The organism is Streptomyces sp. MZ04, from assembly GCF_004684775.1.
GTDB lineage: Bacteria > Actinomycetota > Actinomycetes > Streptomycetales > Streptomycetaceae > Streptomyces.
This window is the reverse complement of sequence record NZ_SRIC01000010.1, coordinates 1-57,671: the sequence shown is the minus strand read 5'-3', so window position 1 is coordinate 57,671 and position 57,671 is coordinate 1. Positions and strand designations below refer to the sequence as shown.

Here is a 57,671-nt window from a genome sequence, read left to right as displayed (position 1 = left end):
CGGGAACGGGAGACGGAGCTGACGCGTATCGCCGCGGAGAAAGAGGTCGAGGCGGAGAAGCGGGAGATCGCCGAGGTCGTCCGCGAGCGGGTGGCCGTGGACCGCACGGTCGCCGAGCAGGAGGAGTCCATCAAGAAGCTGCGGGCCGTGGAGGAGGCCGAGCGCGGGCGCCAGGCCGTGATCATCGCCGCCGAGGCGGAGGCGCAGGAGGGCCTGGTCAAGAGCATCAAGGCGGCGGAGGCCGCCGAGCAGGCGGCCACGCACCGCGCCGCCGAGGAGATCACCTTGGCCGAGGCCCGGCTGAAGGCTTCCGATCTGGACGCGCAGGCCAAGCTGCGGATCGCCGAGGGCGTGCAGGCCGAGTGTGCCGCGCAGGGACTCGCGGCCGTGCAGGTCCGCGAGAAGGAGGCCGGCGCCATCGAGAAGGCGGGCCGTGCGGAGGCCGAGGCGACCGAGGCCCGGATGCGCGCGGAGGCCGAGGGCGTGGAGGCCAAGTTGAAGGCCGAGGCCGCGGGGCTGACCGAGAAGGCCGCGGCGATGGCGGCGCTGGACGAGGCGTCCCGCACCCACGAGGAGTACCGGCTGCGCCTGGAGGCGGAGAAGGACATCCGCCTGGCGGGCATCGAAGTGCAGCGGCAGGTCGCCGAGGCGCAGGCCACGGTCCTGGCCACCGGCCTGGAGAACGCGGACATCAGCATCGTCGGCGGCGAGTCCGTCTTCTTCGACCGCCTGATGTCGTCGATCTCGCTCGGCAAGAGCGTCGACGGATTCATGCAGAACTCCGAGACGGCGCAGGCCCTTGCGGGGCCGTGGCTGGACGGCACCGCGAGCTTCACCGACGACCTGTCCCGGCTGCTGGGCTCCGTGTCCACGTCCGACGTACAGAACCTCACTGTCTCCGCGCTCCTGATGAAGCTCATGAAGGGCGGCGGCGCGCAGGCCGGGCAGCTGCGTGAACTGCTCGACAAGGCAGGCCAGTTGGGTCTTGCCGACATGCCGATCGCCGAACTGAACGGCTCTCTCAAGAGCTGAGCTGCTCTCTCAAGAGCCGACAGAGACCGGCCGGGACCGCTCCACGGGGGTGAGCGGCCCCGGCCTCCTCATCCGTCCCGCACGTGAGTGCCGGACGGCATCGCACGCACAGACACACGTGAAGGGAAGCCGGACATGGAGAGCGGGACCGGTCTGGACGCGGGAACGTACGAGGTGCTGCGCGACCGTCTGGCGGTGCAGGCCAGGCAGCTGGCCGATCGCGCCACCGCCCTCAACGACCGGCGCGTGGCTGTTTTCGGCTCGACCAAGCTCACCCTCACCGGTACCGAAAGCATCCGCACCGAGCAGCCGTGTGTACCGCGCGACGTCATCGCCGTCGGCGACATCCTGCTCTTCGGCTACCACGTCCACGTTGGCCAGAAGTCCGAGACCGCCATCGGTGACGTCCTGGCCCTCCACGACCGCGACCTGAATCGCCTGCCCGAGGACGCGGTGCCCGGACTTCTGGACGGCCCGGACTTCGTCCGCGAATTCGCCGCGCTCTTCCGCTACTACCGTGACGCACGGCTCCTCCAGCTCCGGCACATCGACGGCAAGATCCTCGCCGTCTTCAGGACCGGTGAGAAGGCCGAGGACATCCGGGTCCTTCGCTGGGGACTCTCGGCCGACGGGCGGGCCGAGTTCCTGGACGCCCGCGGCGAGCGCGATCACGTCTTCCCGCCCTCGCACGACTTCGACTGGACCGAGGCAACCCGCGAAGACCACGTCCTGGGCCGTCACCCGCACATCTCCATCGGCGGCGAGATCTTCGTCGGGACGGTCGGCGGCACCCTGACCCTCAAGGTCGAGAACGACACCGAGGCGGGGGAGGGGGTCTACGAGGAGCCGGTCGAGGAACCGCTGCAGTCCCTCGCCGACGCGGACGTGTTCCACGCGCGCGTGGGCGCGCTGATCCTGCTGCGCGTGCGCCCCTACAAGGAGGACGCCTGGCGCCACCTCGTCTTCAACACTCTCACCCGGCACGTCATACGCCTGGACGGCATCGGGCAGGCATGCCGCCGCCTGCCCGAGGACCAGGGCATCGTCTTCCCCGGCGGCTACTGCCTGGCCACGGGCACGTACAAGACCTTCGACGCCCTGGACACCCGCGGCCTGGAGTTCGAGCGCGCGGTGCGCTCTCCCAACGGTGAGGACGTCCTTTTCGCGTTCCACGCGCGCGCGGAGGGACGCACGCTGCTCCTGCCGTACAACATGATCCGAAAGGAGGTCGCCACCCCCCTGTCCTGCCACGGGTACGCGCTCTTCGACGACGGCCTGTTGGCCGCGCTGCGCGCCGACTCAACGGAACCCGCACGCGTCCACCCGCTGCAGCTGTGGCAGTCCCCCTACGTCTCCGACACCTATGCCGCCGCCCGCCCGGCGGGGGAGGGTCCGCTGGCGCGCATCGGCAACGCGGACCTCGTACGGGGCATCTCCGACTGCCTCTCCATCGCCCGGTCCGTCACCGAGACCACACCCACCTCCGAGGTGTACGAGGCGCTCGCCGCGGCCTGCGTACGGGCCGCCGACTCCTCCCACTGGCTCGGCGACCACGAAGCGGGGGACCTGGGGGAGCCGCTGGACGCCGTGCGCGAGACGGCCGAGCAGGTGGTCGCGGAGTTCGCCACCGTGCTGGCCCTGACCCGGCAGGCCACGGACGCGCTCACCGACTCGGCCGCACGCATTGCCGCGCTCGTTCGCCGCATCCGCGGGGAGGCCCCGCGGAACGCGCCCGAATGGGTGGAGCGGATCACGGAACTACGGCGCGCACAGGGGCATCTGCTGACTCTGAAGGACATGCGGTACGCCGACGGGGAGCGCATCGACTCGCTGGCCGGCGACCTGGCGGCCGACATCGCGTCGGCCGGGCAGCGGGCCGTCGCCTTCCTGGAACGCCCCGACGCCTTCGCCGCCCACCACGCCGACATCGAGCAGCTGACCGCCGACGCCGACGCACTCACCACGGTCGCCGAGGCGGCCCCCCTCGCGGACCGGCTCCAGGAACTGACCGAGCAGCTCCAGACCGTCACCGAGGTCGTCGCCGGCCTCGACATCGGCGACGCCACCGTCCGCACCGGCATCCTGGAGCGCGTCGCGGCGGTCCTCGCGGGCGTCAACCGGGCCCGTGCCACGCTGGACGCCCGGCGCCGCGAACTGACCGCGCACGAGGGACGAGCCGAGTTCGCCGCCGAGTTCTCCCTGCTCGGCCAGGCGGTCACCGGCGCCCTCGCCGCAGCCACGACCCCCGAGACCTGCGACGACCAACTCGCCCGCCTCCTCCTCCAACTGGAGGGCCTGGAAGGGCGGTTCGCCGGGTCGGACGAGTTCCTGGCCGAGCTCGACGCCAAGCGGGGCGAGGTGTACGACGCGTTCGCCTCCCGCAGGCAGACGCTCGCCGACTCCCGCGCCCGGCACGCCGAGCGCCTCGCCGTCTCGGCCACCCGCGTCCTGGAGACGGTCGCGCGCCGCCTGGCCACGCTCGCCTCCACGGACGAGATCAGCACCTACTTCGCCTCCGACCCGATGGTCGGCAAGGTGCGTCGCACCATCGACGAACTGCGTGAACTCGACGACCAGGTGCGGGCCGAGGAACTGGAAGGGCGTCTGAGGGCCGCCCGGCAGGAGGCCACTCGCGCCCTGCGCGACCGCACCGAGCTGTACGGGGACGGCGGCGACACCATCCGCCTGGGCCGCCACCGCTTCGCGGTCAACACCCAGCCCCTCGACCTCACCCTCGTCCCGGCCACGGACGGCGACGGCATGGCCTTCGCGCTCACCGGCACCGACTACCGCTCGCCCGTCACCGACCCGTCCTTCGCCGCACTGCGTCCCTACTGGGACCAGGTCCTGCCGTCGGAGACCGCCGAGGTCTACCGCGCCGAACACCTCGCCGCCCGCCTCCTCTCCGAACACGGCCCCGAGGCGCTCCTGGACTCCGGTGACCTGCCGCGCCTCGTACGCGCGGCGGCGGAAGCCTCGTACGACGAAGGGTATGAGCGCGGCGTCCACGACCACGACGCGACCCTCATCCTCGGAGCCCTGCTGCGCCTCCACGACGGCGCGGGACTCCTGCGGCACACCCCCGAGGCGCGCGCGGCGGCCCAACTGTTCTGGGCGCACGGAACGGAGCCGGAGGAGCGTGACCTCTGGCAGCGGCGCGCGGTGTCGCTGGCCCGAGCCCGTGACACCTTCGGCCTCGCGCCCGCCATCGACAACCTGTGCGCGGAACTCGCCGAGCGGATCGGCGGACCGGCCGCCGCCTACCTCTTCGAGGAGCTCACCACCGGGCCGGCGGGTTTCGTCACCACGACGCGCACCCGCACCTTCCTGGACAAGTTCCGCCGCGCCGTGGACGGTCCGGCGTACGAGGATGACCTGGCGGGCATCTGCGGCCTCGGCGCACGGCGGCAGCTGGTCGAGGCGTGGCTGTCCTCGTACGCGACCGCCTCCGGGGAGGGCGCCGACGACCTCGCCGAGGCGATCGCCGTCGAACTCTGCCCCGACCTGCGGCGCTACGACCGCGAGGCCCCCCTCGCCGAAACCGTCGACGGACTCCTCGGCGCCCACCCGCGCATCAAAGGGCGCCGCCTCACGGTCCGCATCGACGAACTCCTCGCCCGCACCCACGACTTCCGTGCCGAAACCCTCCCCGGCTTCCGCGCCTACCAGGCCCGGCGCACCGAGCTCGTCGCTGCCGAACGAACCCGCCTGCGGCTGGACGAGTACCGGCCCAAAGTCATGTCCGCCTTCGTCCGAAACCGCCTCATCGACGAGGTGTACCTGCCGCTCATCGGCGACAGCCTCGGCAAGCAGCTCGGCACGGCGGGCGGCCTGCTGCTGCTCATCTCCCCGCCCGGCTACGGCAAGACGAGCCTCATGGAATACGTCGCCGACCGCCTCGGCATGGTCCTGGTGAAGGTCAACGGCCCGGCGCTCGGTCACGGTGTCACCTCGCTCGACCCCGCCGAGGCCCCGAACGCCACGGCCCGCCAGGAGATCGAGAAGGTCAACTTCGCACTGGAGGCGGGCAACAACGTCCTCCTCTACCTGGACGACATCCAGCACACCTCGCCCGAACTCCTGCAGAAGTTCATCTCCCTGTGCGATGCCCAGCGCCGCATGGAAGGCGTCTGGAACGGCACTTCACGCACGTACTACCTGCGCGGCAAACGCTTCGCGGTCTGCATGGCGGGCAACCCCTACACCGAGTCCGGCGCCCGCTTCCGCATCCCCGACATGCTCGCCAACCGCGCCGACATCTGGAACCTCGGCGACGTCCTCACGGGCAAGGAGGACGCCTTCGCCGTCAGCTTCGTCGAGAACGCCCTCACGGCGAACCCGGTTCTCGCCCCGCTCGCCGGGCGTGACCGTGCCGATCTGGACCTCCTGATCCGCCTCGCGGAGCACGACCCCACCGCACGCGCCGACGGTCTCACGTACCCCTACGCCCCCGCCGAAGTGGAGCGTGTCGTCGCCGTGCTCAAACACCTGCTCACTGCACGCGCGTCGGTCCTCGCGGTCAACGCCGCCTACATCGCATCCGCGGGCCAGTCCGAGGGCACCCGCACCGAACCGCCCTTCCGACTCCAGGGCTCCTACCGCAACATGAACAAGATCGCCGCCCGCATCGACCCCGTCATGAACGACGCCGAACTCGCTGCCGTGATCGACGACCACTACACGGGCGAGGCCCAGACCCTCACCACCGGCGCCGAGGCCAACCTGCTCAAGCTGGCCGAGCTGCGGGGCACGCTCACCCCGGAACAGGCCGACCGCTGGGACGGCATCAAGGCCGCCCACGTCCGCGCCCGGACACTCGGCGGCCCCGACGACGCCCCCCTGGCCCGCGCCGTGGCCGCCCTCGGCCTCCTCGCCGACCGCGTCGCCTCGGTCGAGACCGCCATCACCCGAGCCACCGACCCGCGCCACGCCCTCACCAACCCGCAGGCCCGGCACGCCAGTCGCCCCTGAGGGAGGCCGGCCCCCCCGGCCACTTCTCAGCGCTCCTGGTAGCGCAGCAGAAGCATCGCCGCGTCATCGTGCAGCGGCCCCTGCGCATGCCGTACGATCTCGGCCCGGATCGCGTTCAGAGCGGCGTCAGGATCATGATCCTTGAGCAGCGAGGAGTGTTCTCCGAGGGGGTAGAAGGCGCCGGTGTGGTCACGGGTCTCGCTGACGCCGTCGGTGTAGAGCAGTACTTGGTCACCCGGCACGAAGTCCACCTCTCGCCCCGCAGTTCCCGGTTGACCACACGCTCCACTCGGTCGCCGACAGATGTCAGGTCCGGCTCGTCGTGGGCCGCCTCACGGAAGGCGCCGAGGACGAGGGCAGCGGTCTCCACCGCCTCAAGTCCCTTGCCCTGCACGTCTCCCAGGATGATGCGCACGCCGTGCGGGGAGGCGACCACCTCGTAGAGATCGCCGCCGATGCGGGCCTCGGCGACCGCGGAGGTGTACGAGGAGGCGATCCGCAGGGGTCCTGCGCTGCGCGGCACCGGGCGCAGCAGCACCCGCTGGGCGACCTCCGCGATCGAGCGGACGCTGGCCAGTTCGGCCTCGCGGCGCTGGCGCATCACCGCGGCCGCGACACCCGCCGCGGTCACACCGGCCACCGAGGCCATCGCGGTGTAGAGGCGGCGTTGCGAGTAGGACTCGTTGTAGATGCCGAGGGCGGTGCACAGCAGCAGTGCCGCGGCGCCGATGAGCGCGGTACGCCGCCAGCCGCCGATGAGGCCGGCGAAGGCGGGACCGAGTGACACCAGAGGCAGGTAGCCCACGCCCGGTCCTGCGCCGAAATCGACCGCGGCGACGATCACCATGACGGCGAAGGGAAGAACGGCCAGAACCATGAGGTGCGGGGGCTTGTGGTCGGACATGGCGTGCTCCAGGTTGCGCCTTTGGTGACGAGCAGCCCTCCGTGGCGCCCACTCTCCAGGTGAACTCTAGGGAGGGTTTGTCCGGCCGACGTGTCCGGGTGCTTGCCCCGTTACCGAATCGCAGTCACCGGCCGGCGGCCTGTGGGCCCTTCAGCCGTCGCCGGGGACGGGCTCCCGCAGTCCCGCCGACACGCCCGCGCCGGCGTTGCGCTAGAAAAGCGTCAAGACTTCACGATATCGGGGGCGATCATGACCGACCGCGACGTAGCGGCCATTTACCTGGAGGGCTACCCACGGCTGATCGCCGATGCCTCCGCCACCGGCCGTCGCCTGACCCGCGATGAACTCGACTCCCGGCGCTCTCTGGGCGAGCAGGCAGCGGAGGCCGGCCATGGGATGAGGGCCCTGGTGGCCGCCCACCTGGCCGCGGCGCGGACACACTGGCCCGCCGGCGCCGTCGCGCCGGACAGCGTCCTGGCGGTTGTCGCTCAGGCACTGGACGCGTTCGCCGAGGGGTACGAGCGGGCTCAGCGGGCCGCTGTACGCCAGGAGGAGGCGGCCCGCCGCGAGTTCATCGACGACATGCTGTACGGCCGCAGCGACATGGGCAAGCTCGCAGAACGCGCCGAACGGTACGGGCTGCGCCTTTCCTACGCCCATGCCGTGGCAGTGGCCCGGGGCGCGGCCGCGTACGAGGAGGGTGACCCGACTCCGCGCAGCGTGGAACGCGCCATGGTCAGCCGTTTCGGCGACCGGCACGTCCTGCTCACCACCAAGGACGGCCGCCTCGTCTGCGTTGCCCCGGCCGACCAGGACGAAGTGCTCGCCTTCTTCGCCAAGCACGCCTACGCGGCCACCGACGGAGGTCAGGTCGCGATCGGTCGCCCTCAATCCGGCCCCGGCGGTGTCGTCCAGTCCTACGAGGAAGCCCTCAACGCACTGGAACTCGCCGAACGGCTCGGCCTCAGCGACCCGGTTCTGCGTGCCGCGGACCTTCTCGTCTACCCGGTTCTCACCCGCGACCGGCAAGCCATGGCCGACCTGGTCGTCAACACACTAGGGCCGCTGCAGCGCGCCCGCGGCGGCGCCCAGCCCCTCATCGACACCCTCGCCGCCTACTTCGACTCCGGCTACGTCAGTGCCGAGGCCGCCCGCCGACTCGCCCTCAGCGTGCGCGCCTTCACCTACCGCCTGGACCGCATCCACAAGCTCACCGGAGCCGACCCCGCCGACCCCGTCCACCGCTACACCCTGCAGACCGCGATCATTGGCGCACGCCTCCTGGACTGGCCCGATCAGCAGATGTGACCAACTCGCCACGACCGGTGTCCGGGCGGGCTTCGGTGTGGTTCGAGGCAGGGGCGGCTGGTGTCGTGATCAGTGGTCGGCGGTCAGCTGTCAGCTGTCCGGCGAGCTTGTCGTGCATCTCGGCGCTGGGCTTGTTCAGGCCGATGATGGTGACCTTCTTGCCGCGCTGGGCGTACTTGGTCTCGATGGCGTCCAGGGCGGCGATCGCCAGCCCGCAGTATCAGATGGCCCGATACTGCGGCGCGTATCCGATCGACCGGGCGTGCAACCCGCAGGACGCTGTCCTCGGCGGCGGTAACGACAGTCTCCAGAAGATCGTCGGCAAGTTCATGCTCGGCAAGCTGGACCGGTACGAGACGTACGGCGAGGACAGCAAGGTTGCCCTGCAGGTCATGATGACGGATCTCACTGCGGCCCATAGGGCGGAGATCGCGAAGAGGTACTACGAGCTCGGCAAGAAGCAGGGCTCCCTGGATCCGAACTCTATCGGCGGCAAGAGCACGTCCGGCAAGGCGCAGCAGTTGGGCAGCGACGCAAAGTCGGTCCTTAACGGCGACGCGAATGTCGCGACAGCAGTTCTTGGCTCGTACACGACGAAGTACAAGATCTTGCGGGCCAATTCCACCGGAATTCAGGCGCGCATAACCATTCGTAACTCCATATCCGCTTCATCCCTTACGCACTATGCGACTGGGTACGGAACATCCGCTGAACGGTTCGTTTCCAGGTGGGTGGACAACGATGGAATCATCGCCTTCGGTGGAGCCGCTCACCAACAGGACATGACGATCGTGTTCCGGGCCGTCATCCCCGCCCGAGGCGGCGTCATGGGAGGCCCTCCCATGCAATGACAGGTCAATACAATCAGCAGACCGGCATAAACGAATGACATCGGAGTGACCTATGAGTATGGGGCGTTCAGGGACTGACCCGCGGCTCACACCGCGGAAACGTGGATCCGCCCGGATCTTCCTGTTCGCCCCATGCTTTGTCGGCGCTTTGCTGGTCTGCACCTCCTGTGCCCCGTTGAGCGACCCCTATCCAGAGAAGGGAGCCGCAAAGCCCCGGACCCTGGTGCGGGAATGGAAGAACGGCGATACAGGGGCGACGCTCGACCTGCGGGACAAGGGCAAGTTCACCGTCAAGAACCTCAGGGCGCAGTACTCCTCGTGCTCGTCCGGTGGCCTGCACACCAAGTCGGGGCAGGGTACCTGGAAGTCTCTGGATGTGGCAGGCGCGACCTCGGTAGTGCTGGACTTCTCGGACGGGTGTGACACCACGCTTTATTACGGCGAGGAATCAGGGGACCCCGTCCTCTACAACTCCGCCGAGGGTGCCGACATCGTCATGAAGCTGACGTAGTTGCGGTAGAGGTATCCGTTTCCCTGCCTCCCGGTCTTCTTCTCCGCGGCCCAGGGGGCCTCAGCGTTCCTTGAGGTGTCTGCGAACGCCTCAAGTGCCCGCAGGGGGCGTTGCTGCCGCTGGGGCCGCCCACCGCGGATCTGGTCCGAGTGCCCCGCACGTTGGTGCGCTGCCTCGTGGTGCGCACACCGTTGAGGAGCCGCACCGGCCGTGATGCAACCTGACCCGAGGTGTCGGCCTTTGTGCCGCATAGCGAGCGGTCGACATCAGATCCGGGAAGTCTCGGGAGTCGGGACTGGCATGCTCGGTATTTTCTGGGTGGGGATGCTGTGACGGGCGGAAAGACGGGTGGGCGCTGTCCCGGGGCCGAGGTCTGACTCATGACATCTCTGACAGAAGTGTCCTTTTCTCACAGTGTTGGCCGTGGGCTGAGGATGGTGCGCTGCCGGTGCTTGGGCGGCGGGGGTGCGTCCCGGTAGGGGGGGCCGATTGCTGTGGCGTCCTCACGATTCTGGGCGCTTGACGCGGTCCGGCACTGGCAACGCGACGCGCAGTCGGGGCCCCTGAAGGGGAACGGACATACCGCTGCGGCGCTCTCCACGACGGGGATCGCGCTTGCCGTCGACGACCCCGATAACGCGCCGTGATCACCCAGGACCGGGAACCAGCCGGGGTGTGACCGTTTCTGCCCGTGCGGCACCGCGGACTGTGGCCACGGCGAACCGCGCCCGAACGACGAGTGCAGCGGTCACGACATCCATACGATGCGCAACCCCCGCACCGAAGCGGACGTGGCAGCGCGGCAGGACCATCTCGACTGCTGCGAGGGCTACTCCGGCAGCTTCCTGGACACCTCACTCCCGGAGCGTCCATGGGGCGAGATGCGCGACGACGGCACCGTGACCGTGTACGCCGGGGTATCCCGCTATGAGCTCGGCGTCTACCCGTAGCCGCGTGCAGTCGTGGCGGACCAGTGCAGCGAGCCGAGGTCGGCGGGTGTCCGCGACCGTTCCGAACGGCGGGCCGGCTGGGCCCGGACGCAGTTCGCTCAGTGCGGCGGGTCAGCGGTGGCGCCAGGTTTGGCGCAGGCGCAGGACTTCGGTGGCCCAGTGGGCGGGAAGGTCTGGTTCGGGTATGCGTTCGCGGCCGAGGCTGAAGCAGACGTGGCGGTAGAGCCAGTGCAGCGAGGCGTCCGCGCTCGCGACGAGTGTGGACAGCAGCGGTTCACCGACCGGTGTCTCCCGGTCGACGGCGACCAGGAGTTCACCTTGGTCGTCCGGGTGCACGTGCGGCAGCCCGCCCGCCATCCGCAGCCGCAGGTCACCCCACGTCAGAAGTGAGCCGCCGCTGCGCGCCGCGTCCTTGAGGACGTCCCGGGCGATGGAGGCCAGTTTGTCGATGGTCTCGATCGGCAGACGGTCCGGGGGAGACGGTGTGGTGGCCTTGGGGCCGGGGACAGGCTTGACCGGGTCCGCCGCGTACGGTGCGGCATGATGAGGCGCGCTCGATGTGCGGGCCTTGAGCTGGCGCTTCCACCGCTTGACCTGAACCTCTTCGAGCACCGGCAGGCGCCGGTCCAACTGACGGCGCAGCGAGCCGATCTCGTAGAGGAACGCGGCGAGTTGCTCGGTGGCCAGGTTGTTGCCGGCGCGGCCGAGTTCGGCGAGGATTTGACGGATACGGCGCAGGATCGGGTCCGTGTTCGGATCCTGTTCCTGGCACCACGCCTTCACCTCGCGCATCAACGGGGTGTAGGTGGCACGGTCTTCGGGCGACAGACGTCGGCCGTAGATGGGTCCGGCCAAGTGGCGTGCGGTCTGGACCGCAGCCAGGTCGCCGGCCTCCTGCGCGGCACGGATCTCCTTCATGAGCCAGGCGAACTCCGCCCCGGCTTCTGCGAAGGCGGCCAGATCGGAGGGCGGAGCACCCCTGGGTGACGGGTGGGTCGCCGGTGGGGTGGATCCGTCGTCTGGAGTCACCGATTCGCCGTTGACCTGGGCTTCCAGGCGGGCGAGCCCCGTGTGGAGATCCTGCGGCAGGGGACCGGGGCAGCGTCGTTTGAGAATCTTCGCGTGGGCCAGGGCGCTGCGCAGGACGAGAGGCGTGGGGGCGGGGCAGGCCGTCGCGAGGTCCGTGAACAAGGTGCGCAGCGCCGCGTGGGCGGCTGCCGCTTCACGGCTGATGATCCAGGTCTGCAGGTCAGTGCGGAGCAGTAGGAGGTTCTGCCGTGGCTCGCCGGACAGGCGATCCGTGGCGATCCGTGAGACCTCCTGGCGGATCCGTCTGGCCTCGTTCAGGTCGTCGGTATCACGGGCCTGCTTGAACAGCTGCGTCAGACGGGCGATGTCCGCTGCCGCCTGCGCCTGGAACGTGTGCTGGTCCTTTCCCGGCGAGACGGGGCTCTTCGCGGCGGGCGGGACGACGGGCGTGCTCTTCTTCGCGGGAGCAGACGCCGGCAGAGGGTGGCCGATGAGGCGATCGAGGTCGCCCAGGAGTCGCTCGCTCTCGCGTTGCCACGCGCGCAGCTCCTGCCTGCGTTGCCGGACACTCTCGTAGAGCCGCTGATGCTGCTCGCCGTCCTTGACCGTGGTGGCCAGGCGGGCGGCGCGCCGGCCGGTGGCGCGGGGTAACGTGGCGCGACCCACGGCCAACTGGGATTTGAGAAGGGTCAGTTGTTGCTGCGCGGCCTTCGCCTCCGCGGGCCGGGGGGCCACCGCAACGGCAGCCGATGCCGGTACGGGAGGAGCGCGGTGGCCGTACGCCGTATGTGCCGCGCGGATCTGCTCCTCGCTCCACCGGTTCAGCGCGGACTCTGAGGCCGGGGCGGCGACTTGGAGCAGGCGCAGCACCGTGGCGAGATAGGACAGGGGACGGCCGGAGGGCGCGCGGACCAGGACGCACAACAGCGACCGGTTCCGGGCCCGCGGCTTGTCGACCTCCACGAGGAAGTCCCGGCGTTTGGGATCGGGCAGGTGCGCGAGATCCAGGCCGACCCGCTCGGCCAGCTGTTTCCACGTGGTGGTGGCTCCCTCCCGCGCCACGCCTTCGAGGGCCCGCCGCAACACAGTCGCGGTGCGACTGCCCTGGGACTGCACCGGAACGGTGGGGGCAGGGGCGGGCCGCATGGCGGGCAGGGGCTCGTCCAGGGCGACGGGGGGACGCCACAGGCCGGTGCGTTCCGCGTCCAGGCCCTTGAGCTGGATGAGGCTGTCCGCGCGCACCGCCCAGCGGGTGCTCTCGCCCGGCCGGTCGGCTTCGGTGACCAGCAGGCGCACCGCGCCCGCCAGCCGGTACACGTACTGCTCGGTGGGGCGGGGGGTGTCGTGGGGCAAGGAGAGCTGGGCCTTGAGGATCCGGTGTCCGGCCGGCTTGATGAAGCCGGATATCAGGTACCGGCTGCCCTCCACGAGAGGCGAGTCGGTGTCGGGCTGGGCCTCGCCGTCGATTGCGAAGACGATCTCGGTGCCGCGCAGCGGCAGGCTGCTGGCCACGGCGTCGTGGCGCGCGGCGCCCTCGCGGAGCAGCCCGCGACTGCGCAGTTCGTCGAGGTCGGGGGTGATGAGGCCGTCGCCGGTCATCCGGCACTGCTCGAGCGGGGACCAGGCGACGGGGCGGTTTTCGGTGACGGTGCCGATCAGAACCCGGCGGCTGTTGCCGTCGGTCTCGCACCGCACCCGCAGGGCATAGTCGTAGCGGGCCGTCATATCCCGGGTGATGGCGCTCTCCAGCCCGAAGACCCACTCGACGTGCCCTTCCTTGGCGGCCAGGCTGTCTGCCGTTCCACGCCAGCTGCGGTAGTCGGTGGGCCGCAGCTCGAAGCGCAGGCGTTGATTCGTGGCACGCAGCACGAAGTCCACGGCATCCCCGGGGCCGTGCCCGAGGCTGCGCAACTCGGCCTGTGCCGCGTGCCCCTGGCCTGCCAGCCACTGCGTCACGTGCGCCTTGATGAACAGGTGATCGGCGCTGTCGACGCCGTTGGCCGTGCGATGACAAGCCGCCCGGCTTCCGTCGCGGTCCGGGAAATGGGAGAAGTGACAGACCTTCGTTTCGTAGCGCTTGGTCATCAGCCGCTCGCCGCAGCCACCGAGCAGCGTCCCGCACCAGAAGGCGTCCTTGCCGAACTGGCGGCGGAACTCATCCAGATTGTGCGGCTCCTCGGGCAGGATGACCGGCTGGTCCGAATCCCGGCCTCCCATAACCGCGCTCTGGACGAGACGGAAGTCGATCTGCGCCACCAGCAGTTCCTCCGAAACCAGTTAGGCACCCATCCACCCAAGGAGGCACACACCCGGCGCGGACACCGCGCCCGGAGCACCCCTGGCGCCCGCGCAGTCACACACGTGCCGACGGTGCAGCGACGCCTTGGGCCTGAGCGCGCTCGTCTCCGCCGCCGCGGACTGCCGGGCACCTTGGAATTCCGCGGCGGCGGAGACGAGCGCGCCCGATGAGATTATCCGCCGAGTCGGACAATGCGTCAGGTGTGGTGTGTATTTGCCTCCCAGAAACTCCGTGCGGGCTCCGGTGAGTTGACGTGCGCGGCGCGGCGGGATTCCGAGCCTGAGAAGGCCCGCAGGTTTCTCGCTGCGCCGCCGAGAGGCGGGGCGGCGTCCCGGGCTTTCGCCTCCACCGGTACGGCCTCCACCGGTACGGCGTGATCGTCGCCTGCGCGTCTGATACCGGCCGGGGCTGGACGGGGATTTGCGGCACCCGGCACCTACGTCTTCTCCTGGTGGCCGGATGGCATCATCGCGTGTCTCTGTGTCGGGGCAGCAGGCTCATCAGCTTGCGAGTGAATCGGTGCACGTGTGGGTCGAGGGTGTTCTCTTGCGTGGCGAGGACTGATCCAAGGAGGGCCACTTGATCGCGTCGCATGCGGCTTCGTCGGATCGAGCCTGGTCACCGTGCGCCTGGCCTTGCTGAAGAACGACGTCCCGATTCGCCCCGCCAGGTGCTTCGCGCGCCGCCAGAGCCGGGGATGAGGCTGCCCGGGGCAGGCTCGCCGCTGGCTACGGCTGGTTAGCTCAGCTCCGTTGTCGGCCACGGACGCCACGGGATGGCCTTCTGCAGTCAGGACCGGCACCGCGATGCCTCGCAGGCCGGGGTGGGCGGCTCCGGCGGACAGAGAGAACCCTTGGTTCCGGATGGCCGCGAGGGCGGCAGGCACCTCTTCCGCGCTGCTCGACTGACCTGTACGGGACAGTATGGCTGTGGCTTCGTCCGGTGGCAGAGGGGCCAGGATGTCTTGACCGCCGACTCCCCGGCGCAGCGCGGTCGACGAGCCGAGGTGAGCGGCTCGTCGTAGTTCGTAGTCGCTTTCCGCTCCGAGTACGAGAACCGCCTCGTCGTCGGCCCGCACGTGCAGGGTTGCGCTCTCCCGGGACAGGTCGGCCAGTACTCGCAGTACCGGACGGGCGGATGCGTAGAGGTCGGCGTGCGGGATCATGCCGCCGCGAGCCCCATCAGGCTGCGGCCGATGACGTAATCGTCGGAGTCGTTGTGCGTCAGATACGGCTCCTCCTGCAAAACGCGCACCAAGCGGTACGTGGTCGATTTGGTGAGGCCGACGGCCTCGTAGGGCGGGCCACTGGGTTGTCCGTCAATGCTGATCAGGGGTGGACGAGGAGCCAACTCATCGTTGTCCCGTCCAGAGCAAGTTCACTGCCGGTTCGGACGAAGTCTCCCGGGAGTGGTCGGGGCATGTGGTCGCACTGGGGGGCAGTAGGACGGTTGCGTAGCACCGTTCCGGACGGGGGTCTGACTCATGACATCTTTGACCGAAGTGTCTTGTCACAGGCGTGTCGGCTGCCGTTGCGGGATGGTGCCTGCTGTCACCGAGCCACAGGGTGTGTCCCAATAGGAGCCTTGCCGTCCAGTCGGCGCTATCACGGTTCAGACCACCCGGCCAGGCCGGTGCCAGCCACCCAGCAATCACGACGCGGGAGGCGGACCATCATGACGACCAGACAGCGCAGCACCTTGTCCACCAGTACGGATCCGCCCGCTCGGGGCGAGGTCGTCCTGGGGGTGGACACGCACGGCGAGGACCATGTCGCCGCGCTGGTCTGCCCACTGGGCCAGATCCTGGGCACCAAGTCCTTTCCGGCCACAGCGGTCCGCTACTGTCGGCTCCTCGCCTGGGCCCGCAAGTTGGGCACGGTGCGCCGGGCTGGCGTGGAGGGCACCGGTACTTTCGGAGCGGGCCTGTCGCGCTACCTGCTGGCGCAGAATGTCGCGGTGTTCGAGGTGAACCGGCCCGACCGTACGGCTCGCTGTCTGCTGGGGAAGTCGGACCCGCTCGACGCGCAGGCCGCCGCGCGGGCCGTGCTCAGCGGGCGCGCCAGGGCTCGCGCCAAGACCGGCGACGGTCCGGTACAAAGTGCCCGGCTCTTCAAGATTGCCAAGGACTCCGCGGTCAGGGCCCGCACCCAGACGATCAACCAGCTCAAGGCCGTCCTGGTCATAGCCGACCCGGCCCTGCGGGAACGGCTGTCCAGCCTGGGCAACGGGGAGCTGTTCCGCACCTGCGCCCGTCTGAGCCTGGATCAGGGGGATGACGGGGACGGCGTGGCCCAGGCCACCCGGATCAGCTTGAGCATGCTGGCCCAGCGCGTTGAACACCTCACCGGGCAGATCTATGACCTCAATCAGCGCCTGACCCGGCTCATCGAAGGTCACGCCCCGCAGCTGCTCGCGCCGGTGGGTATCGGTCCGGACAGTGCCGTGACGCTCCTGATCACCATGGGGGACAATCCCGAGCGCGTGCACACCGAGGCATCGTTTGCCGCCCTGTGCGGAGCCAGCCCCGTCGAGTACTCCTCGGGCCGCCGGAGCTCGCGCCGGCTCAACCAGGGCGGCGACCGGAAGGCGAACGCCGCCCTGCACCGCATCGTGTTCACTAGGCTGCGCCACGACCCGCGCACGCAGGCGTACTACGAACGCCGCACCCGGGAGGGCAAGACTCGTCGTGAGATCATCAGGTGCCTCAAGCGATATGCCGCCCGCGAGGTATTCAACCTGGTCAAAACGGTATCCAGTGACCCCCTGTTATAGGGGCGTCCGTGACAGATGAGAGGCTCAGGCGAGTGAGTGAGACACCGAAGAGCACCCTGCAATACCGCTTTGACGGGCCAGAAGACGCCCCTGTCCTGATCTTGGGTCCCTCATTGGGTACCACATGGCACATGTGGGACCGACAGGTTCCCGAGCTGGTCAAGCACTGGCGGGTGTTCCGCTTCGACATGCCTGGACACGGCGGTGCGCCCGCGCACCCCGCCGGCTCCGTGACCGAGCTCGCCCAGCGGCTGCTCGGCACGCTCGACGAGGTCGGAGTGCAGCGCTTCGGGTACGCGGGCTGCGCCTTCGGTGGTGCCATCGGTGCCGAACTGGCCCTGCGGCACCCGCAGCGCGTGGCCTCGCTCGCGCTGATCTCCGCTTCGCCGCGGTTCGGCAGCGCCGACGAGTTCCGCCAGCGCGGTGTGATCGTGCGGAGCAACGGGCTCGACCCCATCGCGCGTACCTCCCCCGACCGGTGGTTCACGCCGGGCTTCGCCGCCGCGCAGCCCGCCATCACCGACTGGGCCGTACAGATGGTGCGGACCACCGACCCCGGCTGCTACATAGCCGCCTGCGAGGCGCTCGCCGCCTTCGACGTGCGGGCCGAACTCGGGAGGATCGGGGTGCCCACGCTCGTGCTCGTCGGTTCTGAGGACCAGGTCACCGGGCCCGGCGAGGCCCGCACCCTCGTCGCCGGGATACCGGACGCCCGCCTCGCCGTCGTGCCGGGCGCGTCCCACCTCGCGCCCGTCGAGCAGCCCGCGGCCGTCACCGACCTGCTCGTACGCCACTTCTCCTCCGCCTGGCAGACCCCGACCGACGCGACCGGCACCCACGCCGCGATCAGCGCGCCCCCGGTCAAGCCGGTGCTCGCCCCGCCGCCCGTCACGCCCGTCGCCGAGATCGGGCCCATGGCGCAGCCCGAGGCCGTGGGCGGCGGCCGTCCCGATCCGTACGACGTGGGCATCAAGGTCCGCCGCGAGGTGCTCGGCGACGCGCACGTCGACCGCGCACTCGCCGCCGCCGACGACTTCTCGGAGGACTTCCAGGAGCTCGTCACGCGCTACGCCTGGGGCGAGGTCTGGAACCGTCCGGGGCTCGACCGGCGTTCCCGCAGCTGCGTCACCCTCACCGCGCTCGTCGCCGGCGGCCACCTCGACGAAATGGGCTTCCACATCCGCGCGGCCCTGCGCAACGGCCTCACCCCGCAGGAGATCAAGGAAGTGCTGCTGCAGGCGGCCGTCTACTGCGGCATCCCCGCGGCGAACTCGGCGTTCAAGATCGCCCAGGCCGTGATACGCGAGGAAACCACCCCCCAGGAGTAGCAGGATGGGGGCATGACGACTGCCGCGAAGCGCATCAAGCTCACGAAGAAGACGCACGCCTGTGTCCGCCTCGAGCGGGACGGCCGGAGTCTCGTCATCGACCCCGGCACCTTCAGCGAGGAGGACGCCGCGGTCGGTTCCGAGGCGATCCTCGTCACGCACGAGCACATCGACCACTTCAACGAGGACCGGCTGCGCGCGGGCATGGAGGCCAATCCCGCCGCCGAGATCTGGACCCTGCGCTCCGTCGCGGAGAAGATCTCGGCCGCCTTCCCGGGACGGGTGCATGTCGTGGGGCACGGGGACACCTTCAGCGCCGCCGGGTTCGATGTGCAGGTGCACGGCGAGCTGCACGCCGTGATCCACCCGGACATCCCGCGGATCACCAACGTCGGCTATCTGGTGGACGGTTCGGTCTTCCACCCAGGCGACGCGCTGACCGTCCCCGAGCAGCCGGTGGACACGCTGATGCTGCCGGTGATGGCGCCCTGGAACAAGATCTCCGAGGTCATCGACTACGTACGCGAGGTCAAGCCGCTGCGCGCCTACGACATCCACGACGCGCTGCTCACGGACCTCGCCCGGCCGATCTACGACTCCCAGATCGGGGCCCTGGGCGGAGCCGAGCACCTGCGCCTCACGCCGGGCGAGTCGGCCGACCTGTGACTGTCGGACCCGCCCGGTAGGTTGTGAGCCATGCGCATTGCCACCTGGAACGTGAACTCGATCACCGCTCGCCTCCCGAGGCTCCTCGCCTGGCTGGAGAACAGCGGTACGGATGTGCTGTGCATCCAGGAGACCAAGACCACCGCGGAGGGCTTCCCCGCCGACGAGCTGCGCGAGCTCGGCTACGAGTCGGCGGTGAACGCGACGGGGCGGTGGAACGGCGTCGCGCTGGTCTCCCGCGTAGGTCTCGACGACGTGACGCCCGGCCTGCCCGGCGGGCCCGACTACGACGGGGCCCAGGAGCCGCGGGCGATCTCCGCGACCTGCGGCCCCGCGCGGGTCTGGTCGGTGTACGTGCCGAACGGCCGCGAGGTGGAGCACGCGCACTACGCGTACAAGCTGGAGTGGCTCGCGGCGCTGAACACCGCGATCGCGGCCGACGCGGCGGGGCCACGGCCGTTCGCGGTCCTCGGCGACTTCAACGTGGCGCCCACGGACGAGGACGTGTGGGACCCGGCCCTGTTCGAAGGCGCCACGCATGTCACGCCCGCCGAGCGCGAGGCCCTCGCGGCGCTGCGGGAGGCGGGGCTCTCCGACGTCGTGCCCCGGCCGCTGAAGTACGCGCACCCGTTCACGTTCTGGGACTACCGCGAGCTGGGCTTCCCCAAGAACAAGGGGATGCGGATCGACCTGGTCTACGGGAACGAGCCGTTCACGAAGGCCGTGACGGATGCGTACGTGGACCGCGAGGAGCGCAAGGGCAAGGGCGCGTCCGACCACGCGCCGGTCGTGGTGGACCTGGAGCTCTAGCCTGACCCCTGGGCCCGGTGGAACCGGGCCCAGGGAACGTTCGCCCTCGGGCTACGGCACCAGCTTCCGCAGATCCACCGACTCCGCGATCGCGGCCAACCCCGCGTCGCCAGGATGCAGATGATCCCCGCTGTCGAACGCGGGAAGGATCCGCGAGGGATGCCCCGGATCCCGGAGCACCGCGTCGAAGTCGAGGACCGCGTCGAAGTCCCCGCCCTCGCGGATGTACGAGTTGACCGCCACCCGCTCCGCATCGGCCGCCGCCGTGCACAGCGACTCGCCCTCGCACGGCGCGATCGTCGCGGCCACGACCCGCAGCCCCCGCGCCCGCGCCCGCTCGGCGATCTCCCGCAGCCCGGCGGTCACTTGGTCCGCCTTCGTGCCCCAGCGGACGTCGTTGACCCCCTCGAAGACCACGACCGTACGGGCGGACGTCTGGGCGAACACGTCGCGGTCGAGCCGGTGCAGCGCGCTCACGCCGCCGGTGTCCGTCGATACACCGTCACCGGGATAGCGGTCGGCGACGACGCGGTTCGCGGAGATCCCCTGGTTGAGCACCCCGAAGCGCGGGACCGTGTCCTGCTGGAGCAGCCGGGTGGCCAGGACGTTGGGCCACCGGTGATTCGCGTCCTGCGTGGACTTCACGCCGTCCGTGATGGAGTCGCCGAGCAGGACGACCGACCCGGGCCCGCCGCTCACGTCGACGCCGGTGAGCAGCGGCCACGTGGAGATCGTCGAGGTGTACGCCGCCGATGAGCCGTCCGCCGTGTGGTCGCCAAGGCCGCTCACGTACGAGCGCTGAATGGCCTGGCTGTGCACGGGCGCGGTCGTCACCGTCTCGGGGAGGTGGAAGCTCACCAGGAGGTTGCTGTCCGCAGGGACGTCGAAGTCGAGCGGATCACTGAACGCCTGGGCGCCCGCCGGGACTTGGGTGCCCGCCGCGCCCCGGAAGGACAGCGGCACCGGCTCACCGCGCGCCCCCGCACCGGAGTCCTGCACCGCCACCGTGGCGCTGCCGATCCGCACCGGCGCCGACGCGAAGGTGTTGTCGAGCCGGATCCGCACGCGGGGGCCGCCGGTGCTCGTGTGGACGACGAGCCGCACGGTCCGGTCGGCCCACGGCCCCACCGCCGTGTACCCGGCGGTCGACGCCGACCAGCTGCCCGTCCACCCCTTCGCGGGCTGCCGCACGGAGAGCGAGAAGACGTGCAGATCCGGGGCGCCGGGGTCCTTCGGCAGGGTCACCGAGGCGACCTCGCGCCCGCGCGCCACCGGCACGGTCACGACGTACAGCCGTGCCTTCTCGGCGAGTTGGCCGCCGGGAGTGTTCACATGCGGCAGCGCCACGGACTTCGTGGCGAGCGGTCCCGAGCGCCAGTCGGGCGCCGTGAGGCGGTACGTGCCCTTCGAGCCGTCGCCGTAGCGGACCGTCCCCGTGCCGCTCGCCTCGCCGCCCGTGCCGGCGACCAGGAAGGCGAGGGCGTCGCCACGACCGCGTACCCGGACCGACTGCCCGTCGGCGCGTACGTTGTCGGCCTCGCCCGCCGCCGTCCGCGGCCAGGTCAACCGCGCACCGTCCACGGCGAGCGAACGCCCCGGCGTCCATCCCGCCGTCGTCAGATCGCGCGCCGAGAGCGAGCCCCCCGAACCGTCGAAGTCCGCGTCGCCGGGCTGCGCGTCGTCACTGATCGCCCTGTTGTCGAAGAGCCGCTCCAGGGGGAGCGGCTCGGGTCTGTGCGGGGCGGCTTGCGCTGTCGCCACTGGTACGACGCTTGCGAGCACCGCGAACACCGCGGCCACTCCCCCTGTACGTCGGCGCACGACGGACCCCTCCCGTTGCCGGAAAACTGACGTGATGAAAGGTGCGCCATGAAGCTAAGGAGGCCGCGGAGGCGCGTCAATGAGTCGCGCGTGAACATGACCCGAACTCGCCGAGAGGACACGGTGATGAGCGCGCCTGTGGTGCTCCGGGCGATGCGAATGCCACGCTGGGTGGTATGAACATCCCTTTCATCCCGTTCCTGGACAGGTGGCGCAAGCGACACGCGGCGGAGCAGGAGCCGGGTCTCGCGGCGGTGTTCGAGGACGACCCCCAAGGGGTGGCCGAACTCCTCTCCGAATGCGAGCTGCTGCGCTCCCAGGCGGCCGACGCGGGCCTCGAACTCGACGACACCCCGGCCTCGTTGAGCGCGCTCGACCAACTCCTTCCGCGCTGGCGCGACGATCCGGAGCTGCTGCCGTGGCTGGGCAACGACGCGGGTCTGTACCTGGGTTCGGTCGTCGTCCGTACGGTGCCCGGCGCCACCTGGCACGTCTGGCCCGGTGGCAGCCCCGTCGTACGGCTCGCGTCGGGGCGTGAGATCCAGGTGGTGGAGGCCGGGCTCGACTGGGCGGTGCAGGGCGCCCCGGAGCTGTCCCAGGTCTACGCGGAGGCGTCGGAGACGTAGCCCGGCGGCTTCGGGGACCTGGCCGCGGGATGAAGTAACTGCAAATACGGTTAATGCCCATAAGTGCGTGTCGTCCGGTAAGTCCCGTTTTGGCGTGGATAGTTTGCGCGGACCGACACCGCTGAGAGTGGGTAGGGCAGGGCATGGCCGTCGATCCGCTGATCGAGCTGCGTGATGTGAACAAGCACTACGGGGAGTTGCATGTCCTCCAGGACATCAACCTCACCGTCGGCAAGGGGGAGGTGGTCGTGGTCATCGGCCCGTCAGGGTCGGGCAAATCAACGCTGTGCAGGGCGATCAACCGGCTGGAGACGATCGAGTCCGGGGCCATCGCACTGGACGGGCAGACCCTGCCCGCAGAGGGCAAGGCACTGGCCATGCTCCGCGCGGAGGTGGGCATGGTCTTCCAGTCCTTCAACCTCTTCGCGCACAAGACCGTGCTGCAGAACGTCTCCCTCGCGCAGATCAAGGTGCGAAGCCGGAAGAAGGAGGACGCAGAGAAGCGCTCCCGCGAGCTCCTCGAACGCGTGGGCCTCGCCACCCAGGCCGACAAGTTCCCCGCGCAGCTCTCCGGCGGCCAGCAGCAGCGCGTGGCCATCGCCCGCGCGCTCGCCATGGACCCCAAGGTGATGCTCTTCGACGAGCCCACATCCGCCCTCGACCCCGAGATGATCAACGAAGTGCTCGAGGTCATACAGCAACTGGCCCGCGACGGCATGACCATGGTCGTCGTCACCCACGAGATGGGCTTCGCCCGCTCGGCCGCCAACCGCGTCGTCTTCATGGCCGACGGCCGCGTCGTCGAGGACCGGGCGCCCGAGGACTTCTTCGACAGCCCGGAGAGCGACCGGGCCAAGGACTTCCTCTCCAAGATCCTCAAGCACTGACGGGGGGACAGCCATGATGCGTACGACACGTCTGCTCGCGGCGCTCGTCCTCGCCGCCTGCGCCGCCACCGCCTGCGGCAAGGACGGCAGCCCGCCGGTGAAGGGGCCGCAACCCGAGGAGCTGCCCAAGTACCAAGTGGCGACCGGATTTACGCTGCCGGACTCCGCCACCTGGAAGAAGGCAAAGCGGCGCGGTCACTTCGTCGTCGGGGCCAAGGAGGACCAGCCGTTCCTCGGCGAGAAGAACCCCGCGACCGGCACGTACTCCGGCTTCGACATCGAGATCGCCAAGATGATCTCGGCCTCGCTCGGCTTCGACCCGAAGAGCATCTCGTTCAAGACCATCGCGTCGGCGAACCGCGAAACCGCCCTGCAGAACGGGCAGATCGACTACTACGTCGGCACCTACACCATCAACGACCTCCGCAAGAAGCTCGTCGGCTTCGCCGGCCCCTACTACATGGCGGGCCAGGGCCTGCTCGTGCGCTCCGACGAGGACGACATCAACGGGCCGCAGGACCTGGACGGCAAGCGGGTCTGCTCGGCGGCGGGCTCGACCCCCTACCAGCGCATCCAGCAGGACTACCCGAAGGCGACGCTCGTCGCGTACGACACGTACTCGGTCTGCGTCGACAACCTGCTGACCTATCAGGTCGACGCCGTCACCACCGACGACGCGATCCTGATCGGATACGCGGCCAAGGTCCCCGACGAACTCAAGGTGGTGGGCAAGCCGTTCTCCGAGGAGCCCTACGGCATCGGCGTCCCCAAGAGCGACAACGCCCTGCGGTTCGCCGTCGACGACGCCCTCGCGGCCCGCGAGAAGAACGGCGACTGGAAGAAGGCCTACGACGCCACGCTCGGCCTCTCCGGAGTCCCGGCGCCGAAGCCGCCCGCCATCGACCGCTACCCGGCGAGCTGAGGAGACGTCGTGGACGTACTGACAGACAACTTCTCCACCTTCGCCGAGGGCTTCCTCGGCACCGTCGAACTCACCGTGTACTCCTCGATCCTGGCGCTCGTGCTCGGGTTCCTGATGGCGTCGTTCCGGGTGGCACCGGTCGGCTCCTTCCGGGCCTTCGGCACGGCATGGGTGACGGTCCTGCGCAACACCCCGCTCACCCTGCTCTTCTTCGCGGTGCTGCTCGGGCTCCCGCGCTTCGGACTCGTGCTGCCCTTCGAGGTGTTCGCCGTCCTCGCCCTCGGCTGCTACACCTCCGCCTTCATCTGCGAGGCCCTGCGCTCGGGCATCAACACCGTGCCCAAGGGCCAGGGCGAGGCGGCCCGCAGCCTGGGCATGACCTTCGGGCAGACGCTCTCCGTGGTCGTGCTCCCACAGGCCTTCCGGTCCGTCATTCCGCCGGTCGGCTCCACCCTCATCGCGCTGGCCAAGAACTCGGCGATCGCGGGGGCGTTCAGCGTCACCGAACTCCTCGGCACGTACAAGACGCTCAGTGAACTCGGTTACAGCATCATCTGGACGTTCATCTGGATCGCCGTCGGCTACCTGATCATCACCCTCACCATCAGCGCCGTCTTCAATGTCCTCGAGAAGCGCTGGGGAGTCGCCCGATGAAAGCCCTCTCCCACAATTCGACCGCCCTGTACGACGTACCGGGGCCCAACACCGAGCGCAGACACAAACTCTACGGACTGCTCTCCACACTGGTGCTGCTCGCCCTGGTCGGGTGGATCCTCTATCTGCTCTTCGACACCGACCAGTTCACCGAGACGAAGTGGATGCCCTTCGAGTACAAGGGCATCCAGGAACTGCTCCTTCGCGGCCTCGGCAACACGCTCAAGGCGTTCGCCATCTCCGCGGTGCTCGCGCTCGCCCTCGGCGGACTGCTCGCCACCGGGCGGCTCTCCGAGCACCGGCCGGTGCGCTGGCTGGCCACGCTGATCGTGGAGTTCTTCCGCGCGATGCCGGTCCTGGTGATGATCTTCTTCATCTTCGTGGCGCTGAAGGTGCAGCCGCTGCCCGCGCTGATCGCCGGACTCACCCTCTACAACGGCTCGGTGCTCGCCGAGGTCTTCCGCTCGGGAGTCAACGCCGTCGAACGCGGGCAGCGGGAGGCCGCGTACGCGCTCGGCATGCGCAAGACGCAGGTGATGACCCATGTCCTGGTGCCGCAGGCCGTGCGCGCCATGCTGCCCGCCATCATCAGCCAGTTGGTGGTGGCCCTGAAGGACACCTCGCTCGGATATCTGATCACCTATGAGGAGTTCCTCCACGCCGGGAAGCTGATCGCGTCGAACCTCGACTACGATCTACCTTTCATCCCCGTGGTTCTGGTGATCTCGCCGATCTACATCGGGATGTGCATGCTGCTTTCGTGGTTCGCCCAGTGGGTGTCCAAGCGTCAGCGGCGCAATCCCAAGACCGAGGCCGTGGAAGTGGCACCGGCCGAACCAGGGACGCTGCTGCCGGGTCCGCAGTAGCCAAAAGGGCCAGAGCCCAGCCGGCAGCAGCCGGAGATCACTCTTCGCGCAGCGGGACCGACACGTACGACGGGTCGGCCGCGGGCGAGGAGAAGGTCAGCTGCGCGCCGGACGGGTTGTGCTCGATGTAGAGCGGGTCGACCGTGTCGACGACCAGGGCGAGCTTGTGTCCTGCCGGTACGTCGTAGGCCGTGGAGAACAACTCCAGGTCCACGCCGAACGGCTTGCCGGGGGTCTTGCCGTGGAAGGTGTACGGCGCGTTGCTGACCAGCTTGCCGAGGCCGAGCGGGCCCACGTCGTACAGATACGCGACGAGGGTGCCGCTCTCCTTGGTGCTGGTGAGCGTGGTGTGCAGCTTGGCCGTCCCGCGCACGCGCTGCGGGGCGTCGTACTTCTCGGACTGCCAGACGCCCGCGTAACGACGGGGCAGCAGCGGCATCGAGGCCATCGGCGGGATCTTGAGGAACTGGTCGAGGGCGTTCGAGAGCAGCACGATGCCGCCGTTGGCACCCGAGTCGACGTTCGCGCGGATGGTCGTCGAACCGCCGAGGTCGATCTTCTTCTTCGTCGCGCCGACCGACTTCCAGTCGGGGTAGCCCTCGTAGCCGCCCATGGAGCGGGACTTGAGCTGGACGGGCTGTTCGGTGTCGATGCCGTTCTTCTCGCCCTTGAGGTAGCGGTCGAACCAGCGCTGGGTCGAGGTCCAGGTGTCGTTGGGCAGTCCGAGCAGGCCCGTCGCCTCGGCCGTCGCGTGGTCGCCGGGGCGGAACTCCAGGCGCTTGGGCCCGGTCAACTGCTCGTAGAACTTGGCGTATTGGTTGGGCGGGAAGATCGTGTCGCCCCAGGCGTTGCCCATCATGACGGCCGCGCCGTTCTTGTTGATCTGGTCGATGTAGGTCGCGGGGGAGCGCTTCGCGCCCCACGCGATCATCTCGTCCTCCTTGTCCAGGTTGGACCCGAGGAAGTCCTTGAGGGTCTGCTGGAGTTCGGGGCTCGGACGGCCCGTCAGGACACCGGCGCCGCCGAGCAGCCCGGCGGCCTGGGCGTGCTGGGTGCGGCCGCTGTAGATCGACTCGATCAGGTCGCCCCAGCCGCTGAGCGCGGCTACGGCCTTGATCCGCTTGTCGTGCCCCGCGGCGAGCAGGCTGATGCCAGCGCCGTACGAGACGCCGCCCATGCCGATCTTCTTCGGGTCGGCCGGGGTGTTCGTGATCGTCCAGTCGATGACCTTCGAGGCGTCCGCGATGTCCTCGGGGCCGCCGGTCTCGATCTCGCCGCCGGACTGCCAGAAGCCGCGCGAGTTGTAACTGACCACGACATAGCCGGAGTTCGCGAGCTTCTGGGCCTGCGCGACGTACTCGATCTGCGGCATGGCCCAGCTGGTGGGCAGCACGATCGCGGGGTACTTGTCGCCGCTCTTCGCGCCCTGGGGGGTGAAGACGTTGGCCTTCAGGATCGTGCCGCCGTCGCCGGGGATGTCGACGAAGCGTACGTCGGGGGAGCCGGCCGCCCGCGGCGCGGCCGCGGGGGCCGCCTGGGCCGCCGGGGCGAGGCCGAGGGCGGCCCCGGCGACGAGGGTCGCGGAGACGGCGCCCACGGCGGTCGTGCGCAGAGTCTTGCGCGGAAGTCCCACGGGTCACTCCTTACTCGTGCAAGCAAAGTGACCCGACGGTAACCGCGAGGCTTTACCGGGGGTAACCCGTCGGTAAGTTACGCACCGGTAACGATTGTTGAGGGATCTACGTTCAGAGCGGCACCTCTAACCCAGCGCGCTCTTCGTCTGCCAGTCGGCCCACGAGATGTTCCACTCGCCGTAGCCGTTGCCCGGGTCAGGGACGCCCTTCGAGCCGCTGCCGGAGACCTCGAACGGGTCGCCGACCTGGACCTGCCCGTAGAGCCAGGAGGCGTCGGCGTCGCTCATGCCGATGCAGCCCGAGCTGTGGTTGGTGTTGCCGAAGTGCGAGGCGTTCCAGGGGGCGGCGTGGGCGTACATGCCCGACCAGGTCAGCCGCATCGAGTTGTCGACCATCTTGTCGTAGGCGTCGCCCAGGCCCACGGTCTCGGAGCGCATGTTGATCGTGCCCTCCTTGGCCATCAGGACGGACGTGCCGCCCCAGGACGCCTTCTCGCCGCCGGGAGTGCCCGCCGACATCGGAACCGTCTTGACGGCCTGCCCGTCCCGTACGAGCGTCGCCTGCTTGCTGTCGAGGTCGACCTTGACCTGCTGGCTCTTGCCGACGGTGAACCCGGTGACGTAGTCGCGGACGAACCAGCCGCCGGCCGTGCCCGAGTCGACGCCGCCCAGCCGGGCGTCGAGCTTCACCTTCGTGCCGGACTTCCAGTAGTCCTCGGGGCGCCAGTCGACGCGGTCCTTGCCGTCGTAGTTCTTGATCCAGCCCCAGGACCCGGTGGTGTCGTTCGAGGTCGTCACCTTCAGATGCTTCTCGACCTCGGCCTTGTTCTTCACCGGGTGGTCGAAGACGACCGACAGGGGCTGCGCGACGCCGACCGTGGTGTCCTTGCCGGGCGTCAGGGTCAGCTTGTTCACCTGGTCGGGGGCGGCCGTCTTGAAGGACGCCCGTGCGCTGCCGCCCTCGTCCGTGACCGCCTCGACCTTGTACGAGGTGCCGGGCGCCGCCTTGCGGTCCGAGGTCCAGGTGGTGCCGCTCGCGGAGACCTCGCCGGTGAGCTTCGCGCCCTCGGTGCCGGTGACCGTCACCTGCTTCAGCTTTCCTTCGGCGAGCTTCACCTTCACCGGGGAGCCCGCCTCCGCCTGCTCGCCCCGCAGGTTCACCGAGATCTCCGGCTTGTCCGCCGCCAGGTCCGCGGCCCCGGACGCGGAGCCGCCGCCCGAACAGGCGGTCAGGGCGGCGGCCAGCGTCGCGAGGCCCGCGGCCGTGGTCGCGGCCCCGGCGCGGCGGGAGCGTATGGGGCGTCGGCGGCTCGACGAGCTCAAGGACCTCAAGGGAACGTACCTCCGTGCGAATGTGGAACTGCACGGGGAGAGTGCCGAAGGTCCCGATGGGTTGCCTCTTGCCCGGAAATTTCCGACTAGGTCACAGACGCGCCGGTCGTGCGTGAGCTTGTGGTGATCGGGTCGCTACTTGGCGCGATGTGAATTGCGTGGCGGCGTGACCGCGGGGGCCGGGGCCTGCGCGGCGCGGGTCACGTCCGCGACGAGCTCGACGACGTCGGCGCCGTACGCCTGGGAATTGACGACCTTCAGGAGCAGCACGAACGTGTTGCCGCCGTGCTTGCGGGCCAGCTTCTCGTGGTTGCGGGCGAGATAGCGGGTCGCCGCCTGGTTGGTGATCGCCCGCTGGCCGCAGAAGAGGAAGACGGGTCTCGCCTCCTGGCCCTGCCCAGCGGTGAGCCGCGCGAGGATCACGTGCTCCGTCGTGCCGCCCTCCATGCGGTACCGCTCGCTGCCGATCTGGAAGGCGCCGCGGTCCGGGCCCGGCTCCGGGTCGGTGTTGACGCGGACGCCGGGCAGCAGGGAGTGCATGTGCGCGGCCATCCTGCGGTTCGACGCCGGGGCGCCGACGCAGAACTCGGTGCGCTCGCCGAAGCTCTGCTGCGCGGCGTCGTGCGCGACGAGCTGGGCGTGCGCCCCGCAGTCCTTGATCAGCGCGGCGAGCTCGAGGAGCGCGAACACGTCATGGCGTACGACGGTGAGCTCGGGGCCGCCCGCGTCGCGGTTCACCACGAGCAGCGACTCGGAGTTGTCGGGCAGCCCGAAGAAGGCCTGCTTGCGGCGGAGCTTGCGCCGCCACAGGGAGGAGCGGGCGAGCCAGCCCAGCACGGCACAGAGGCCGGCCGCGATCAGGCCGAGGGCGATATTGCGCACGTCTTCGGTCATGGGGGCGCATGCTAGCGGGCTTCCGGACCGGTGTTCGAGGGGGTCCTGACGTGGCGGGGGACTCGAAGTTACGCTGCGCAGACGGCTGTTGACTGGAGGTACGAATGCGTCGTGCTGTCGTACGGAATCTGACGCTATTGGCGGTCGGAGGGGTTTTGGTGTCGGTCGGTGCCGCCGCGCCCCCTTCGTCTCCGCGCTCAGCTGAAAGCCCCGCTCCGGCCACGGGGAAGGTGCCGGTGGCCGTCGGCTACGGCGGTGCCGTCTCCAGCGTCGACGCGGACGCGTCGGCCGCCGGGATCGAGGTCCTGAAGAAGGGCGGCAACGCGGTGGACGCGGCGGTCGCCACCGCGGCCGCGCTCGGCGTCACCGAGCCGTACTCGGCGGGCGTAGGGGGCGGCGGCTACTTCGTCCACTACGACGCGAAGACCCGCAAGGTGAGCACGATCGACGGCCGCGAGACGGCCCCGAAGACCGCCGACTCCGGCCTCTTCCTGGAGAACGGCAAACCGATCCCGTTCGAGGACGCCGTCACCAGCGGCCTGGGCGTCGGCACCCCCGGCACCCCCGCGACCTGGCAGTCGGCCCTCGACCGGTGGGGCAGCAAACGCCTCGGCGCGCTCCTGAAGCCCGCCGAGCGCCTGGCGCGCGACGGCTTCACGGTCGACCCGACCTTCCGCGCGCAGACCGAGTCGAACCAGAAGCGGTTCAAGGACTTCCCCGACACGGCGAAGCTGTTCCTGCCGGGCGGTGAGCTGCCGGTCGTCGGCTCGACGTTCAAGAACCCCGATCTGGCGCGTACGTACGACGAGTTGGGGCGCAAGGGCGTCGGGGCGCTGTACCGGGGCGGCATCGGCAAGGACGTCGTACGGACGGTGAACAGGCCGCCCGTCGACCCAGCGTCGGGACGCGTGGCCCGGCGCGGCGATCTCTCCGCCGCCGATCTCGAGGCGTACGCGGTGAAGCGCCAGGCCCCGACGAAGACCTCCTACCGCGGCCTCGACGTGTACTCGATGGCGCCTTCGTCCTCCGGCGGCACGACCGTCGGCGAGGCGCTCAATATCCTCGAGCGCACCGACCTCTCCAAGGCCTCGAAGGCGAAGTACCTGCACCGCTACATCGAGGCGAGCCGTGTCGCGTTCGCCGACCGGGGGCGCTGGGTCGGGGACCCCGCCTTCGAGGACGTACCGACGAAGGAACTCCTCTCGCAGCGGTTCGCCGACTCGCGGGAGTGCCTGATCCGCGACGACGCGGTCCTGAAGAGCCCGCTCGCGCCGGGGGATCCGCGCGATCCCGCGGCGTGCGAGGCCGGTGACGAGGCGGCCCCGACGACGTACGAGGGCGAGAACACGACGCACCTCACCGCCGCCGACAAGTGGGGCAACGTCGTCGCCTACACCCTGACCATCGAGTCGACGGGCGGCAGCGGGATCACCGTGCCGGGGCGCGGTTTCCTGCTCAACAACGAGCTGACCGACTTCTCCTTCGCGCCCGCGAGTCCCACCGCGCACGACCCGAACCTGCCGGGTCCGGGCAAGCGGCCCCGGTCGTCGATCTCGCCGACGATCGTGCTCGACGGGCACGGGAAGCCCGTGGTCGCGCTCGGGTCGCCGGGCGGCGCGACGATCGTCACGACAGTCCTGCAGACCCTGACGGGCTTCGTCGACCGGGGTCTGCCCCTCGTCGAGGCGATCGCGGCGCCCCGCGCGAGCCAGCGCAACGCCGCCCAGACCGAGCTCGAGCCGGGGCTGTGGGACAGCCCGCTGCGGCCCGAGCTCGAGTCGATCGGCCACTCCTTCAAGCAGAACCCCGAGATCGGGGCGGCCACGGGCGTTCAGCGTCTGCCGGACGGCAAGTGGCTCGCCGCCGCGGAGAAGGTGCGCAGGGGCGGGGGGTCGGCGATGGTCGTGCGGCCGGAGTAGGACGGCCTCAGCGGGGCGCGCAGTTCTGCTCCAGCTCGTTGGCCGCCCAGCGGATCGGGCCCTCCGGGTCGTCGTGCAGATACCGGAGGGTGGGCAACGCCTCGCGTACGGCCGCGAGTTGGGCGTCGCCCCGGCCGCCGCGGGCCTGGTGGACGTCCGCCAGGTCCGCGATGAGCAGGAGCAGCGTGCTGCGGGACTTGTTGTCCGGGTCCGTCATGAGCTCGACGAGGAACGGGATGGCCGGGACCGCCGCGGTCGACGCCGCCTCCTTGGAGACGAGGAGGCGGTAGAGGTCGTGCACCGCGTCCACGGCCGTCTTCTTGTCGTCCGACGTCACCTTGCCGATCAGCTCGGGGACCGTGTGGCCGGGGCCGCGCGCGGTCCACAGCGAGCCCCAGTCGACGTCCTCCAGGCGCAGCTGGAGGTCGCGGTGCGGCCACAGCTTCGCCAGGTCGAGGCGGAGCGCCGCCGTGGAGTCCGCGTCGGTGACGCGCAGGGTGCCGTCGGTGTCGAGGCCGAGGAACTTGATGCCGGTGCCGAGGCGGAGGTTCGCCACGGCGTCCGACACCAGGTCCCAGACGCGGACGAGGCCGTCCGCCCAGGCCGCCGCGAGTGCGGGACCGGTCGGCAGGACGGCGGCGGCCAGCGAGGCGATCGGGGTGTTCCTGCGGGCGAACGGCGAGCGCATCGGCTTGCGGCGGGTCGACCAGTAGCGGATGACGCCGTTCGCGTCGCCGCTCAGGACCAGGCGCGTGCTCGCCAGCTCCAGACAGGTCACGGAGGTCACCGGGGCGCGGTGCAGGGTGAGCGTGATCGTCTCGGGGTCCTCGTCGTCGGTCTCCCGGACGTGCACCCGGCCTTCCGCGTCGCCCGCCACCACCATCGTCGGCCCCTGCAGCGAGGCCACCGACCTGAGCGTGCCGCGCTCCTCGATCAGCGCGGCCGCCTCACCGGCCACCACCGGCGGCTGCGGGTACTCGCGGGTCAGGACCGTCCACCGGCCGCGCGCGTCGGCCTCCCCCGCCTGGAGCGAGACCGGGCCGAGGTCCTCCAGCGGCTCGGGCACCTCGGCCGGCGGCCTGATGTCCTTGTCGACCCACTCCAGGCCCAGCGTGCGGGCGACGTCGAGCAGGGCGTCTTTGGTCCGCGCGTTGATCACGATCTTGAAGTCGGCGCCGGGGCCGCGGCCGTGCCGGATCACCGCGTCGGGGGCTCCGTACGAGAGGGCGTCCGTGCCCATCTCCTGCCAGGGCAGCAGGCCCAGTTCGCGGTACGAGGCCTCGAGGCGCCGTACGACCTCGGGGTCGGCGTCGACGGTGTCGCGGCCGAACCGCAGCGTATAGCCGTAGTGCGCGGGCATCCGCTCGAAGGCCAGCTGCGTCAGGAACTCGGAGAGCGAGCGGCTCTGCACCACCCATTCACCGCCGACGCTCACGACGACCCGGGGGTCGGGGAGTTCGGCCTCGGCGGCCAGATAGCCCCACTCATGGGCGTAGTGGTACTCGGACATGAACACGCACACGCGGTCGTCGTCGTCAGGCCCTATGAGCCCGCTGTCCTCGTCCACGTCGAGCTCGGAGAGCTTGGGCGGCCACTGCGTATGGACCCAGTACAGGCGCGGGTTGAAGGCGAACGAATTGAGCGGTGAGTCCCACCACTCGTTGAGCGCCTGCGGGACGGGCAGGTCCCAGTCGATGCCCCCCTCCTGGTTCTCACCGCCCCACCGGGAGTGGCCGGGCTCGCCGCCCGGGTCCACGTATCCCCACTCCCGCTGCACCTCGTCGAGCAACGACCAGCGGGGGCGGCCCTGTTGACGCTCCAGCCGGTCGGCGAACTGTCCGTAGTCAATGATCTCGTGTGTCACCGAAACATCGTACGAACGATCTTCGTCGCCGATGTCGTCGTGATGTCACAGTGCTGTGAGGATGCGCGGCCCTCGTCGGCGATCGCCGCTGCCAATAACTATACCGGTATGAGAATGGGCTTTCGGGTGGGGGTGGTATTAGAATGGGCGCATGGTGCGGACCCCCTTGACCCCGGAAGAGCGCGAGCGCGGCGAGCGGCTCGGCCTGCTGCTGCGCGCGGCGCGTGGCGAGCGGAGCATGGTGGAGGTGGCCGCGAGCGCCGGGCTCTCCGCCGAGACGCTCCGCAAGATCGAGACGGGCCGGGCCCCGACACCCGCGTTCTTCACGGTGTCGGCACTGGCCGCGGCGCTGGGCCTTTCGCTGGACGAGGTGGCAAAGGCTTGCGCGCTGGTGCCGGTCTAGTCGGGCCGGGCTCTTGGCGGGGGGAGCGCCCTTAAGGGGTGCGGGGCTGTGACCTGTGCGGCTCCGCCGCGCGGGCGCGACCAGCCACGACGCACCCGCAGGTACGAACTGAGCCGGCCCTCGAGCTCTGGACGCCGCTCAAGCCGCGCGCCAGCGCCCCGCATGGCCGCAGGCAAAGTCCCGGAAGCTCCGGGCCCCCCGGCCCGTGACTCCCCGCACCGCCGGGCTCACCCGGTCCTCCGTGCCCCGCGAGATCCCCTCGTCCATGGCGGCGAGCATGCGGGCGTAATCCTCGGGGACACCCGAGGCGGTGAGCCGCGCTCGGAACTCCGCGGTCGACACCGGGCGATGACGCACCCCGCGCCCCGAGGTCGTCGAGATCGCCTCGGCGACCTCGCGGTAACTGAGCGCCTCCGGCCCGGTGATCACATGCGCGGCGTTGTGTGGCCGCGCATCGAGCAGCGCGTGTACGGCGACGTCCGCGATGTCCGCCGCGTCGACGAACGCCACCCGCCCCTGCCCGGTGGCCGTGACGATCTCCCCAGTGGTGCGGATGCTCTCGGCGTGGAGATGGCCGGGCGTGACGAAGTTCTGCATGAACCAGGAGGGGCGCAACACCGCCCATTCCGGCGCCAGTTGGCGCAGCCCCCGGTGGACCTCGCCGACGCCGGGGTCGCCCTCGGTGATGGCGGAGGAGCTGAGGAGCACAAAGCGGCGTACACCCGCGTCCCGCGCGCGTTCCAGGAGCGGCAGCATCAGCCGGGCGGGGTCGGCGTCACCGATGGGCGGTACAAGATAGACGGCGCCGACATCGGAGAGCGCGGGCCCGTGGGTGGCGGGATCCGCCCAGTCGAAGCGGACCTGGCGGGTGCCCGGCGCGGGGGTGCGGCTCCCCGCGCGGACCGGCAGGCCCCGGTCGGCGAGGGTGGCCGTGACGCGGCTGCCGGTGGTTCCGGTGCCGCCGGTGACGAGGAATCCGGTGGGGCGCGCGGTCATCGGCTCTCTCCCGTGCGGGTGCCGCCCACCGGGATCTCGCCGTCGAAGGCGTCGGCCACCAGGGCGCCGTTCCAGTAGTCGCGGAAGCGGGTGATCAAGCCGTCGTGGACGGTGACGACCTGGATGTACGGCATGTCGAAGGGCCGGCCCGTGGCGACCGCGCGGCCCAGGCCGCGCAGCTCGACGACGATGGTCTCGGGGTCCTCGGTGCGGTGGACGGTCAAGTCCTCGAAGCCGCGCAGGTCTATGTGGTCGGGGTAGTCGGCCATATAGCCGCGCACGGCCTCGCGGCCGACGAGCCGGTGCGGCGTTCCGGGGAGTGCGAAGGGGAACTCGAAGACTCCGTCCGGCGCCCAGAGAGCGACCCAGCCGTCGATGTCCTTGGCGAGCAGGAGGTCCAGGGAGTGGCTGAGGACTTCGGGGGGAGAGGGGTGTGGCCCGGCGTGCTGCACGGCGTGTGTCATGACGGAGACGCTAACCTGACCCCGGGTCCGCTTACAAGTACCTGACCCGGGGTCGATTTATGCTGAGGGCTCGAACGTCCCGCCGACCAAGGAGGAACCCCATCACCGCCGCCCGCAAGGAGAGAGCCGACTCCGTCCGCAACAGGGCCGCCCTGCTGGCCGCCGCGGCACGGCTGTTCCGGGACGCCGCCGACCCCGAGAGCGTCAAGATGGCCGACATCGCCCAGGCGGCCGGAGCCGGCAAGGGTACGGTCTTCCGGCACTTCTCCGACCGCACAGGCCTGGTGAAGGCGCTGGTCGCCGAGGAGACGCGGCAGCTGCGTGAACAAGTCCTCCACGGGCCGCCGCCGTTGGGCCCCGGCGCACGTGTATCGGACCGGGTGCCCGCGCTCCTGGCCGCCCTGCTCGATCTCAAGCTGAATCAACGCGCGCTGATGCTCGCCCTGGAGCGGGCCGGGTCCGGCAGTCCGTACGAGAACCCCGCCTACGGCCTCTGGCACTCCGAAGTCGCCGCAATGCTGACCGGCGTGCATGGAGACGCGGCGGCCGACTACCTCGCGCACGCCCTGCTCGCCGCCGTCCGCAGCGACCTCGTCGAGCATCTGACCAGCCAGGGTGTGACTCCCGGGCAGCTCCATGCGGGGCTGCGGCGGCTGTGCGCGTCCCTGCTCGCTCACCGCGCCGACGACCCGGAGTGAGTCGCTGTGGGCCGGGCGGAAAACTGCGTGTAGTCGTCCCGTAACACGACTGGTGTTATCTTCCGGAACCGGAAGACTCCAGTCTCCATGGGGCGGTGCTGGCTCGGATGGCAGTAGGACAACTCCCGGATCATGTACGGGAGTTCGCGAGATACCTGCGGGATCTCCTGACGCGGCTCGACTCCGGCGCCGGGTGGTGCGGCGTGTTCTGGTCGCGCGACCCGGACGGCATGCAGGCCTGCCTCGACGGCGCGGAGGTGCCGCCCTGGGACGTCATGGAGGCGCTGCTGCACGACCTGGCCGCGGGGTACGGCGAGCGGGCCGCCGAGCAGGAGACGCAGCGGGCGCGCACCCTGCACGCCGCCTCGCTCGCGGCGTACGACGCGCGGCCCGGTGGCCGTCAGCTCCTCGGTGAGCGCCTCGACATGATGCTCACCGAGCAGCGGTACGCGGTGGAACGGCAGGCGGAGCTGGGGCGTTCGCTCGCCGTCGCGGCGACGCCCGACGAGGTGGAACGGCTCAACCGGGACCTCGCCTGGGTGCGGGACGACCATGAGCGGGCCACGGCGCGCTGTGCCGAACTCCGGGAACGTATCGAGCGGTTGGAGCGGGCGGACCGCCCTCAGTGGGTCGACCTGGGCACTCCGGATGCCGGGGTCTCTTCGTACGGTGTGGGTGTTCCGGCCGAGGAGTACGCGGAGTCCTCGGAGTACGCCCCCGAGCAGCCCCGCGTTCCCGAGCAGGCCGCCGTCCCGCGCCGCCGACCGCGCGGCGCCCGTTTCGCCGGATTCGACGGATTCGACGAGGACGTGGCCGACCCCGTCGTCGTACCCGAGACGGCCGAGCCGCAGTCCGCCGGGCGTACTCCGCGCGGCGCACGGTACGCGCACGCCGACGACGGGCCCCGCGAACCGGCCCCCGGTGACGTCGACAGCGACACCGGCAGTGTCTTCATCGGCCCGGATCGCGACGCCGACCGGGCCACCGCCGACGCCGTCGCCGCACTCGTCCGGCTCCGCGGCGAAGGCCGCAGCGGCGAGGCGCACGGCGTGCTCGTCGAGGCGGCGGGCTGGCCGGCGGCCCGCCTGCCCGCGTTCGCCGGCGAGCTGCACCGCGCGGGCCTCGGCGCCGACTGGTCGACGCTGCTCTGGGAGGCCGCCTCGCTGCCGCCCGACCGGCTCGTCGCCCTTGCCGACGCACTCGCCGGGTCGGGCCGCGCCGACGACTGCCGCAAGCTGCTGCGGCAGGGCGTCGCACGGCCCGCGCCGGAGATCGCAGAGGCGGTCCTCGCGCTGATCGACGCGGGCCGCGAGCGCGAGGCCCGTGCGCTGCTCGACGCCTATCTCCGCGTCCGCACCGCCGAGGACGCGGCCGGCTGCGCGCACACCGATCCCCACCGCCTCATACCGCTGCTCCTGAAGGCGGCCCAGGGCGTGTCGGACGAACACCACTGGGACCTCGTGCACGCCCTGCGCGTGGCCGGATTCAGCGCCTGACGCCGCCTGACGCCGACTGACGCCGCGCGCGTCGTGATCGCCGGGTGATCGCTTCTCGCCCGCTCGGGTGCGAAACATGATCGACTCCGCCGGTTAACGGCGATGGTCTTGCCCAGCAGGTCGGCGAGGCTTACGTTCTCCTATCTACGCATCAAGTCTACGGGCGTAGAAGCTCTCTGACGTCCCATCACGGACATGCGAAGGAGCAGCTCTCATGGCCACTGTCGTACGCGCCGCACTCGTCCAGGCGACCTGGACCGGCGACACCGAATCCATGATCGCCAAGCATGAGGAGCACGCCCGCGAGGCGGCCCGCCAGGGTGCGAAGATCATCGGCTTCCAGGAAGTCTTCAACGCCCCCTATTTCTGCCAGGTCCAGGAGGCCGAGCACTACCGCTGGGCCGAGCCCGTGCCGGACGGCCCCACCGTGACGCGCATGCGGGCGCTCGCCCGCGAGACCGGCATGGTCATCGTCGTACCGGTCTTCGAGGTCGAACAGTCCGGCTTCTACTTCAACACCGCCGCCGTGATCGACTCCGACGGCTCGTACCTCGGCAAATACCGCAAGCACCACATCCCCCAGGTCAAGGGCTTCTGGGAGAAGTACTACTTCAAGCCGGGGAACGCGGGCTGGCCCGTCTTCGACACCGCGGTCGGCAAGGTCGGCGTCTACATCTGCTACGACCGGCACTTCCCCGAGGGCTGGCGCCAGCTCGGCCTGAACGGCGCGCAGATCGTCTACAACCCCTCCGCCACATCCCGCGGCCTCTCCGCCTACCTCTGGCAGCTCGAGCAGCCCGCGGCCGCCGTCGCCAACGAGTACTTCATCGCCGCGATCAACCGCGTGGGCGTCGAGGAGTACGGCGACAACGACTTCTACGGCACCTCGTACTTCGTCGACCCGCGCGGCCAGTTCGTGGGCGAGACCGCGAGCGACAAGGCCGAGGAACTCGTCGTCAGGGACCTGGACTTGGGCCTGATCGAGGAAGTACGCCAACAGTGGGCGTTCTACCGCGACCGCCGTCCCGACGCGTACGAAGGGCTGGTCCAGCCGTGAGGGATCTGTACAGCCGCCACAAGTCCGTCCTGCCCCAGTGGCTCGCGCTCTACTACGCCGAGCCGCTGGAGATCACCCACGGCGAGGGCCGCCACGTCTGGGACGCGGACGGACGCAAGTACCTCGACTTCTTCGGCGGCATCCTCACCACCATGACCGCACACGCGCTGCCCGAGGTCACCAAGGCGGTGAGCGAGCAGGCAGGCCGGATCATCCACTCCTCGACGCTCTATCTCAACCGGCCGATGATCGACCTCGCCGAGCGCGTCGCGGGCCTCTCCGGCATCCCCGACGCCCGCGTCTTCTTCACCACTTCAGGGACCGAGGCCACCGACACGGCCCTGCTCCTGGCCACCGCGCACCGCCGCTCGAACCAGATCCTGGCGATGCGCAACAGCTACCACGGCCGCTCCTTCACTGCCGTCGGCATCACCGGCAACAGCGGCTGGTCGCCCACCAGCCTCTCGCCGCTCCAGACGCTGTACGTCCATGGGGGCGTCCGCGGCCGCGGCCCGTACGCCGAGCTGACCGACACCGAGTTCACCGAGGCCTGCGTCGCCGACCTGCGGGACATGCTCGGGCAGGCGCGCGGGGGAGTGGCGGCGCTGATCGCCGAGCCGATCCAGGGGGTCGGCGGCTTCACCTCACCCCCGGACGGCCTCTTCGCAGCCTTCCGCGAGGTCCTGCGCGAGCACGGCATCCTGTGGATCTCGGACGAGGTGCAGACCGGCTGGGGCCGAACCGGTGACCACTTCTGGGGCTGGCAGGCACACGCGGCGAGCGGCCCGCCCGACATGCTCACCTTCGCCAAGGGCATCGGCAACGGCATGTCGATCGGCGGCGTCGTAGCGAGCGCCGACGTCATGAACTCCCTTGACTCCAACTCCATTTCGACCTTCGGCGGCTCCCCGGTCACGATGGCGGCGGGCAACGCCAACCTCACGTACCTCCTGGAACACGACCTCCAGGGCAACGCCCGGCGCGTCGGCGGCCTCCTCATCGAGCGGCTGCGCGCCATCTGCGCCCAGATTCCCGTCGTACGCGAAGTGCGGGGCCGCGGCCTGATGATCGGCATCGAACTGGTCGACCCCACGACGGGCGAGGCGAATCCGCAGGCGGCGACCGCCGCGCTCGAAGCGGCACGCGCGGGCGGCCTCCTGATCGGCAAGGGCGGCGGCCACGACACGAGCGTGCTGCGCATCGCGCCGCCACTGACGCTGACGGTGGCGGAGGCGGAGGAGGGGGCGGCGATCCTGGAACGAGCCCTGAGGGAGGCGTAGTCCACGCACACCACGTCGCTTCCCACCCCGCTGTGCCCGCACGCACATACGTACGCCCAAGCCTGAAAGGGAGCGCCCCACCATGACTACCCGCACCCTGATCCGCGGCGGTCTCGTCATCACCGCCGCCGAGGAGACCCACGCCGATGTGCTGATCGAGGACGGCAGGATCGCCGCGCTCGCCGCGCACGGCACGGACGCGGCCGACGCGTGGACCGCGGACCGCGTGATCGACGCGACCGGCAAGTACGTGATCCCGGGCGGCGTCGACGCGCACACCCACATGGAGCTGCCGTTCGGCGGCACGTTCGCCTCGGACTCCTTCGAGACGGGCACGCGGGCGGCAGCCTGGGGCGGCACCACCACCATCATCGGCTTCGCGGTGCAGTCGGTGGGGCAGTCGCTGCGGGCCGGCCTGGACGCCTGGTACGCGAAGGCGGACGGGAAGTGCGCCATCGACTACGGCTTCCACATGATCCTCTCCGATGTGAACGACCGATCGCTGAAGGAGATGGACTTTCTCGTTGAGGAAGGGATCAGCTCGTTCAAGAATCACGTTGGCGAAGGTGACCGGGGATTTTCTAACGGCGGGCGTACCTCTTCCGGCGGCTGAGCAAGGCGGCCCGGCGGGCGCGGCGATGCCGCCGCCGGCACACACCACCCCCAGAGACTCCAACTCCACGACCAGACCGGGACCGCGATGAGCCCGGCGCAGGGAGGCGCGAAGGATGACCCGCACTCTGATCACCGGTGGCCTTGTCATCACGGCCGCGGAAGAGATTCACGCCGATGTGTTGATCGAGGATGGCCGCATCGCGGCGCTGGCGACCACGGGCTCGCAGGAATGGACTGCGGACCGCGTCATCGACGCTTCCCATAAGTACGTGATTCCGGGGGGTGTCGACGCTCATACGCATATGGAGTTGCCGTTCGGCGGCACGTTCGCCTCCGACTCGTTTGAGACGGGTACGCGGGCGGCTGCCTGGGGCGGCACGACGACGATCGTGGACTTCGCGGTGCAGTCGGTGGGGCAGTCGCTACGCGCGGGCCTGGACGCCTGGTACGCGAAGGCCGACGGGAAGTGCGCCATCGACTACGGCTTCCACATGATTCTCTCCGACGTGAACGAGCGATCGCTGAAGGAGATGGATCTTCTGGTCGAGGAAGGAATCAGCTCGTTCAAGCTGTTCACTGCCTATCCGGGGGTGTTTTACAGCGACGACGGGCAGATTCTGCGGGCGATGCAGAAGGCCGCTGTCAATGGCGGGCTGATCATGATGCATGCGGAGAACGGCATCGCGATCGATGTGCTGGTGCAGCAGGCGCTGGCGCGCGGTGAGACGGATCCCCGGTATCACGGTGAGGTGCGCAAGGCGCTGCTGGAGGCGGAGGCGACGCACCGGGTGATCAAGCTGGCCCAGGTGGCGGGTGCGCCGGTGTATGTGGTGCACGTCTCGGCGCGGGAGGCGTTGGCCGAGATCGCCAGGGCCCGGGATGAGGGACTTCCGGTGTTCGGCGAGACGTGCCCGCAGTACCTCTTCCTGTCGACGGACAATCTGGCGGAGCCGGATTTCGAGGGCTCGAAGTACGTCTGTTCAACTCCCCTGCGTCCTAAGGACCATCAAGAGGCGTTGTGGCGGGGCCTGCGCACGAACGACCTTCAGGTGGTGTCGACGGACCACTGTCCGTTCTGTTTCGTGGGCCAGAAGGAGCTGGGCCGCGGCGACTTCTCGAAGATCCCGAACGGGTTGCCGGGTGTCGAGAACCGCATGGATCTTCTTCATCAGGCGGTGGTGGACGGTCGCATCACGCGCCGCCGCTGGATCGAGATCGCCTGCGCGAGCCCGGCGCGGATGTTCGGCCTGTACGGCAAGAAGGGCACGATCGCGCCGGGCGCGGACGCGGACGTCGTCGTTTACGACCCGGCGGCGGAGCAGGTCATGTCGGTCGAGACCCATCACATGAACGTGGACTACTCGGCGTACGAGGGAAAACGGGTCACGGGGCAGGTGGAGACGGTGCTGTCGCGGGGCGAAGTGGTCATTGACGAGCGGAAGTTCACGGGGCGGGCCGGGCACGGCTGTTATGTCCCGCGCGGTACGACGCAGTACCTCGGCTAATCCAGTACCTCGGCTAGGAGAGGCGACGCATCATGGATTTCGGACTCGTCTTGCAGACCGACCCGCCGGCCTCGCAGGTCATCAGCCTGATGAAGCGCGCGGAGCGCAATGGCTTCGACTACGGCTGGACCTTCGACTCGGCGGTGCTGTGGCAGGAGCCCTTCGTCATCTACAGCCAGATCCTGGCGAACACCGAGCGGCTGATCGTGGGCCCGATGGTCACCAACCCGGGGACGCGGACGTGGGAGGTGACGGCGTCGACGTTCGCGACCTTGAATGACATGTACGGCAACCGCACGGTGTGCGGCATCGGGCGTGGTGACTCCGCGATGCGGGTGGCGGGCCGCAAGCCCAACACCCTGGCGCGGATCAGCGAGGCCATGAAGGTGATCCGGACGCTGGCCTCGGGAGGGGAGGCGGATCTGGGCGGCGGCACGGTCGTCCGCTTCCCCTGGATCAAGCCGGATGCGCGACTCCCGGTCTGGATGGCGGCGTACGGTCCCAAGGCGTTGAAGATGGCGGGGGAGGAGGCCGACGGCTTCATCCTCCAGCTCGCCGACCCCTACCTGACGAAGACAATGATCAAGGCGGTGCGTGACGCGGCCGCGGCGGCGGGCCGTGACCCGGCATCGGTGACGATCTGCGTGGCGGCGCCCGCGTATCTGACGGAGGACGACTCGCCGGAGGCGCTTGCGCACGCGCGTGAGCAGTGCCGCTGGTTCGGCGGGATGGTCGGCAACCATGTGGCGGACCTGGTGTCCAAGTACGGCGAACACTCGGACCTGGTCCCCGAGGCCCTGACCGACTACATCAAGGCCCGCGAGGGCTACGACTACTCCCACCACGGGCGGGCCGACAATCCCGACACGGCCTTCGTGCCGGACGACATCGTGGACCGCTTCTGCGTGATCGGGACGGTTGAGCAACATGTGGCGAAAATGCGGCAGTTGAAGGAACTGGGTGTCGATCAGTTCGCGGTGTACGCGATGCATGACGCGCGGGAAGACGTGATCGATGGGTATGGGGCGACGGTCATTCCCGCTTTGAGCCGTGAGTAAAAAGGTTCGTGTACGTGGGTGCGTCCGCGGCGGCGGCGATGGTGGGAACGGCTTGGCGCATGCCCTCCGCGTTGGGGTGGAAGGGGGCGAAGCCGTTGTTGATGACGGAGGGGAACAAGCCCTCGATCCACTTGGTGGAGGCGGACTGGCAGGCGTCATGGCCGATGCTGGGCGTGCGCAGGTCCACGTAGGTGGCGCCGTGCAGGGCCGCCTGCTCGGCCATCCGGCGGTTCAGCCTGTCCATGTTCGCCTGGACGTAGTCGGCATCCTCGCCCAGGAGTGGGACGTAGGGGTGGCAGCCGCCCGGCTTGAATCCGGTGGGGTATCCGACCATCAGGATGCGTGCTCGGGGGGCGCGTTCGTGGATCTTCTCGATGACCGTGCCGTAGGTGGAGGCGAAGGTGTCGATCTTCTGCGCGTATTGGTCGACGCCGCCCTCGGTGAACTTGTCCTTGCAGGGCGCGCCACTGGACAGGAAGTTGGTACAGGCCTGTACGAGACCGACCAGGCCGATGTCGTTGCCGCCGATACCCACGGTGACGAGCGTGGTGTCCTTGCTGAGGGCGTCGTACTGGGGAGCGGCTGTGCCCGAGACATTGCCGGGCTGGGGGTTGGCGAAATTCTCCGTCTGGGCGCTGCTGCAGGTGACGTCCCGGAACCGGGTCGTGTCCACCTTGAGCCGCTCGGCCAGCAGCGCCGGGTAGTTGACGGAGGAACGGGCACATGTCAGCAGATCGCTCTGCGGTAGAATCAACGGCCCCGCGGAGAACGAGTCGCCCATGGCGACGTACTCCTGCGACTGCGACTGCGACTGCGACTGCGGCTCGGTGGCCTTGTTGTGGTCCTTGCCCTTGTCCTTGTTCGGTGTCGCGGCCTCGGCGTTTCCGGTGAGGCCGGTCAGGGCCACCGCCGCGGCGAGTGCGGAAGCCGCGGCGGCGAGCCGGCGTCTGTGCTGAAACATGTCTGCCTTCCCAGTTGAATGTTGAGAAACGTGAGATCAGTCCACCGTGAACTGGCGTGACCTCCCTCTGAAAGCGGAAATCGCCCCGGTCAGCCCGTTCTTGGAGTCGCCGAAGTGCGCGATCCGGTAGGTGCCCGACGGTGTGCCGGCCGCGATGTCCCAGGTGATGGTTGCCGTGGACTCACCCGTCACCGCGTTGGTGCGCTTCCAGCGGTACTTCGTCTGCCAGTCGCCGTCGTCGAGGTAACGCGTCCAGGTGCCGTCCCGCAGTCGCTGCACTTCGAGGAACGTGCCGCCGACACGAAGGTTGTTCTTCGGGTGTCCGGTGACGAAGACCACCGTCGCGGTCTGCCCCGTGCGGTAGCTCGCCTCGACGTTCGTGAGTACCTGGCCGAAGTCGCGCGTGAGGCCGGGGGTGTCAAGCACCACGCCCGGCTGCAGGTTCAGTTCGCCGAGGGCCGGCTTCGGCGGCCGCGGGCCGGGCGGGAGAGCGGTGCCCGTGCGCAGCGCCGAGGCCAGCTTCGCGAATTCTTGTTGATAGGCGGGCGTGGTGTACCGGCCGAAGAGCGTGGACGCTCCCTCGTAGTGCTGGGCTTCGTACTCCTCGGGTGTGGCGACGTACTGGCTGTAGCCATTGGTGTAGCCCTGCATCAGCACGTTCTGCAGCGGCACACCGAGCTCCTGCGCGACGGAGCGGCGAATGCGCAGCCCGGCCACGATGGTGTACTCCGCCGGACCGCCTACGAGGTACAGCTGGCCGATCTTGAGGAGCTGAAGGGGGAGCACATTCGGCGTTGCCCCGAGCAACCCGCCGGGGACGGCGGACGTCTTGGGCGACTGCTCATCGGCGAGCCACTGCGGGACCGCGTCGTTGATCCGGTCGACCAGCGGAGCCAGCGGGGACGGCGTGCCCTCGAAAAGACCTGGAATGCCCGGCCCGTCCTCCGTGCTGCCCGCCAGCATGGACAGGCCGATGACCCCGGAGCTGGTGTGGTGCTTCCTGCCGTCCGGGGTGTACCGGCCGTCGACCTGGACCTGTGACATGTCGACGTAACGCATCAGGGAATCGATGCTGCCGCTGATCGTGGTGCCGGCACCGTCATAGATCTTCTTGGCGGCGGCGAACTGCCGGGCCCCGATGATCCGCGTGTTCTCGAATTCGTCCTCGGTCGGTCCTGACCCCGGCTTCAGGTTCAGGTTCGGTGACATGTCCCCGGAGTTCGTCTGCGGGAAGGCGGCCACGAATCCGGGGGAGTGGTCGAGGTAGCGCACGCCCTTGGCGTCGTGCTCCCACGCGTACGCGGCATAGCCCTTGTTGTCGCCGCTGATCAGCGTGTTGCTGTTGGTCATCGATGTGGGGTGGGTGGGAAACCAGCTGATCGCGCCCACGTCGGCGCTGCCCTGCCTGAAGCGCAGCACGGTCATCGCGGGGTCGATGCCGTGTGGGAAGGGGTCCTTGTCCGACTGGGGGTTCCGGTCGAAGGCGGCACGTGAGCGGTTGACGCTCGCGTTCGTCAGCTCACCGCGGCCGAGGGTGATCGTGCCGGGTCTGAGGTCGGCGTGCGCGGCAGTGATCGCTGCGACGATGCCGGACACCACGACGTCGAAGTTCTGTCGCTGGAACCCGAGCATCGACAGGTTGTAGGCGAGGTCGTGGCTGCATCCGCCGGGTCCGGCGTGCGTGTGGGTCGCGCTGAGCGACACGTTCTGCTCGGTGTAGGTCGTGCCGAACGACTCGGACAGCTCGGCCAGTACGGCCCGGCACACGGCCACCGGCAGGATGCCCTGATCGGCGCTGCACCAGGCGACGCGGTTGCCGCCGGCCGGGTCGACGATCACGAACGCCCGCGCACGCAGCCGCTGGTGGATACCGGCGGTCTGCTGCTGGGGCATCGAGTAGCCCATCATGCCGCTCTCGGCGGCGGCTCCGGTGATGTCGGAGATACCTCGGCCGACGAGGTAGGGGGCTGATGCCGGAGCTGCGGCGGCAGCGGTTCGTCCGCTGCCGAGCGCCAGCGCACCCCCGGCCGCGGCCATCAGCTGCAGGCCCCGCCTGCGGGTGAACTCATGTGTTCCCATAGCCATCGCCTTCACGGTGTCGGGCCTGGGGGCAAGCCGGCCGATGGCGACTTGTGTGGATCAGCCAATGCGCTGCCCTCCATTGGGCTCCTGCGGTCCGTGGTCGCAAACCGTAGGGAGTGGAGGGCACCGGGTGAAACAACTGTTTGGGAAGCGGTCTACAAGGGTTGGTTGTGAGTGGCCGGGAACGGCTGCTCAATGGCGCCGACCACTGCCGTCTCGCGGGCCCTGACCTCCCGCGTCACCTCCAGGAACCGCTCCACCGGCGGGGCGAGGTGTCCTCGCCGCCAGGCCACCGCGAGCGTGGAGCCGGAAACACCGTCAATCGGGATGTATCGAACACCTCTGTGCGGCGTGTAGCGCGCCGCGCCGGCGACGGTGACGGCGCAGGCCCGGCCGGCCGCGACCAGCTCCATTTCCTCGGTGTGGGAGCTGGTCAGTGTGACCACGCGCGCCGCTTCCCCGTCGCGATGGGCGTCCAGCGTCCAGAGACGCCGCCAGGACGCATCCTCCGTACGGCCGACCACGAGGGGCTCGCCGGTCATCTCGGCGACCGGGATGCTCGAACGCCCGGCCCACCGGTGGCCACTGGGCAGCGCGGCGACCAAGGGCTCCACGAACAGGGGCTCGGACTCGATGTCCGGCGCGGAGATCGGCAAGCGTACGAAGGCGACCTCTGACGAGCCGTCGGCAAGACCGGCGGAAGGGTCGGCGAAGCCGTACTCCCGCATGTCCAGGCGGATGCGGGGGTGGCGACGCCCGAACTCGGCCAGGATCGGCGATGTCAACTCCAGCGCGGCGCCGATCACAAAGCCCAGCTTCACCGTCCCACTCTCGCCGCGGTTCGCGGCGAGAGCCGCCTCCACTCCCGCGTCGAGCTCTGCCAGCGACCGGCGGGCAGCGGCCAGCAGGACTTCGCCGGCCGGGGTGAGCTCCACGCTGCGTGTGGTGCGGCGCAGCAGCCGGACGCCGATGTCGTCCTCGAGTTCCCGGATCTGCTTGCTCAATGCCTGCTGGGTGACGAAGAGACGGCCGGCGGCACGGCTGAAGTGCAGGTCCTCGGCCACGGCGACGAAGTACCGCAGTTTCCGGCTGGATACATCCACAACCAGGGAGTGTAAGTGAGCGTCCATTTTGCTGTTTCTCGGCTGCCCTTATGGAAATGGCGAATCGGGATGCGGAATGTTCAGCTGCGCCGCGAAAAGTGCTCCATCAGACATTTCCCGGACTCGCCCATATCCATAGGATGTGTCCGCTACGTGAATACGCCGGCCTCCGGCCCAGGCAGCCGTCGAGTCCGACCCAAGCCGAAGGAACGTCTCGTGTCCCCCACCACGAAACTTGACCCCGCCATACGGCTGCTTATTGTCGACGACGAGATCCTCCTCCGTTCCGGGCTCGCCCTGATACTCGGCAGCGTGAACGACATCGACGTCGTGGCCACGTGTGAGGGCACACTGGCGGCAGAGGCCGTCCAACAGCACCGGCCGGACGTCGTACTCCTCGACATCCGGATGCCGGACGTCGACGGGCTCACCGTCCTGCGCCGGATACGGGCGTTGCCCGACCCTCCCCATGTGGCGATGCTGACGACGTTCGATACGGATGAGTACCTCTCCGAGGCGCTCGCGCTGGGCGCCGGCGGGTTTCTGCTCAAGGACACCGAGCCAGGGGCGCTCATCCGCTCCGTACGTGTGCTCGCGACCGGCGCGGGCTGCATGTCCTCGTCCGTGATGAAACGTCTGGGCGGTCGGCCGCGGAGGGCTGCGGCGCGCTCGGCGGCTCAGGCGGTGGCCGAGCTGTCCGGGCGGGAACAGCAGGTGCTCGCCTACCTGGGGCAGGGTCTTTCGAACGGGGAGATCGGTGCCCGGATGTGCTTCTCCGTGGCCACGGCGAAGGACGACGTCAGTGCCGTCCTCGCGAAACTGGGCGTCAGCAACCGGGTGCAGGCGGCCGTCCTCGCCGAGCGGGCCGGCCTGCTGGCGGACCTGGGCGAGAGGGCCTGGTGAAGGCGGCCGAGCGGCTGCTGCACCGCGGCGTGCCGGCGGACGTGTGCGTGGCGGTGTTGGGCGTACTCGACGTCTGGCTACGCATGCCGATTCCGCACGTGTGGCAGACAGCCGTGTCGTTCGGGGCGGCCGGTGCGCTGATGCTGCGGCGTCGTCTGCCGCGCCTGACGCTGCTGCTCTGCCTGCCTGGCCTGTACGCGGGCGCCGCCCTGCTCGCGGCCTTCGTGGCGCTGGGGACCCTGGCGCATCGGCGCTGCCTGGACTGGCAGGTCAAGCTCGCGGTTGCCGCCGTGGTCGTCGGCAGCTTCGTGCCGTGGCCGCTCGCATCCCTCGTCGAACGGACAGCCGGAGAGCAGAGCCAGGCCCTCTTGTACGCGCTGCTCCTTGGCATCGCTCCGGCCGTGATCGGTCTACTGGTCCAGACCCGGCGTGACCTGTCGGACCGGGTCGCGGAACTGGCCACAGTGCGTGAGCACGAGCGGGAGCTGCACGCCCGCACGATCCTGGCCCGCGAACATGCCCGGCTCGCACGCGAGATGCACGACGTGGTCTCCCACCAGGCGGGGCTGATGGCCGTTCAGGCCGGAGCGCTGGAGGTCACGGCCCGCGACCCGGAGGTGCGGGAGGCGGCGGGCACTCTGCGCAGGCTGGCGACCGGCACGCTGGAGGAGCTGCGCGGCATGATCCTGGTCCTGCGTGCGGCCGGAGGCGGGCCGGGCGATGTGTGGCCGCAGCCCAGGCTGGCCGATCTGCCGGATCTGATCGCGCGGGGTGGTGTGGAGGCGGAGCTGCGGATGAAGGGCGCATCAGGCGCCGGGTGTCGCGACCTGCCTGAGGCGGTCGAGCGCACCGTCTACCGGACCGTGCAGGAAGGGCTCACCAACGTGCGCAAACACGCCCCTGGCGCGGCGACGACAGTGACGGTGGAGATCGGCGCCGACATGCTGCAGGTCCACATACACAACGGGCCCCCGAGCCGCCGGATTCCGAAGCCCGACCTTCCGGGCGGTGGCCACGGAATCGTGGGGCTACGGGAGCGCGCCGCGCTGCTCGGTGGCCGGTTGACCGCCGAACCCACGTCCGACGGGGGGTTCGCCGTGCGTGCCGAGGTGCCGCTGGAACTGCCCGGCTGACCGGCCGGACGGACCGAGCCGCCCCTCCGGCCGCCCCCGCCGGAGGGGCGGCCGGTGCAGCGGTCAGAGGCGCGGCGCGAGCCGCGGGCCGTGCGTGTCGAGCTTCGCGTCGTATCCGGCCAGGGGCGCCGGGGCGCCGTGCTCACCCTGATTCTCGTCAGCCACGCCCGCCCACTTCAGCAGCGACTTCGTCGCCGCGGCCCGGTCGTCAGGGGCGAGGGTGGAGATCTGTGCCCCGTGGTTCTGCCCGGGAGCGACGTAGACGTGGGAGTCCTTGCTGCCCTCGCCGACCCGGAACGGTTCCGCACGCCACGGGTCGTTCTGGCCGTTGACGAAGAGCATCCGGGAGGACTTGGTGCGGACCCATCGGTCGATGTCCCGCATGGCCTTCCCGCCGTCGTACTTCATGGGGATGTCGCGCGGAACGTAGGTGCGGGGGACGTTGATTCCCTCGTACCGGCGTACGTCGTCCAGGAGCGGCTCCTCGTAGTCGGGAGAGCCCATCTGCGTGCCGGCCTGGTAGTAGTACGGAACGTACGTGCGCATCCCTTGGTCGGTGCTGGACTTCCAGTCGCCGATCTTGCCGACCCAGTCGTAGAGGGTGTCGGTGGAGGCGTCGGGGGCGGGCACGGCGTCGCACTCGGACTCTGGCTGGTACTGCCAGAAGCCCCACACCGCGTCCTGCGCGGTGAGCTCGAACGCCTTGTCCGCGCTGCCCGTGAGACGGAAGGTGTAGTGCTTCTGGTCCGCCCACGTCTTCAGGCGGGCGACCATCTCCGGGCGCCGCTCGAAGATCTCGTGCTGGGCGGCGTTGAGTCTGTCCCGGCACTCCTTGGTTCCGACGTTCTTGAAGAAGTCGTAGTAGGCGGAGTCGTCGTCGTTGTCCACGTCGTTGGGTGCGACGTAGGAGACAGTGCCGTCCATGTCGTGGGGGTGGAAACGGCGATAGTACGCGGCCGTCGAGCCCCCCTTGCTGGCGCCCGTCGAGATCCACTTCTGATCGTAGATCCGGTGCAGGGCGCTGAAGACCCGGTGCTGGTCGTCCGCCGCCTGCCGGATGTTCAGCTTGGACCAGTCCGCCGGCCTGGGACGGGAGGGGGTGAAGAAGCGGTACTCCATGGAGACCTGGTTGCCGTCCACCATCCGCGTCGGCTCGCTGCGGGACGGCTTCCCGCTCAGGTTGTAGCCCGAGGTCTCGAAGACCGTGGGCCTGTCGTCGCCCTTGTGCAGCACCGATATGCGCTGCTGGAAGGTGCCCTTGTCGGGGTGCTGATGGTCGATGGGCTGTTCGTAGTTCAGGAGGAAGAAGCGATAGCCGTCGACCGGCTTCTCCTGGATGAGGCTCATCCCGGGTATCGCGAGAATGCGGTCCTTGATACCGGTACCGGGCTCGGCCGCTGTGGCGGTTCCCGTGCCGGCCGCGCCGAGTGCGGCCGAGCCGGCGACGATCGCCAGGGGGAGCAGGCATCTGAGTGCGCGTCGCATGTGTCTCCGTGAGGTGAGGTGAGGGTGAGGGTGAGGGTGAGGTGGCGCGATCCGTCGGTCAGGACGTCTCGGGCTCCGGCGCCTCGTGCGCGGCGCAGGTCACGTCCTTCTTGCCGGTCTCGCCCTTCAGGAGATAGGCGTCGACACGCTCGTTGACGCAGGCGTTCCGCAGGCCGGTGACACCGTGGTTGCCCGCGTCCTTCTCGGTGATGAGCCGGGAGCCGTGCAGCCGCTTGTGCAGCTCGACCGCACCGGCGTAAGGCGTGGCGGCGTCACGTTCGGACTGGACGACGAGGGTGGCGGGCAGTGCCTTGCCGGGGTGCACGTCGACGGGCTCCCGCTGCTTGAGCGGCCAGGTGGCACAGGGGAGGTTCATCCAGGTGTTGGACCAGGTGAGGAACGGGTTCTTGGGGTGCAGCCGCGTGCTGTCACGGTCCCAAGTGCGCCAGTCCGTGGGCCAGTTGGCGTCGTTGCACTGGACGGCGGTGTAGACGGCGTTGCCGTTCTCGTCCTCCTTGTTCTTCGCGGTGTTCGACATGTCCGGACCCGCGGCCTTGAGCAGGGGCTTCTCGTCGCCCTTGAGATAGGCGGACCAGACGGCCGCGACAGGGGCCCACGCGCCGTCGGAGTAGCTGGCCTTCTGGAAGAGGCCGAGCAGCTCGGCCGGGCCGACCACGCCGCCGACGGGGTCCTTCTTCGCCTTCGCGCGCAGTTCGTCCCACTGGCGTTGGACCTCGGCGCGGGTGGCGCCGATGCCGTACACGTCGTCGTGCTCGGCCACCCACTTCGTCCAGTCGGTCCAGCGGCCCTGGAAGGCGACGTCCTGGTCGAGGTTGGCCTGGTACCAGATCTTCTCGGTGGCGGGGTTGACCACACTGTCGAAGACCATGCGCCGTACGTGGGAGGGGAACAGTTCGGCGTACACGGCCCCGAGGTAGGTGCCGTAGGAGACGCCGAGATAGTTGAGCTTCGCATCGCCCAGGGCAGCGCGGATGACGTCGAGGTCACGCGCGGTGTTCGGGGTGTTCATGTGCGGCAGCAGGTCACCGCCGCTGCGTTCCTTGCACCCCTGGGCGTACTCGGCGGCGAGCTTACGGTGAGCCCGCTTGTCGGCCTCGTCGGCGGGGACGGGGTCCGGCTTCGGCGCCTTGGCGAACTCTTGCGGGTCGGCGCAGGAGATCGGCGCGGAGTGACCGACACCGCGAGGGTCGAATCCGACGTAGTCGTAGGCCTTCGCCGGCTTGGCCTGGACCGGGTCCTTCTCCGTGACGTACTTCGGGAAGTCCAGGCCGGAACCGCCGGGCCCACCGGGGTTGTAGATGAGCGAGCCCTGTCGCTCGTCCTTGCTCCCGGTGCTGCGGGCCCGGTCGACCGCGAGGTCGATGGTGCGTCCGTCGGGACGGGCGTAGTCGACGGGAACGGTCACGTAGCCGCACTGGATCGGCTTGGCGAGGCCCCAGCTCTCGGGGCAGTCCTTCCAGTCGACGCCCTTCTTCGCGGCGCGGGCGGCGGCGACGGCGACGCCGTGGGCCGCCGTCGACCGGTCGTTGCCGGCCGGGGCATCGCCCTCTGATGTGCCGGCCGCGGCGGATGGAGCCGTCGTGACCGCGGCTATGAGCGCGGCAGAGGCAAAGGTGCCCGCGGCGGCGAGCATGGCGTGACGTCTGATCAAGGTGATCTCCGAGAGCGTCGAGGTGCCGGCGATGCCGGCGGCAGTAACGGTCTCGGGGATCGTCGGACGATCGACGCGGACGGGAACAGTCCTTGACGTCGATTCCAGCCGACCGGCGGGACTTTCCCGACACTTGGCTGGTAAGAGGCCTCTGACCGGCGGTGTCGTGCACGGCGATGCCCGCAGTGCAGTGCCGCGCAGACGGATGAGGCACGGGAGTCCCTGGCGCGGCTGACGCCGCGTCAGGGGGAGGACGAGGCGCGCTGCGGCAGTTGTTCGCGCCCGCGCCGCTTCCCGTCGTGTGGTCGGACTGCCCCACGTTTCCGCTGGCTGTCGTCGTGCTGGGGGTCGGGCCTGCGTCGTTGCGTGCGGACCGCGCGATCAGCATCGCGGGAGCGGGTACGAGCGTCGTCCTCGTGGCGCTCTCGGACGGCGGTGCCGCCGGAGCTTTCGACGCTCTTCAAGGTGGTGAGGTCGGCCGGGTGCCGTTCCATGCCGTGGTGCTGACGTACTGCCCGTTCGGCCTCATGTATTCGGGCATGGTCGGCCTGCTGCTCGGCGGGCTGCCGTTCGCCTGGCCCCCCTACACACTCGCGCGCTGTCTGCTCGCGACGCGCGGACAACTGCCGTGGCGGCAGTGGGAGTTCCTCGCCGACGCCCGCCAACTGGGCATCCTGCGACAGGTGAGTCCGGTCTACCGGTTCCGCCATGCGAAGCTGCAAGAACACCTCGCGTCAGCGCGTCACCTTCCGCGGCAGCGGCAGCGGCAGCGGCAGCGGCAGCGGCAGCGACCGCGTTCGCGTTCGCGTCCGGCGGGCGATCCCCCTCCCGTCCGATGGTCACCAAGAAGACGGAGGTGAGGTGCGGGTGACCACGGCAGTTGATGTGGGAGTCTGTCGTCGGCGCGGCCTCGCGGGCAAGGGGCCGTGGCAGTCGTCGAGAGGAACGCAGCGTGAGACAGGACGGTTTGGGCGCCGAGACGATAGACACCAGCAGGCCGCACCCCGCACGGATCTACGACTACCTGCTGGGCGGCAAGGACAACTACGCGGTGGACCAGCGGGCCGCCGCCGAACTCGCCGCCGCCGCACCCGAGGTGCGGATCGGCGTGCGGGCGAACCGGGCCTTCCTGCAGCGCGCCGTCCGTTACGTCGTCAGCAGTGGTGTCCGCCAGATCCTCGACGTCGGCACCGGGTTGCCCACATCGCCGAACGTGCACGAGACCGCCCAGGAGGTGGCCTCGGACGTGCGTGTCGCGTACGTCGACAATGATCCGATCGTGAAGTCGCACGCCGACGCGCTGCTCAGCCGCTCCGGTGCGACCAGCATCGTGCTCGGTGATCTGCGCGATCCACGGGCCATCGTGGATCACCCCGACGTCCGCCGCGTCATCGACTTCGACGAGCCGGTCGCCCTGCTCCTCGTCGCCGTCCTCCACTTCCTCACCGACGCGGAGGAGCCCGATCAGGTCGTCGCCACCCTGCGCGACGCACTGCCGCCCGGCAGCTTCCTCGTGCTCTCGCACGCCACGGACGACTTCGCCGACCGCAGCGCGGCCCAAGCCGTCTACAGCAAGGCCACCGCCACGCTGAACCTGCGGTCCCGCGCCGAGGTCGAGCGGTTCTTCGCCGGCTTCGAACTGGTCGGGCCCGGCGTGGCCCAGGTCCCGTTCTGGCGCCCCGACACCCGGCCGCCGGAACGCTCCGGCGAGATCGGCTTCTACGGGGGCGTGGCCCGCAAGACCGACTGAACCGCCCTCTCCTGCCCGGGAGTTCTGGGCGAGGCCTGCGGGTGCACGGTGATCGGCACCGCCGCGCACACCGTTCCGGGAACGTACTGCATGCGAAGGGGCGCACCGACCATTCCGGTGCGCCCCTTCGGTCACCCACAGGTTCAACTCGGGCGTCAGGCCTGCCTGTCGTCCAGCTCCTGCTGCCGCATGGTGCGGTCATCGGTCATGCCGTGCTCCGCCTGCTGGCGCTGCCGCTCACCGCGCTGGCCTGCCTGTCCGGGCTCCTGCCGCTGACGCGGGTCCTGCTGGGCGGCGTCCTGCTGGGGACCGGCCGCCTGCTCACGTCGACGGGCAGATCGCTCTTGCTTACCCATGAGTGTCACTCCTCGTGAGTGTGGGGGATGGGTTCCCTCATCGTGGCATGTGCGGACACTTAGGGCATATCAGACGGCTACGCTGAGTGATCAGGCATCCTCCACGCCTCCCGGAACCGCTTCAGGGCGAGCCGTGTCGCGGCCGGGGACAGGGCGAGTTCGCGACGCGCCTCCGCCAGGCGTTGCAGGTCCCATTCCGTTCCGGCGTCCTTGACGTCCTCGAGCGTGGGGAAGTTCTCGCGGCCGAAGAAGTCGAGGAGGGTCAGCATGAAGTCGCCGTACGCCCCCAACTCGTCCCACTGGCGCCGGGTTTCGAGTGACGGGCCGGCGTCCGCCGCGGACGACGCGGAGGGTGTGGCCGTGTCGATCAGCCGCCGGACGGCGTCGCGCGCGAGTGACGTCCGCTCGTCCCCCGGCCGTTCCTGCAGGAGCAGGACGGCCAGGCGGGTCTCGTCCATGCGCTGCGCCCAGTCGGCCGGGTGGTCGGCCCTGGCCAGCAGGACCCGGAAGCCGGCAAGGGTCTCCCTGAGTTCGTCCCAGAGCAGGGCGTGGGCGACCTGGGGCAGCTGATTGCGGCCCGTGCCGGGGATCGTGACCATCCGGCGCGTGTAGCGGATCAGGTCCCGGGTGATTCCGCCGGAGAGGCAGTGCGCCAGAGCGATGAAGGGCGTGGTCAGGCCGGGGACCCGGTTCTGGAGAATGGCGTGTGATTCCTCCAGGGTCCGGGGCTCGATATGGACTACGTCGTCCAGGGAGCTGTCGATGATGTCCCGGACCGGGAGCCCCCGGCGGACGAAATCGGCGCCGACGTCCTCGGCGACGGAGATGAGGAAATAGACGTTCGGAATGCCGAAGACCGCTTTTATCTCGGCGAGCAGCGATCGGGCCTCTTCCGCGGTGCCGATGCGGTCGATCTCGTCGATGACGATGAAGACGCGGCCGTTGCCGGACTTGGCCATGCGTGTCAGCAGGTCCCGGAAGTGGACCACCAGCTCCGGGAAGGTGAGCGTGCGGGAGGAGAGGGTTGTGGTGCGGCCCGCGCCTACGGTTCCGGCGGAGAAGGGCGTCAGTCCCGTCGTGGTCGCCAGGCTTGTGCTCTGCGCGGTCCGCAGGAGATAGAGGTAGTTGACGCACTCCTTGAGCAGGGGTGACTTCTTAAGAAGTGGCGACTTCTTCTGCCACCTCGGCAGCGAGACCAGGATGCCGACGCCGAGCAGCGCGAGCGGTACGCGTGTCAGCCACGGGTGGTCGGTCCAGAGCTGCACGGCGGATGCCCAGACGTCATCCCACGTACGCGTCAGCCATCCGGAGACACCGCCGTCCAGTGACCGGTTCATCGCCCGTGCCGCCGGTGCCAGCGCGAGGGACAGCAGGGCCGCGGCGACCAGCAGTCGGCCCCAGAACGACACCGCGGCCCGGATCCGCAGCAGGATGTGCTTGCGCAGCTTGACGAGGAAGACGAACGAAGAATCCGGCGCCCGCCCGTGCATCGCGAGGAACTGCTCGCACACCCGCTGGAACAGCGACAGCAGGAATTCCTGCGGGACATAGGCGGAAGGGATTTCCACGGGGACGACCAGATTGCTGTCCCCGCGCCGCTTCTCCGCCAGATCCCTGAGGAGCGTCGACTTTCCCACGCCGCGCGGACCCGAGATCGCGATGGTCCCGCCGGCCATCAACTCCATCTTCGCGTCGAGGTTCTCCTGCTCGCGGTGCGGAACGACGTACCGCAGATCGTGCACCTCGACGAGTCCCAGGATGTCGGGAGTGACGAGCAGGGTGTTGTGGTCCTCCCCGATCAGGCGTCGCAGTACCGGCCCCACTTGAGCCGCGAGGGCGGCCGACAGGGACGTACGCCACTGGCGGCGTACGAAGGAGACCTGCCAGCGCAGCGTCACCAGCCAGATCAGCAGGAGGAGACGCCTGATCGACAGCCCTGTCCGTCCGTACGCCGCCACCGCGTGGTCGCGCTGCTCCACGGCGTCCTGGTATTCCTCGAACTCGCCGTATCCCGAGGCCAGTACCTCAGCGACGACATGCTCTCGGTGGAACTCCGCCGTGACGTGCCGCTCGTCCACGCCCGTCATGTGCTGCTGTGCCAGATAGCCCCTGAGCACGGTGTCCTCGGCGTGCAGGCGGTCGACGGCGTCCCGGTAGATCAGCTCGTCATCGAACCGGTTCCAGACCGCCTTCGCCGGCTCTGGGTCGTTCACCGTGCCTCCGCCGCGTCACTTGGGCCGTTGCGGCTCAGGGGCCCCGGTCGCCGCACCAGCCGTGACTGTACTCGTCAGGACGTAGACGCAGAGCGCCGCGAAGAGGCCTACCGCCCAGCCGTAGTCGGCCAGGGGCTTGAGGAAGGGGATGAGGCCGTCCGCGGGGAACGGGCCCTTTCCGGGGGCCGAGTGGGAGCCGCCCACCGCGAGGGTGCCGCCGAGCGTGAAGGCCAGCAGGGCCCGCCAGTTCCAGCCCGCCGTGTACCAGTAGCGGCCGTGCGGGCGGTACAGGTCGGCGAGGTCGAGGACCGTACGGCGGATGATCCAGTAGTCGGCGATCAGCACGCCCGCCACCGTGCCGAGGAGCCCGCCGACCACCCCGAGCCAGGTGAAGATGTACAGCTCGGGCGTCGCGGTCAGCTTCCACGGCATGACCAGGACGCCGATCACACCCGTGATGAGCGCCCCGGTACGGAAGTTGATGAGCTTCGGGGCGAGATGGGACAGGTCGTACGCGGGAGAGACGACGTTCGCCGCGATGTTCACCGAGACCGTCGCGACCAGGACCGTCACCAGCGCGAAGACCAGGCCGAATACGTTGTCCGTCTTCGCCGAGAGCTCCACCGGGTCCCAGATCGCCGCTCCGTAGACCGCCTGCGAACCGGAGGTGACGAGGACCGAGAGCAGCGCGAAGGCCGTCATCGTCGTCGGGAGGCCCAGGGACTGGCCCCAGACCTGGGCCCGCTGGCCCTTCCCGAAGCGGGTGAAGTCGGGGATGTTCAGGGACAGGGTGGCCCAGAAGCCGATCATTCCCATGAGGGAGGGGAAGAAGACCTTCCAGAAGTCCGTGCCCCAGCCCAGCTGTGACGGCTGGTCCAGGAGCGGACCGAAGCCGCCCGCCTTCGACGCCATCCACACGAGGAGCACCACCGCGCCGATGAGGACGAAGGGCGCCGCCCAGTTCTCGAAGCGGCGCAGAGCGTCCATTCCCCGGTAGATGACGGCCAGTTCGAAGGCCCAGAAGACCACGAAGCAGAGCCAGAGGGTCCAGGGATAGCCGCCCACTTCGGAGGCGTTCGCCCAGCCGCCGAAGATCTTGCCGAGGAGGAGGAAGATCCCCTGGCCGCCGATCCAGGTCTGGATGCCGAACCAGCAGCACGCCACCGCCGCCCGGATCAGCGCCGGGAGATTGGCGCCGCGCAGCCCGAAGGAGGCGCGCGCGAGGACGGGGAAGGGGATGCCGTACTTCGGTCCCGCGTGTCCCGTCAGGAGCATCGGGAGCAGCACGATCACATTGGCAAGCGCGATGACGAGCACCGCCTGCTTCCAGTCCATCCCGAGGGCCACGAGGCCGGAAGCCAGCGTCCAGGAAGGGATGTTGTGGGCCATGCCCACCCAGAGGGCCGTGTAGTTGTACACGCCCCAGGTCCGCCGCTCCATGGGGACCGGAAGCAGGTCCTCGTTCGTGAACCGGGGGTCGTCCAGGGTGACGCCGTCGGCGAGGGACACCCGGCCGTCGGAGTGGGAACGCTGGGTCGGGATCGTGGGCTCGGTCGCGGTGCGGTGAGCCGGGGAGGGAGCGGGGGGAGGGC

General features: G+C 69.6%; 43 protein-coding genes and 2 pseudogenes (1 of these 45 running past the window's edge). 28 read left to right on the top strand and 17 right to left on the bottom strand.

Going from position 1 to position 57,671, the window contains the following annotated elements; genetic code table 11:
• Together E2651_RS04440 and E2651_RS04435 are read left to right on the top strand one after the other, a co-directional pair.
• A protein-coding gene (locus tag E2651_RS04440; protein WP_135329644.1) for an SPFH domain-containing protein crosses the window boundary here: on the top strand, positions 1-1,032 show its 3' portion. Its footprint begins 981 nt before the window's first position; the window shows 1,032 of its 2,013 coding nt (coding positions 982-2,013); its start codon lies beyond the left edge, outside the window; it ends in the stop codon at positions 1,030-1,032.
• A 135-nt stretch (positions 1,033-1,167) separates the two neighbouring features.
• Positions 1,168-6,003 carry a DNA repair ATPase gene (locus tag E2651_RS04435; RefSeq protein WP_135329643.1) on the top strand — a complete coding sequence of 1,612 codons (4,836 nt, stop codon included), beginning with the start codon at positions 1,168-1,170 and terminating at the stop codon, positions 6,001-6,003.
• A 26-nt stretch (positions 6,004-6,029) separates the two neighbouring features.
• Here E2651_RS04435 and E2651_RS04430 read toward each other — a convergent pair.
• A pseudogene (locus E2651_RS04430) lies at positions 6,030-6,907 on the bottom strand (PP2C family protein-serine/threonine phosphatase).
• A 249-nt stretch (positions 6,908-7,156) separates the two neighbouring features.
• Between E2651_RS04430 and E2651_RS04425 the strand changes: the two are divergent.
• From E2651_RS04425 to E2651_RS04410, 4 genes are all read left to right on the top strand, one after another.
• Positions 7,157-8,215: a PucR family transcriptional regulator gene (locus E2651_RS04425; RefSeq protein ID WP_135329642.1), complete on the top strand. Its 1,059-nt coding sequence runs from the start codon at positions 7,157-7,159 to the stop codon at positions 8,213-8,215.
• Between the two features lie 143 nt (positions 8,216-8,358).
• A complete protein-coding gene (locus E2651_RS04420; RefSeq protein ID WP_135329641.1) occupies positions 8,359-9,066 on the top strand; it encodes a hypothetical protein in 708 nt (235 codons plus the stop codon).
• Positions 9,067-9,241: 175 nt separating this feature from the next.
• Positions 9,242-9,577: a hypothetical protein gene (locus E2651_RS04415; protein ID WP_135329640.1), complete on the top strand. Its 336-nt coding sequence runs from the start codon at positions 9,242-9,244 to the stop codon at positions 9,575-9,577.
• A 764-nt stretch (positions 9,578-10,341) separates the two neighbouring features.
• Positions 10,342-10,527 carry a hypothetical protein gene (locus tag E2651_RS04410; RefSeq protein ID WP_135329639.1) on the top strand — a complete coding sequence of 62 codons (186 nt, stop codon included), beginning with the start codon at positions 10,342-10,344 and terminating at the stop codon, positions 10,525-10,527.
• A 111-nt stretch (positions 10,528-10,638) separates the two neighbouring features.
• Here the strand turns inward: E2651_RS04410 and E2651_RS04405 are convergent, their stop codons facing one another.
• Positions 10,639-13,812, bottom strand: coding sequence for a hypothetical protein (locus E2651_RS04405; protein ID WP_135329638.1), 3,174 nt, complete (start codon positions 13,810-13,812; stop codon positions 10,639-10,641).
• Between the two features lie 1,717 nt (positions 13,813-15,529).
• On the opposite strand from E2651_RS04405, the gene E2651_RS04390 reads away from it, so the two are divergent.
• The 4 genes from E2651_RS04390 to E2651_RS04375 are packed head-to-tail and all read left to right on the top strand — an operon-like array spanning position 15,530 to position 19,431.
• Positions 15,530-16,627, top strand: coding sequence for an IS110 family transposase (locus E2651_RS04390; protein WP_245238567.1), 1,098 nt, complete (start codon positions 15,530-15,532; stop codon positions 16,625-16,627).
• A gap of 32 nt (positions 16,628-16,659) precedes the next feature.
• On the top strand, positions 16,660-17,955 hold the full coding sequence (gene pcaC / locus E2651_RS04385; protein WP_135329635.1) for a 4-carboxymuconolactone decarboxylase: 1,296 nt from the start codon (positions 16,660-16,662) through the stop codon (positions 17,953-17,955).
• 33 nt (positions 17,956-17,988) lie between these two features.
• Entirely contained in the window at positions 17,989-18,621 is a 633-nt protein-coding gene (locus E2651_RS04380; RefSeq protein ID WP_135329659.1) for an MBL fold metallo-hydrolase, read from the top strand.
• Between the two features lie 30 nt (positions 18,622-18,651).
• Complete coding sequence (locus tag E2651_RS04375) at positions 18,652-19,431, top strand: exodeoxyribonuclease III (protein ID WP_135329634.1); 780 nt, start codon at positions 18,652-18,654, stop codon at positions 19,429-19,431.
• Between the two features lie 51 nt (positions 19,432-19,482).
• Here the strand turns inward: E2651_RS04375 and E2651_RS04370 are convergent, their stop codons facing one another.
• Positions 19,483-21,252, bottom strand: a complete 1,770-nt coding sequence (locus E2651_RS04370) for an SGNH/GDSL hydrolase family protein (RefSeq protein WP_135329633.1) — start codon at positions 21,250-21,252, stop codon at positions 19,483-19,485.
• 176 nt (positions 21,253-21,428) lie between these two features.
• On the opposite strand from E2651_RS04370, the gene E2651_RS04365 reads away from it, so the two are divergent.
• From E2651_RS04365 to E2651_RS04345, 5 genes are all read left to right on the top strand, one after another.
• Positions 21,429-21,878, top strand: a complete 450-nt coding sequence (locus E2651_RS04365) for a DUF6278 family protein (protein ID WP_135329632.1) — start codon at positions 21,429-21,431, stop codon at positions 21,876-21,878.
• A 143-nt stretch (positions 21,879-22,021) separates the two neighbouring features.
• Positions 22,022-22,765 (top strand): amino acid ABC transporter ATP-binding protein, encoded by a 744-nt coding sequence (locus E2651_RS04360; RefSeq protein WP_135329631.1) that lies wholly within the window; start codon positions 22,022-22,024, stop codon positions 22,763-22,765.
• A gap of 13 nt (positions 22,766-22,778) precedes the next feature.
• Positions 22,779-23,687, top strand: a complete 909-nt coding sequence (locus E2651_RS04355; RefSeq protein WP_135329630.1) for a glutamate ABC transporter substrate-binding protein — start codon at positions 22,779-22,781, stop codon at positions 23,685-23,687.
• 9 nt (positions 23,688-23,696) lie between these two features.
• On the top strand, positions 23,697-24,341 hold the full coding sequence (locus E2651_RS04350; RefSeq protein WP_135329629.1) for an amino acid ABC transporter permease: 645 nt from the start codon (positions 23,697-23,699) through the stop codon (positions 24,339-24,341).
• On the top strand, positions 24,338-25,207 hold the full coding sequence (locus E2651_RS04345; RefSeq protein WP_135329628.1) for an amino acid ABC transporter permease: 870 nt from the start codon (positions 24,338-24,340) through the stop codon (positions 25,205-25,207). The genes E2651_RS04350 and E2651_RS04345 overlap by 4 nt, the downstream gene beginning before the upstream one ends.
• Before the next feature lie 37 nt (positions 25,208-25,244).
• Here E2651_RS04345 and E2651_RS04340 read toward each other — a convergent pair whose 3' ends face one another.
• From E2651_RS04340 to E2651_RS04330, 3 genes are all read right to left on the bottom strand, one after another.
• Positions 25,245-26,840 (bottom strand): alpha/beta fold hydrolase, encoded by a 1,596-nt coding sequence (locus tag E2651_RS04340; protein WP_135329627.1) that lies wholly within the window; start codon positions 26,838-26,840, stop codon positions 25,245-25,247.
• 126 nt (positions 26,841-26,966) lie between these two features.
• Positions 26,967-28,136, bottom strand: a complete 1,170-nt coding sequence (locus E2651_RS04335) for an Ig-like domain-containing protein (protein ID WP_245238570.1) — start codon at positions 28,134-28,136, stop codon at positions 26,967-26,969.
• Positions 28,137-28,307: 171 nt separating this feature from the next.
• Complete coding sequence (locus E2651_RS04330; RefSeq protein ID WP_209446064.1) at positions 28,308-29,066, bottom strand: hypothetical protein; 759 nt, start codon at positions 29,064-29,066, stop codon at positions 28,308-28,310.
• Between the two features lie 104 nt (positions 29,067-29,170).
• Between E2651_RS04330 and ggt the strand changes: the two genes are divergently transcribed.
• Positions 29,171-30,985 carry a gamma-glutamyltransferase gene (ggt, locus tag E2651_RS04325; protein WP_135329625.1) on the top strand — a complete coding sequence of 605 codons (1,815 nt, stop codon included), beginning with the start codon at positions 29,171-29,173 and terminating at the stop codon, positions 30,983-30,985.
• 7 nt (positions 30,986-30,992) lie between these two features.
• Here ggt and E2651_RS04320 read toward each other — a convergent pair whose 3' ends face one another.
• Positions 30,993-32,849, bottom strand: coding sequence for a WD40 repeat domain-containing protein (locus E2651_RS04320; protein ID WP_135329624.1), 1,857 nt, complete (start codon positions 32,847-32,849; stop codon positions 30,993-30,995).
• Positions 32,850-33,000: 151 nt separating this feature from the next.
• Here E2651_RS04320 and E2651_RS04315 point away from each other — a divergent pair, with 151 nt between their 5' ends.
• Positions 33,001-33,252, top strand: coding sequence for a helix-turn-helix domain-containing protein (locus tag E2651_RS04315; protein WP_135329623.1), 252 nt, complete (start codon positions 33,001-33,003; stop codon positions 33,250-33,252).
• 138 nt (positions 33,253-33,390) lie between these two features.
• On the opposite strand, the gene E2651_RS04310 is transcribed toward E2651_RS04315, so the two are convergent.
• Both E2651_RS04310 and E2651_RS04305 read right to left on the bottom strand, forming a co-directional pair.
• On the bottom strand, positions 33,391-34,248 hold the full coding sequence (locus E2651_RS04310) for an NAD(P)H-binding protein (RefSeq protein WP_135329622.1): 858 nt from the start codon (positions 34,246-34,248) through the stop codon (positions 33,391-33,393).
• Positions 34,245-34,712, bottom strand: a complete 468-nt coding sequence (locus tag E2651_RS04305; RefSeq protein ID WP_135329621.1) for a nuclear transport factor 2 family protein — start codon at positions 34,710-34,712, stop codon at positions 34,245-34,247. The genes E2651_RS04310 and E2651_RS04305 overlap by 4 nt, the downstream gene beginning before the upstream one ends.
• A 59-nt stretch (positions 34,713-34,771) precedes the next feature.
• Between E2651_RS04305 and E2651_RS04300 the strand changes: the two genes are divergently transcribed.
• The 7 genes and pseudogenes from E2651_RS04300 (at position 34,772) to E2651_RS04270 (ending at position 42,421) form a co-directional block, all read left to right on the top strand.
• Positions 34,772-35,410 carry a TetR/AcrR family transcriptional regulator gene (locus E2651_RS04300; protein WP_135329620.1) on the top strand — a complete coding sequence of 213 codons (639 nt, stop codon included), beginning with the start codon at positions 34,772-34,774 and terminating at the stop codon, positions 35,408-35,410.
• 107 nt (positions 35,411-35,517) lie between these two features.
• On the top strand, positions 35,518-36,906 hold the full coding sequence (locus tag E2651_RS04295) for a hypothetical protein (protein WP_135329619.1): 1,389 nt from the start codon (positions 35,518-35,520) through the stop codon (positions 36,904-36,906).
• A gap of 214 nt (positions 36,907-37,120) precedes the next feature.
• Positions 37,121-37,963 (top strand): nitrilase-related carbon-nitrogen hydrolase, encoded by an 843-nt coding sequence (locus E2651_RS04290; RefSeq protein WP_135329618.1) that lies wholly within the window; start codon positions 37,121-37,123, stop codon positions 37,961-37,963.
• Positions 37,960-39,243 carry an aspartate aminotransferase family protein gene (locus tag E2651_RS04285; RefSeq protein ID WP_135329617.1) on the top strand — a complete coding sequence of 428 codons (1,284 nt, stop codon included), beginning with the start codon at positions 37,960-37,962 and terminating at the stop codon, positions 39,241-39,243. Before E2651_RS04290 ends, E2651_RS04285 begins: the two co-directional genes overlap by 4 nt.
• An 82-nt stretch (positions 39,244-39,325) precedes the next feature.
• Positions 39,326-39,793 (top strand): annotated as a pseudogene (locus E2651_RS04280) (amidohydrolase family protein); the annotation flags it as partial.
• Positions 39,794-39,971: 178 nt separating this feature from the next.
• Positions 39,972-41,363: a dihydropyrimidinase gene (hydA, locus tag E2651_RS04275; protein WP_135329616.1), complete on the top strand. Its 1,392-nt coding sequence runs from the start codon at positions 39,972-39,974 to the stop codon at positions 41,361-41,363.
• A gap of 32 nt (positions 41,364-41,395) precedes the next feature.
• On the top strand, positions 41,396-42,421 hold the full coding sequence (locus E2651_RS04270; protein WP_135329615.1) for a TIGR03842 family LLM class F420-dependent oxidoreductase: 1,026 nt from the start codon (positions 41,396-41,398) through the stop codon (positions 42,419-42,421).
• Here E2651_RS04270 and E2651_RS04265 read toward each other — a convergent pair.
• From E2651_RS04265 to E2651_RS04255, 3 genes are all read right to left on the bottom strand, one after another.
• The gene (locus tag E2651_RS04265; protein WP_135329614.1) at positions 42,396-43,382 is read right to left on the bottom strand and encodes an SGNH/GDSL hydrolase family protein; all 987 of its coding nucleotides are present in this window, start codon (positions 43,380-43,382) and stop codon (positions 42,396-42,398) included. The genes E2651_RS04270 and E2651_RS04265 overlap by 26 nt on opposite strands.
• Positions 43,383-43,418: 36 nt before the next feature.
• On the bottom strand, positions 43,419-45,467 hold the full coding sequence (locus tag E2651_RS04260; RefSeq protein ID WP_209446063.1) for a neutral/alkaline ceramidase: 2,049 nt from the start codon (positions 45,465-45,467) through the stop codon (positions 43,419-43,421).
• A 152-nt stretch (positions 45,468-45,619) separates the two neighbouring features.
• On the bottom strand, positions 45,620-46,567 hold the full coding sequence (locus E2651_RS04255; protein WP_245238566.1) for a LysR substrate-binding domain-containing protein: 948 nt from the start codon (positions 46,565-46,567) through the stop codon (positions 45,620-45,622).
• A 216-nt stretch (positions 46,568-46,783) separates the two neighbouring features.
• Between E2651_RS04255 and E2651_RS04250 the strand changes: the two genes are divergently transcribed.
• Together E2651_RS04250 and E2651_RS04245 are read left to right on the top strand one after the other, a co-directional pair.
• Positions 46,784-47,470 carry a response regulator transcription factor gene (locus E2651_RS04250; protein WP_245238565.1) on the top strand — a complete coding sequence of 229 codons (687 nt, stop codon included), beginning with the start codon at positions 46,784-46,786 and terminating at the stop codon, positions 47,468-47,470.
• Complete coding sequence (locus E2651_RS04245; RefSeq protein WP_135329611.1) at positions 47,467-48,603, top strand: histidine kinase; 1,137 nt, start codon at positions 47,467-47,469, stop codon at positions 48,601-48,603. The genes E2651_RS04250 and E2651_RS04245 overlap by 4 nt, the downstream gene beginning before the upstream one ends.
• Before the next feature lie 63 nt (positions 48,604-48,666).
• Here E2651_RS04245 and E2651_RS04240 read toward each other — a convergent pair whose 3' ends face one another.
• Both E2651_RS04240 and E2651_RS04235 read right to left on the bottom strand, forming a co-directional pair.
• On the bottom strand, positions 48,667-50,088 hold the full coding sequence (locus tag E2651_RS04240; RefSeq protein ID WP_135329610.1) for a S28 family serine protease: 1,422 nt from the start codon (positions 50,086-50,088) through the stop codon (positions 48,667-48,669).
• 58 nt (positions 50,089-50,146) lie between these two features.
• The gene (locus tag E2651_RS04235; protein ID WP_135329656.1) at positions 50,147-51,742 is read right to left on the bottom strand and encodes an alpha/beta hydrolase; all 1,596 of its coding nucleotides are present in this window, start codon (positions 51,740-51,742) and stop codon (positions 50,147-50,149) included.
• Positions 51,743-52,032: 290 nt separating this feature from the next.
• Here E2651_RS04235 and E2651_RS04230 point away from each other — a divergent pair, with 290 nt between their 5' ends.
• Both E2651_RS04230 and E2651_RS04225 read left to right on the top strand, forming a co-directional pair.
• On the top strand, positions 52,033-52,620 hold the full coding sequence (locus tag E2651_RS04230; protein ID WP_135329609.1) for a hypothetical protein: 588 nt from the start codon (positions 52,033-52,035) through the stop codon (positions 52,618-52,620).
• Between the two features lie 92 nt (positions 52,621-52,712).
• Positions 52,713-53,510, top strand: a complete 798-nt coding sequence (locus E2651_RS04225) for an SAM-dependent methyltransferase (RefSeq protein ID WP_135329608.1) — start codon at positions 52,713-52,715, stop codon at positions 53,508-53,510.
• Positions 53,511-53,665: 155 nt separating this feature from the next.
• On the opposite strand, the gene E2651_RS04220 is transcribed toward E2651_RS04225, so the two are convergent.
• The 3 genes from E2651_RS04220 to E2651_RS04210 all read right to left on the bottom strand — a co-directional run bounded on the left by E2651_RS04220 (position 53,666) and on the right by E2651_RS04210 (position 57,621).
• Complete coding sequence (locus E2651_RS04220) at positions 53,666-53,866, bottom strand: hypothetical protein (RefSeq protein WP_135329607.1); 201 nt, start codon at positions 53,864-53,866, stop codon at positions 53,666-53,668.
• Positions 53,867-53,943: 77 nt separating this feature from the next.
• Positions 53,944-56,079, bottom strand: a complete 2,136-nt coding sequence (locus E2651_RS04215; RefSeq protein WP_135329606.1) for a P-loop NTPase fold protein — start codon at positions 56,077-56,079, stop codon at positions 53,944-53,946.
• Between the two features lie 15 nt (positions 56,080-56,094).
• Positions 56,095-57,621 (bottom strand): NCS1 family nucleobase:cation symporter-1, encoded by a 1,527-nt coding sequence (locus E2651_RS04210; protein WP_135329655.1) that lies wholly within the window; start codon positions 57,619-57,621, stop codon positions 56,095-56,097.
• Positions 57,622-57,671: the final 50 nt, after the last annotated feature.

Coding starts and splice junctions, on each gene's coding strand:
- E2651_RS04390 (WP_245238567.1), top strand. CDS start 15,530: ATGACGACCAGACAGCGCAGCACCTTGTCCACCAGTACGGATCCGCCC.
- E2651_RS04420 (WP_135329641.1), top strand. CDS start 8,359: ATGATGGTGACCTTCTTGCCGCGCTGGGCGTACTTGGTCTCGATGGCG.
- E2651_RS04300 (WP_135329620.1), top strand. CDS start 34,772: ATGCTGAGGGCTCGAACGTCCCGCCGACCAAGGAGGAACCCCATCACC.
- E2651_RS04355 (WP_135329630.1), top strand. CDS start 22,779: ATGATGCGTACGACACGTCTGCTCGCGGCGCTCGTCCTCGCCGCCTGC.
- E2651_RS04240 (WP_135329610.1), bottom strand. CDS start 50,088: ATGCGACGCGCACTCAGATGCCTGCTCCCCCTGGCGATCGTCGCCGGC.
- E2651_RS04435 (WP_135329643.1), top strand. CDS start 1,168: ATGGAGAGCGGGACCGGTCTGGACGCGGGAACGTACGAGGTGCTGCGC.
- E2651_RS04345 (WP_135329628.1), top strand. CDS start 24,338: ATGAAAGCCCTCTCCCACAATTCGACCGCCCTGTACGACGTACCGGGG.
- E2651_RS04425 (WP_135329642.1), top strand. CDS start 7,157: ATGACCGACCGCGACGTAGCGGCCATTTACCTGGAGGGCTACCCACGG.
- E2651_RS04410 (WP_135329639.1), top strand. CDS start 10,342: ATGCGCAACCCCCGCACCGAAGCGGACGTGGCAGCGCGGCAGGACCAT.
- E2651_RS04310 (WP_135329622.1), bottom strand. CDS start 34,248: ATGACCGCGCGCCCCACCGGATTCCTCGTCACCGGCGGCACCGGAACC.
- E2651_RS04375 (WP_135329634.1), top strand. CDS start 18,652: ATGCGCATTGCCACCTGGAACGTGAACTCGATCACCGCTCGCCTCCCG.
- E2651_RS04270 (WP_135329615.1), top strand. CDS start 41,396: ATGGATTTCGGACTCGTCTTGCAGACCGACCCGCCGGCCTCGCAGGTC.
- ggt (WP_135329625.1), top strand. CDS start 29,171: ATGCGTCGTGCTGTCGTACGGAATCTGACGCTATTGGCGGTCGGAGGG.
- E2651_RS04305 (WP_135329621.1), bottom strand. CDS start 34,712: ATGACACACGCCGTGCAGCACGCCGGGCCACACCCCTCTCCCCCCGAA.
- E2651_RS04365 (WP_135329632.1), top strand. CDS start 21,429: ATGAACATCCCTTTCATCCCGTTCCTGGACAGGTGGCGCAAGCGACAC.
- E2651_RS04235 (WP_135329656.1), bottom strand. CDS start 51,742: ATGCTCGCCGCCGCGGGCACCTTTGCCTCTGCCGCGCTCATAGCCGCG.
- E2651_RS04220 (WP_135329607.1), bottom strand. CDS start 53,866: ATGGGTAAGCAAGAGCGATCTGCCCGTCGACGTGAGCAGGCGGCCGGT.
- E2651_RS04260 (WP_209446063.1), bottom strand. CDS start 45,467: ATGGCTATGGGAACACATGAGTTCACCCGCAGGCGGGGCCTGCAGCTG.
- E2651_RS04315 (WP_135329623.1), top strand. CDS start 33,001: ATGGTGCGGACCCCCTTGACCCCGGAAGAGCGCGAGCGCGGCGAGCGG.
- E2651_RS04290 (WP_135329618.1), top strand. CDS start 37,121: ATGGCCACTGTCGTACGCGCCGCACTCGTCCAGGCGACCTGGACCGGC.
- hydA (WP_135329616.1), top strand. CDS start 39,972: ATGACCCGCACTCTGATCACCGGTGGCCTTGTCATCACGGCCGCGGAA.
- E2651_RS04360 (WP_135329631.1), top strand. CDS start 22,022: ATGGCCGTCGATCCGCTGATCGAGCTGCGTGATGTGAACAAGCACTAC.
- E2651_RS04265 (WP_135329614.1), bottom strand. CDS start 43,382: ATGTTTCAGCACAGACGCCGGCTCGCCGCCGCGGCTTCCGCACTCGCC.
- E2651_RS04295 (WP_135329619.1), top strand. CDS start 35,518: ATGGCAGTAGGACAACTCCCGGATCATGTACGGGAGTTCGCGAGATAC.
- E2651_RS04330 (WP_209446064.1), bottom strand. CDS start 29,066: ATGACCGAAGACGTGCGCAATATCGCCCTCGGCCTGATCGCGGCCGGC.